This window comes from Photorhabdus sp. RM323S (assembly GCF_042879375.1).
GTDB lineage: Bacteria > Pseudomonadota > Gammaproteobacteria > Enterobacterales > Enterobacteriaceae > Photorhabdus > Photorhabdus tasmaniensis.
Genome location: NZ_JBHFKZ010000038.1, coordinates 1 through 50002 on the forward strand (window position 1 = coordinate 1; position 50002 = coordinate 50002).

Below are 50002 nucleotides of genomic sequence, written 5' to 3' on the forward strand. Positions count from 1 at the left end.
ATCAGAAAAGATAAAAAGTGAATATAATCCGTGTTCGTTAAACATAAAACACGATATCCGATGATGATTAAACTTAACAAAAAGCAGGTGTTAAAAGGGGTGAAAACAACGGTTAAAACTTTATACTAATTAAATCCATCGAGTAAAAAAACGACTTCCGATAACAGGTTAACTGTCATAATCATTTAAAAACGCGAATACAGAGGTATTAAAATTTTTATATCAAGGAGGGATTTAACTCGATAAATGCAAATTTTCATAAGGGGAGTTAATTGTATTTAATTGAAAATAGTTAACCATTCCGATGCTAAAACTCGAATCGCTTTTTCTGGTGCGCGAACCCGTCGATATGCGCCGGGGCATTGATGCCCTAACCCAACACCTCGAAGGATTGAATTTGCGCTGGCAGGAGGAAGCGGCTTTCGTTTTCTGTAACAAGGCCCGCTCCCGCCTTAAGGTGTTGCGTTGGGACCGACACGGTGTCTGGCTGTGTACCTGCCGTCTGCACCGGGCCCATTTTGTCTGGCCGAAGCAGGGCGAGTGCAGCTGGGTGATGACCTCTGGGCTTCCAGCTCTTTTATGTGGCGTTGTTCAACCGTCATGGCCGAACCATTGGTGAAGTTCAGCATGGTACTGCTTTACCCATTTAGGCAGTAGGCTGGCATCAATAGCTAGACTGTGTGCCACATCCATGGTTTTTTGATAGTGTTTTTGACTATTGTTAGATTAACAGGCTTCTGAGGTGTCCTGAATTATCATGCCACTACAAATGACCGACAGAGCCCAAGAAAGATCTACGCACTTAACTGCTCTTTGGCATAACTCAACCAATTCGGATTACCTGAAAGTTTGCCATTACTCAGCAGAAATACTTCCATCTTTCTTTTCCTTATATTAATTGAAGACAGAATCACCAGCATTATATTGATCGCTTTGCCCGTGGCTTACCAAGATATTACTCACAGCTTTCTTACTAAGAAACGCAGTATCTACTCATAACAATAAATATCTATCATCAAACAATTATCACTGAGATAATTCCTGTAATGACCTTTCCTATTTTGCTATGCTTAATAGTCATTGGATCAAGGTTAAATAAACATGGAAAACTGGTACCTCATCTACTGTAAGCGTGGGCAAATTTCACGAGCAATAGAAAATCTGGAACGACAGGATGTTGCCTGCCTGACGCCTATCGCGAAAATTGAAAAAATAACTCGCGGTAAACGTACTGTGAGTACAGAACCCCTTTTTCCTAATTACCTATTTGTTCAGTTTGACCCAGAAGTTATTCATACCACGACTATCAATTCAACACGCGGCGTTAGTCATTTTGTCCGTTTTGGTATACGTCCAGCTATCGTACCGGACGTTCTTATTAATGAAATTATGTCTGCAACAGAACAAGAATATGTATCACCAGATACTCCTGTAACCGGTGATACAGTATTAATCACAGACGGGATATTTGAAGGATTGCAGGCTATCTACAATGAGCCTGATGGAGAAACCCGTTCTATTCTATTACTGAATATTCTGAATAAACAATTACCTAAAGCGCTTGATAACAAACAGTTTGTGAAACTTTAACCAAACAAAAAACGGGCAGAATTCACATTCACCCGTTTTTAATCAAATATTAAAACCTCTGCTCATATAACTGTTGAGCAACCTGTTTTGCGAAATATGTCAGCACGCCATCCGCCCCTGCACGCTTGAAGCATAGCAAGGACTCCATAATGACTTGCTCCTGTAACCAACCATTCCGGATCGCAGCCATGTGCATGGCATATTCGCCAGATACTTGATAAGCAAAGGTCGGTACACCAAAGGTGTCTTTTACCCGGCGGATCACATCCAGGTAAGGCATACCCGGTTTAACCATTACAGTATCAGCACCTTCCTGCAAATCCTGTGCAATCTCCTGCAATGCTTCATCACTGTTAGCCGGGTCCATCTGATAGGTTTTTTTATTACCCCCTTTCAGATGGCTACTTGAACCGATCGCATCACGGAATGGGCCATAATAACCCGAAGCATACTTAGCAGAATAGGCCATAATCTGAGTATTTACATGACCTTCCGCTTCAAACAACTCGCGGATTGCACCAATACGTCCATCCATCATATCGCTCGGTGCAACAATCTCAGCCCCAGCCTCTGCATGTGACAGAGCCTGTTTGACCAAAATTTCTTTGGTTACATCGTTAATCACGTAACCATCTTGATCGATGATGCCATCCTGACCATGTGTAGTGAATGGATCTAATGCCACATCAGTCAACAATCCCAATTCAGGAACAACATTTTTCAGCGCACGAACTGTGCGTTGAACCAGCCCATTAGGACTATAAGCTTCCTTCGCATCCAAAGATTTTTTATCTGCTTCAATAACAGGGAACAGAGATAAAACAGGAATACCCAGTCGGGCAATCTCTTCAGCTTCTTTCAGCAAAAGATCCATTGTCAGACGATACACTCCTGGCATAGAGGGTACTTCTTGAAGACGGTTAGTGCCTTCCATCACAAACACCGGATAGATTAAGTCGTTAACAGTTAATTGATTTTCAGCAACCAGACGACGGGAAAAATCATGACGGCGTACTCGCCGCATACGGCGACCAGGAAAAGTTCCTGGAAATACATAGCTCATATAGCTCTCCTAACTCAAACCCAGCGTATAGACGCTGGGTTAATTAATATGCTATCGCTTTGAGTTAATTATCTTAGCATTACAGAACAACATGTTAAGATCACTATTATCACTTTTCCCTATTTGCTTCTGATGTTTGCTCTTCTTCTGAACGATCTCCCAGCTTGCGCTGTCCGGTGTAAAAACGGGAAAGTAAAATCCCCAATTCAAACAGCAGATACATAGGAATAGCGAGTAAGGTTTGTGAGAAAACATCAGGCGGCGTCAATAACATGCCAACAACAAAAGCACCTACCAAAATATACGGCCGCTTTTTCTTCAGGGATTCGGGTGTAATTACCCCACTCCAGCACAACAAAATAATGGCAACCGGGACTTCAAAAGAGACGCCAAAGGCCATAAACAATGCCATGACAAAGCTCAGATAATTACTAATATCCGTTGCAATTAAAACCCCTACAGGAGCTGTCTTAGCAAAGAACCCAAAAGCAATCGGAAATACAACAAAGTAAGCAAATGCCATCCCTAAATAGAACAGCAGGCTACTGGAAACGAGCAGAGGGATCATCAAGCGACGTTCATGCTTATATAACGCAGGTGCAATAAATGCCCATACCTGATAGAGAACCATAGGTGCAGACACGAATATAGACACCATAATGGTCAGCTTTATTGGTGTAAAAAAGGGAGAGGCAACATCTGTCGCTATCATACTGGCACCTTGAGGCAATTGCTTAATCAAAGGTGCAGAGATCATCTGATAGATATCGTTAGAAAAATAGACCAACGCTAAAAAAACCACTAATACAGTAAGTAAACTGTTTAGAATTCGCTTACGCAGTTCAATAAGGTGACTGATAAGTGGTTGAGTATCATCAACAGCCATGTTTTCGTGTTCACCATTAACTTAATCAGAAGTTTTTTTCTTCATTTCAGAAACCGCTTTATCATCCACCGGAGAAGATGATATGGGCGAAGCCACAATCTGAGATGCTGCCGGCTTTTGAGCCACCTGATCTGTTTCTGATGCTGTCATATTCCCTGCATCAGGTTCATTTTGGTAGGCTTTTTTCAAAGACTCAGCCGCTTCTTTTAGCTCATCCATCGAAGCTTTTAATTCCGGGGATAAATTCTGTAACCCCGCTTCTTCTTCGACTTTTTTCAAGCTTTCCTGGAGCTCTTGTAATTTCAGCTCCTGAGCAAGCTCATTTTGGACGTTAGCAGCTAAAGAGCGCAATGCTTTGATCCAGCCGGCAACCGTCTTAACTGCCACAGGTAACCGTTCTGGCCCCAGAACGACTAGGCCAATGACCATAACCAACAGCAGTTCACTAAAACCAATGTCAAACACGGTTTATACCTGCTCTTTGTTTTTGCTCTCAGATGGTTCAGATTGAGCTGCTGATTGCTTTTCAGCAATATTTTTAGTCTCAAAATCAGCATCATTACTGGTTTTCTGAGCTTGCTGAGGCGGATTATCATCCCCTATCGCTTTTTTAAAACCTTTAAGAGACGCTCCCAAATCAGACCCCAGAGTACGGAGTTTGTTTGTGCCGAATAACAGTACTACGATGACAGCAATGATGAGTAATTGCCAAATACTTATACCGCCCATTCTGGTTTACCTCTTTAACAAGGATTATCATTGATAGCTCATTATACGATGAACTATATATTCGAAAATACCGAAGACAAATTTTACTTTGTTTTACTTAACTGACACCAGCCAAACAGCCATGAGACGACACCCGCGCCCATAAACAACCAAGGAATATCGACTAAGCCAGACAACAAAAACAAACTCCCACAAAGAAACAATGTCGCACCAACACCGAGCAAATACTGCGACTGTCGCTGTTTTGTCTGCTGCCCTTTTAACTGATCTGATAGCTTCTCAATGTTGGCTTGCAAATGTTTATGCTGTTGAAGACTGTCATACACTAATTCAGGGAGTTCCGGCAACTTTTCTGCCCAATAAGGCGCTTTTTCTTTCAACGCCCGAATAATAGCCGGCAATCCAACCTGGCTATGTAACCACTCCTCCAGAAATGGTTTTGCTGTTTTCCACAAATCAAGTTGTGGATAGAGCTGTCGTCCTAACCCTTCTACATACAAAAGCGTTTTTTGTAGAAGCACTAACTGAGGCTGCACTGCCATATTAAAACGGCGGGCAGTATTAAATAGATTCAGAAGAACATGACCAAATGAAATTTCCGCCAGTGGCTTCTCAAATATTGGCTCACAGACTGTACGGATTGCAAATTCGAAGTCTTCAACATTCGTATCACTGGGAACCCAACCTGAATCCACATGAAGTTCGGCAACTTTTCGGTAATCACGATTAAAGAAAGCGATAAAATTTTCCGCCAGATAACGTTTATCATCTTTGTTAAGCGAACCAACAATGCCGTAATCAATGCCAATATAAAACGGATCTTCAGGATGTTCATAGCTGATAAAAATATTTCCCGGATGCATATCCGCATGGAAGAAACTGTCACGAAAGACTTGAGTAAAAAAGACCTGTACTCCCCGTTCAGCCAGCAATTTCATATTGGTATTCTGCGCTTCCAGTGCTTCAATATCAGAAACCGGAATACCATAAACCCGTTCCATCACCAAAACATTTTCACGACAATAATCAGAATAAATTTCCGGTACATAAAGCATTGAGCTATTTTCGAAATTACGGCGAAGCTGAATTGCATTAGCGGCTTCACGCAGTAAATTCAGCTCATCAATCAACGTCTTTTCGTATTCCCGCACTACTTCACGAGGGCGTAAGCGACGTCCATCAGGCAACAGCATAGGTACCCAATTAGCCAGGCGGTACATTAACCGAATATCCGCTTTGATAATCGGCAGAATATCAGGACGGATAACTTTGATAACAATTTCCTGACCATTCTCTTTTAACCGGGCAGTATGTACCTGTGCAATTGAAGCAGAGGCCAAAGCTACAGGTTCAAAATTATCAAACCAGGTTTCCAGCGTCCCCCCCAAAGAGGCTTCAATATATTGACGAGCCAGAGCACCGTCGAAAGAGGCAACCCGGTCCTGCAACAATGCCAGTTGATCAGCTACTGCCGGAGGAAAAAGATCACGCCGTGTTGAAAGCATCTGTCCAAATTTGATCCAGACAGGCCCTAGCTCTTGTAAGGCAAGTCGCAGCCTCTCCCCAAGCGGTTTATCTTTATGTCTATTCGGGATCCAAAACAACAAATAACGCCCAAAACGAAGAGGCCAAGTTAAGCGAATTCGAGGAATCAGCTCATCCAATCCGTAAGAAAGAAAAACCCGTATGATCAAATAAAGACGCCTTAATTCACCTGGAGTCATATTTTTCCTCTAATACTGCCAATCGTTGTTCTATTTGATTGATATCTTTGGTCAACACGCTGACTTCTTCACTGAAATAAGCCACTTCAAGCGCATTTGGTGCCAGTTTCCACTCTTCGGTTAATGTTTCCACCAGATAATTTTTCTGACATGTTATTGAACCGGAAACAAACTGAAATCCTTTTTTAATAGCCTGGCTGATACCTTCAGCAGCGATATCCCCGAAATAAGGGGAAAGATAATGGGCCAAATCCCATTCAACCATATCCAACAAAGCAGACCATTGCTGAATAACCTGCATATCCCCTTCAATAACCATTTCACCGCTATTGAGCAACCTGGAAATTTGTTGGCGATCCCGTAGCTTAAGCAAAGCAGCAAAGTTAGTTTTAACCGTGCAATCGGCAGTTCCAGCCCATTGACTCAATACATCCACTTGTTTTTCACTGAATACTAATGTGAGTGGTGTATTCATTTCTTGCAGTTCAATCGACAAAACTTTGCCCACCAGCCGCATACGGGCAGGTCTTAATACAGGTTCGCGGTACAACAGGTGATTCAATGATCTTTCCATCACTGCGGTTAAGATCGGCATAAGTGTGGAATTAATAGCTGTACTCAGTGATGGTTTTTCCATCTCAGAATTTAAAACCTCTGTGTAGTGCAACAATGCCGCCGGTCATATTGGTATAAGTCACCTGTTCAAAACCCGCATTTTCCATCATGGTTTTAAGTGTTTCCTGATCAGGATGCATACGGATGGATTCCGCCAGGTAACGATAACTGTTAGCATCCTGCACAAAAACCTGACCAATTTTTGGCAGTACATGGAAAGAGTATGTATCATAAGCTTTGCTTAATGGTGCGAGCAACGGTTTAGAGAACTCAAGCACCAATAAGCGCCCGCCCGGTTTCAAAACCCGAAACATAGAACGCAGGGCTTTTTCTTTTTCAGTGACATTACGCAAACCGAAAGAAATAGTGATGCAATTAAAATAGTTATCAGGGAAAGGCAACGCTTCCGCATTAGCCTGCACATAGCTGACATTACCAACAATACCGGTATCACGTAATTTCTCACGCCCAATCTTCAACATAGACTCATTGATATCAGCAAGAACAACGTCACCCTTTTCACCCACTATACGGGAAAACTTGGCGGCCAGATCTCCGGTACCGCCAGCTAAATCAAGGACTCTCTGGCCTCGGCGAACACCACTAGCATTAATAGCCATACGTTTCCAAATACGATGAATGCCAAACGACATCAAATCATTCATTAAATCGTATTTTGCCGCAACGGAATGAAATACTTCGGCTACCATACCTTCTTTTTCATCTTTGGCTACGGTGCGGAAACCAAAATGTGTGGTTTGTTTTGTTTGGTCTACCATGTTATCTGCCCGTTTTTTATTCAAACTGTTATAAAAGTGTATCAGCCTTTCAGATAAAACCCTATCCTGGCGTTAATCATTAGCACAGGATGGTTGGTTGGCCTTATTAGCCAATTCAGGATCAATAGAACGTTTCACCTCAACCCCTAACTTACGAAACCCCTCAGCCTGGCTTATCAAATTACCACGCCCCTCTGTGAGCTTGTTCATTGCCAACCGATAATTAACTTGGGCTTTATCCAGGCTTTGCCCTAAGCCTTGCATATCATCAACAAACAAACGCATCTTATCGTACATACGGGATGCCTTATCCGCGATTAAACGCGCATTCTGGCTTTGATATTCATAGCGCCACAAGTTATTGATAGTACGCACAGCAACTAACAATGTTGATGGGCTAACCAGCATAATATTGTGTTTAAGTGCCTCATCAAGCAGCTCAGGTGCCCTATTGAGTGCAACCAAATAAGCAGGTTCAACCGGAATAAACATCAGTACATAATCCAGCGATTTCAACCCAGGCAACTGCTGGTAATCTTTACGGCTCAAACCACGGATATGACCTTTAATTGAGCTGATATGCTCTTGAAGGGCTGATTCCCGCTGGTGTTGATCTTCACTATTAAAATAACGCTCATAAGCGACCAGCGACATTTTGGCATCAATCACCACATCTTTCCCTTGCGGCAAATGAACAATAACATCGGGTTGGAAGCGGCTGTTACTCTCTGCCTTAATATTCACCTGAGTACGAAATTCATGTCCTTCCCGTAAACCAGAAGCTTCCAGAATGCGAGCCAGCACCACTTCCCCCCAATCTCCCTGAATTTTGTTGTCACCTTTAAGTGCATTGGTCAGATTGACTGCTTCTTTCGCCATTTGAACGTTCAGTTGCTGCAAGTTACGGATTTCATGTGCAAGAGTATGCCGTTCACGGGCTTCCTGACCAAAACTCTCCTGTACCTGACGGCGAAAACCATCAAGTTGTTCACGGAATGGAGCCAGAAGACTATTGAGACTCTGCCGGTTTTGTTCGTCAGTACGACGACCTGTTTGTTCAAAAATACGGTTAGCCAGGTTTTCAAATTGGGTATTCAGGCGTAGTTCACTGTTGATCAATAACCGCTGTTTCTCTTCAGCAGCAAGACGGCTCTCTTCCAGACGTGTAGTCACTTCGCGCAACTCAGATTCTTGCACGTTATTGATTTCTCTCTGAGCCCGTAATTCTTGGTTCAGTTGCTCACATTCAACCCGCCAGTAAACAGACTGCTCAAGTTTTTCATTAGCAACGGCAAGCTGACTGCTCAGTTCCCGTAACTCCAATTCTTGCTGCTGAATACGTTGATGAATGGAGAGCCAGACGAGAGCCCCACCGCTCAACAGGCCACCAAGAACGCCAATCAACGTATATAACAACTGGATATCCACCTGTATTTCCTCTGTTACATTCTTCGACCAGCTAAGTTAAATTAACACTGTATAGATGTCCATGTTGATTTACACAAGTGACTCAATCTGCGAAGCCGCTCTCAATTAACTTATCCATTGAGCTAACCATTGCAAACCAAAGGCACCCGGGGCTAATACCCCAAAAGACCAGATAAGTGCGGAACAGATATTGGCAATCTGGAAGTACCGCAACGGCATGGTACAAATACCTGCCACCAATGGCACAATTGCACGGAATGGCCCAAAAAACCGACCAAGGAAAATGCTCCAAATGCCCCATCGCTCAAAGAAATTATGCGCTCGTGTCAGCAATTGTGGTTTACGGGAAATCGGCCAGATTTTACCAACATCACCTTTAAAATGCGCACCGGCGATATAGGATACCCAATCGCCTAAAAAGGCTCCTATCGCCGCAGCCAACCAGATTGGCCAGAAATTAAGGCCACTTTCACCTATTAATGCACCTAATCCAAGCAGTATGATCGTTGCAGGCAATAACAAGGAGAAAAAAGCCAGAGATTCACCAAAAGCAAGTAAGAAAACAATCGGCATGATCCAGGTATCGTGTGCTTTAACAAAAGCGATTACCAACTCAACTATTTCATGAAGACTCAAATTCAAATTCCTGTATTGATTAATACCACATTCAATTTAACCACTGTTGTATTAACCAGAATTAAACCAACTTCTTATTCAAGGAAATAACCTTGTAATTTCTGACGGGCAGAAAAATCAAGGCCAAGATCTTTCTCCAACCATACATTTACACTGCCATAATTCTGGTTAATACTACTTAGCGCTGCTATTAAAAATTCTTCTCTGACAGAATAGACATAAGCGAATTTCTCAACCATATCATCACTCATGGTTTTCGCGTGTTCATTTAACAAATACTCACGGTAAGGTGCCAACGTGGTGTTCGTCACCAAATAATCTTCCATTACTGTATCTAAATCGGCTCCAAGTGCAAACAATACCAAGGCAGAGCCCACACCCGTTCTGTCTTTACCTACCGCACAATGTTGTACTATCCCACCCTTTTCCGGTTGTTGCAGCAATTTAACTAATAGCTTATAGGCCGCATTTTTCAAAGGCAGTAATTTATAAAGACGGAACATAAATGACTGCGGATTAAATTGTTCCAACATCTTTGATGTCAATTTTTCCAGATTCGCATTCACCTCCTTGGATAATGGATTGGCAGGAGCATGGTGATAATCAGCCCCATGCCATACCTGATCAGGTTTATCTTCTATTTCACCTATGTCACGATAATCTATGATTTGAAAGAGGTTTTTATTTGTCAGGAAAGATTGGTCTTTTTCTGTTAAACGATCCAAAGCACCAGAGCGAAAAAGTAAACCTGATTTAATTTTCCCACCACTGGCTACCGTTTTACCCCCTAAATCACGAAAATTAATCCCGCCATGGAGGGGAAGTACTGATGGGTGCAATAAAGATGTAGTTATCATGATGACTCTTAATTAGTTGTAAATTTTAAAACATTAACAGATTTCTGTTTAAAAGAAGAGTGAGCCGGAATATTCCGGCCCAACAAGTATTATTTACAACAAACGACGAGCAGCTTCGACCACGATCCCTAATGCGTTACTTTCTGTTTTCTTAAGTAGCTCAACATCAGGAATTTCCTGCTGAGTACGGTTAACGATGACACCGGCAACCATACCTGCACGCAGCCCCTGGCTTGCACACATAGTCAACAAAGTTGCAGATTCCATTTCATAGTTCATGACCCCCATCGCCTGCCATTCAGCCATTGAGCCTTTAAAACGGCTGACAACACGGCCAGAATAGGTATCGTAGCGTTCCTGACCAGGATAGAAAGTATCGGAAGAAGCGGTTACACCCACATGTGTCGTTGCACCAGAATCTTTTGCCGCTTCATACAGTGCAGTTGTACAGTCAAAATCGGCAACCGCCGGGAATTCCATCGGAGCAAAATGCAAGCTGGCACCATCCAAACGAACAGCAGCCGTGGTTACCAGCACATCCCCAACATTGATATTTTCCTGGATTGCCCCTGTTGTCCCGATACGTAAGAAAGTACGAACCCCCAATTGTGCTAATTCTTCAACAGCAATGGATGTTGACGGGCCACCAATGCCCGTGGAGCATACAATAACTGCTTTACCATCAATTTCTGCGCGCCACGACGTGAATTCACGCAAAGAAGCAAGATAAACTGGGTTATCCATCAATCTTGCAATTTTTTCCACACGTTTCGGATCACCCGGAACAATAGCTAAAGTTGCGCCTTGCAGGTCGCTTTTGGTCAGACCTAAGTGAAATACATCAGACATATCAGACTCCTCAAAGGGAAGAATTTATAACGAAATGGGTTGAAATCTACTGTATTGAGCATTTAGACATCTTTTAGTGATAAATATCACTTCGAAGTAAGATAAAAAAGAAAAACGTACATTATTTTGAGATGTAAGTCACAAAATAATCGTAAAATGAGTAAAAATAAGCGAACTATTACAAAGAAAAAAATTAACACATGCCTAAATAGTAATCACAAACTCAAAAATAAAGAACCCGGCGTTCCCTTTCTGCCATAAGCTAAACTGAATACGCTAGTATATGGAATAAATAGCCAATTATTTAATTATATTTATGATTCAAACAACGCAGGGAACAGAATATATTCCAATAACCGTTAATTCCCAAAAATAAAAATAACCACTGTTGTTAAAATTTACGTCATAATATTTACAAGTAACAGTTCAATAATCCAAATGATTTTCACGGTAAATTTTCCTATGAAAAACATATTTAAAAATCAAATTCATTTTACTCCATAATTAACAAGGAAATTTTATTTATTATCTTTCATCATATTCTCTTTATATTTCAACAAAAATAAAACAATTACCAAATATAAATATCACCGTCACCCTTTAATAGGATATATATTGTTTAAAACATATTAGAACCTTTCCATCATACAGGAGTACTACCTATGGCAAGACAGAAAACCGTTTTAATTACAGGTTTTGAGCCTTTCGACAATGAAACGATTAATCCATCATGGGAAGCAGTCAAGCAGTTGCAAGGGCGCACATTGTGTGGAGCGCGTATAGAAGCACGCCAGCTTCCATGCGTATTCGATGTCTCCCTAACTTACTTGTATGCGGCTATTAATGATGTCCAACCTGATCTGGTGATTGCCATGGGACAGGCGGGTGGTAGAGCTGATATCACCGTGGAGCGCGTGGCAATTAATATCAACGATGCACGCATTCCTGATAATCAAGGTAACCAGCCTATTAATACGCCGATCGTAGCAACCGGTCCCGCCGCTTATTTTGCTACGTTACCGATCAATGCAATGGTCAAAGGTTTACATGAAGCAGGTGTTCCAGCTTCAATTTCACAGACCGCAGGTACTTTCGTCTGCAATCATGTCATGTATGGCTTGCTGCATTATCTGACGAACACCAATCCTGAAATACGCAGTGGTTTTATCCATATCCCTTATCTGCCTGAGCAGGCAGTACGGTTCTATGGCTCACCGAGTATGGCACTGGAAACAGTAATAACAGCACTGGAAATCGCCATCGATGAAGCATTAAAAAACAGTGAGGATATCGTCATCAGTGGAGGTGCAACTCATTAATTTAATATTCTGCTCGCGCAGTTAAACACTTTCCACAAAAGTGACAGGCACAGAGAAATACGATCTATTGGATAATATTAACCAAACAGTAAAGATAATCCTCTCTGTGCCTGCACAATGTCCGTATGTAACTATCAAGCACCTGATATTCTTTTAAATTATTAATCAATATGCCATTTACATAGGTTACTTTATAATTTCGACTGTTATTATATTGAAATTTAGTTTATTCAACAAAACCTGTCACACCGTATGGGAATATAAATCATCTTTAGTTATGAAATTGGATATATTCTCCAAGTCTACTGACAGAATTATTTCACCCAGGATCCCACGATTAATATCAGATTCGTCTATTTTTGTTACTTTTATTTCTGAAAGATGACCATTCATATTTTTGAAATACTCGTCCTCATGATTTTTTGTTCTGATTACCCTCCGTTTTGAATACAAATCATATTTATAAACCTCTGTATTGATCTTTTCAGGAAAGTACATTTGACCAACAAAGGCAAAATGTTCTTCTTCATTTATATCTTTGCTAATCTGTCTAATCGCAATATGAATGTGAGTTGCTCTACCAACATAAAATCCTGGATAAATAGTGGTAAAATTGACCACGCCACTTTTATCCGATTGTTGAGCCCCTCTTAGAAAAACTTTATCATCAGTTCTGTTGATACCCGATATTTCACCGGCGTTAGGTGGTATATCAGGACTTATATAACTCCAACCAGAATATTTTCCCCGACTATTGCAGTGCCAAATATCAACAAATAATTTATCAACCGGCTTACATGTTTTCTGATCCAGAATAGTCACTTTTAATAAAAAAGGTATTCCTGCTTCTGAATCGGTAATATCCCGTCTTACAATTTTACTATTTCGAAAATATGGCCCTGATATCTGTTCGGGTGCAAGCGTACATACACCAATTCCATTTTGTGGCGATAATTTTCCTTCTGCACGGGCCAAGCCAATTGGAGCAAGCGCAGCTGTAGCCGTGATAGCAGCACTATTTTTTAGAAAATTTCTTCGAGAGCTACTTTTCTTACCTTGCAAATTATTAACATCCATATAATTCTCCCTTTAATTATTTAGTTTCTATTACAATGCTTCCAGTTATCATCTTGTTACGGCACGGGTATTTTGTTAATAAAACGTATTTTTTCCAATATCAATATGGAATATATATATAAGTTACAAAAAATTTGATTACAAAGGAGGCACCATTAGGCGACAAACACCTCAGAGAAAGATTATTTATGAAAAAGCCCATCACCAATAAAGGTGATGGGCAAATGACTAGATTGAGTTATTTTACTGATTCGCGGAGACGTTTCGCCGCCTGTACCATGTTTGCCAGTGACTGACGGGTTTCAGTCCAGCCACGGGTTTTCAGGCCGCAATCCGGGTTAACCCACAAACGTTCAACCGGAATACGATCAGCCGCTTTACGTAACAATGCTTCAATCCATTCAACACTGGGTACGTTAGGTGAATGAATATCATAAACACCTGGCCCGATCTCATTCGGATAAGAGAAATTTTCAAATGAATCCAGCAACTCCATATCTGAACGGGAAGTTTCAATGGTGATCACGTCCGCATCCAGTGCCGCAATGGAAGGCATGATGTCATTAAACTCGCAATAACACATATGAGTGTGAATCTGTGTGTCATCTTCGGCAATTGCTGCACTCAATTTAAATGCATCTACAGCCCAATCAAGATATGCCTGCCACTCTTCGCGGCGCAGTGGTAAACCTTCACGCAATGCCGGCTCATCAATCTGGATGATACCAATGCCGGCTTTCTGCAAATCGTCCACTTCATCACGCAGTGCCAATGCAATCTGTTTAGCGATAGTCTCACGGCTGACATCTTCCCTTGGGAATGACCAGCAGAGGATCGTCACCGGCCCGGTTAACATCCCTTTGACAGGTTTATCCGTCAGCGATTGAGCATATTTAGCCCACTCTACCGTGATAGCTTCAGGGCGGCTGATATCACCAATAATCACCGGTGGCTTAACACAACGGGAGCCATAACTTTGAACCCAGCCATTCTGCGTAAAAACAAAGCCGTCAAAGTGTTCACCGAAGTATTCCACCATGTCGTTACGTTCAGCTTCACCATGAACCAATACATCCAATCCTAAACGTTCCTGTTCATTGATTGCCTGCTTGATATGTTCACAAATGTTGGTGCGATAGCTGGCGCCATCTACCCGGCCTTTTTTGAAATCCAGACGCAAGCCGCGGATTTCCGTGGTTTGCGGGAATGATCCAATCGTTGTTGTTGGCCACAATGGCAAGTTATAGCGCTGACGCTGTACCTCCGCACGCTGTGGATAGGGTTGATTACGTTCACTATCCTGTGGCTCAATAGCGGCAAGACGATGAGTAACAGTCTGATTATTCACCCGCTTAGATTCACGGCGGGCACGGATTGGTGCACTGTAAGCATCCAACTCTGCTTGTTTACTGCCTTCTGGCTGACTCAACGCCGCAGCCAGCAGAGCCAATTCCTCACATTTCTGCAATGCGAACGCAAACCAGCTTTTCACCTCTGCATCAAGAGCTGTTTCATCATTCAGATCGATAGGGCTGTGCAGAAGAGAACAAGATGAACCAATCCACAGTGTACGACTCTCTACCAGTGGTTTAATCAACTGATATTTAGCAGTTAAATCAGCACGCCATACGTTACGGCCATTAATTACACCCAAGGAAAGCAGCCACTCTTTTGGTAGTGACTCATGCAACTGCGCAACATCATCTTTACCGGCAACCAGATCCACATGCAACCCCTGTACAGGCAGAGATTTAATGATCTCCAGGTTGTGACCAATACTATCGAAGTAGGTAGTCAGCAACAATTTAACCTGCCCCTGAAGTGCCTGATAAGCAACCGGATAAGCTGCCAGCCACTCTTGCGGCAATTCCAGCACCAGAGCAGGTTCATCAATCTGAACCCATTCAATACCACGTCTAGCTAACTCAGCTAACACTTGCTGATAAACAGGAAGAATATCTTTCAGTAAAGAGAGGCGATCAAACACCTGACCTTTCACTTTACCCAACCACAGGTAAGTCACCGGTCCCAGTAAAACGGGTTTCACTTTATGACCCAGAGCCAAAGCCTCATCCACTTCTTCCAGTAACTGAGTCCAACTCAGTTTAAATTCCTGGCCTTGCTGAAATTCCGGCACAATATAATGGTAGTTAGTATTAAACCATTTAGTCATTTCTGCGGCAGCAGCAGGCTCACCAGTCGGTGCACGACCGCGGGCAATGCGGAATAGTGTATCCAGATCAATAATGCCATCTGCATTCTGATGACGCGGTGGTACATTACCCAGCAATAAGCTGGTGGTCAGAACATGATCATACCAGGCGAAATCACCAACCGGCACTAAATCAACACCAGCCTGCTTCTGTTGTTCCCAGTGACGGGCACGTAACTCACGGCCAGTTTCCAATAATTCTTGCTGAGAAATTTTCCCTGCCCAATAATTTTCCTGAGCCTTTTTTAATTCTCTTTTTAAACCGATACGTGGAAAGCCAAGTGTGTGATTAATAATCGTCATTTCATTATCCCGTCATTTTTAGCCGTCTAGATGTTTACACATCCATAATCAACAGGTAAGGTATAAACCACAAGCGCAATTTATTCATTATCATCCTGAAGGTTTCTCATGATCGAAATAAAACATTTAAAAACATTACAATCATTGAGTCATTGTGGTTCATTAGCAGCAGCGGCCAATCACTTGCATCAGACACAATCCGCCTTGTCTCATCAATTCAGTGATCTTGAACACCGCCTTGGCTTTCGATTGTTTATCCGTAAAAGTCAACCACTTCGTTTCACACCACAGGGTGAAGTTTTATTACGGTTGGCAGAACAAGTTCTCCCACTGGTCCAAAACGCACTGCGCGAATGCAAAGAGCCGGGCCAGACCAATTTGCGTATCGCTATTGAATGCCATAGTTGTATTCAATGGCTAACACCCGCACTCAAGAATTTCCGTGAAACCTGGCCACAGGTCAATGTGGATTTCAAATCCGGCGTCACTTTTGATCCACAGCCTGCACTACTGAAACGGGAATTAGATGTTGTTCTGACATCAGATATCCTTCCTGATAGCGATCTGTACTACACGCCGCTATTTGATTATGAGGTCAAATTGATTGTTGCCCCAGATCATCCTCTGGCAAATAGGCTGCACATTCAGCCAAAGGATTTAATTGATGAGACGTTGATGATCTATCCCGTTCAGCGCCAACGATTTGATATTTGGCGACGTTTCTTGCAACCAGCCGGCGTCATCCCCACCCTGAAAAATGTGGATAACACGCTGTTACTGATTCAAATGGTCGCTGCCCGTATGGGGATCGCCGCTCTGCCACACTGGGTTGTTGAAACATTTGAACGGCAAGGATTAGTGGTAACGAAAACGCTGGGAGAAGGTTTATGGAGCAGATTGTATGCTGCCGTCCGTGAAGGTGAACAACGCCAGCCTGAGATTAACGCATTTATCCATTCCGCACGCCAGCACGCGATGGATAATCTGCCATTCGTGAAGGGAATTGCAAGATCAAGCGTTGGTGACTCCATAACAACGCAACAAGCAAACCTCCTCCAATGGTAAATTTATCACCCATCCCACCGGAACCAAGATATTATTCATCATTGCCAAGGTTCCGGTGGGAAAACCAACACCGGCAAACCAAGCAAATGGGCTATCAGCCTGACAGGTGAGATATCCACCAATCAGGTTGAATGGCACAATCGGCAAGATTGTAGTGACAGCCCGTGAATCACAGGGTATCAGTGCTCTTTCTCTACCAGTAAAGCCTCCAGTAAATCCAAATCATGCAACAAAGTCTGAAGAGTCTCATTGTTGATTTTTCTGGTTGCGCGCAGATGATATAACTCACCGCGTTCTGCTCTTAACGCAGTCAGACGGAAACGACGCTCCAAATCTTCCACCAGCAGGTTATGTTCTATCTCATCCTGCCCCACCGTACGGCGACGCAAATGACCAATTACCCTGGAAGCAACTTCGGTAATAACCTCAGCATCCAATTGCTCTTCTGGGCTGACAGAAAGGCGTTCTTCCATCTTATTCATACTGACAATAGCCACTTCTGCCATTGCTGCCCGCGCCATTCGCACTTCACTGATATTTGCCTGTTTATCGGAAGCTTGAATTCCCCGTAACAGGAATGGCAAAGAGATAACCCCAATTAACAGAGAAAACAGGATGACACCTGCCGCAATAAAGATAAGCTGATAACGAGCTGGGAATGGCGTACCATCAGTCAGGAACAAAGGAACAGACAGAACACCAGCGAGTGTGATTGCCCCACGAACACCAGCAAAAGACGCCAACCATAACTCACGGGTGGTATAACTAGCGAAATCCAGTGGATTTTTTTTCATAAAGGTTTTGCTGATATTCTTCATCAACCACAACCAACAAAAACGCAGCAGTAAAAGCGCAACATAAATCACAGCTACCGCAGCAAATAGCATCCAGGTTTCAACGGTTGGATCAAGCTCTGCCTGTACAACGGAAGTTTGCCAGATCCCCGGTAATTGCAGGCCCAACATGATAAATACCAAGCCGTTAAACACAAACTCCAGCATTGACCAGACACTATCGGCCCGCAAACGCATCGCCAACGGCGCGTTACGGATAACGCCAGATTTACTGATAGTCATACCCGCAGCGACGGCGGCAAGGATACCGGAAACACCAATATGTTCGGCAATCAAATAAGAAGCAAAGGGCAGCAGCAGCATGAAAACAATTTGAGTCGCCGGATCGCCACCACTCCAGCTGTTCATCAAACGCAGGGATTTACTGTACAACCAAGTCACCGCAATACCCGATAACAAACCGCCGATAGCAACTTTGAAGAATTCGATAGTCGCGCCGGTAACAGTAAATACCATCGTTCCCATCGCTATCGCGACAGCGAACTTTAAGGCCACCAGACCGGAAGCATCATTCATTAACGCTTCCCCTTCCATCACACTCATCATGCGCTTAGGCATACGCCCTTTTCCGACAATGGATGATAAAGCCACTGCATCCGTTGGCGATAGCACAGCGGCAAGGGCAAAGGCAGCAATTAATGGAATGCCTGGCATCAGCCAGTAAATTAGATAACCAATACCGATAACAGTCACCAGCACCAATACCAGCATCAGTATAAAAATTTCCCTTCCGTAGTGGAAAAACTCTCTGGTTGGCGTTTTCCAACCATCAACGAATAACAAAGGAGGGATTAACAGGACAAGAAACAGCTCAGGATCGAAAGTAACATGTAAGCCAAAATGCGGAAAGGCCAGCAATGCACCCATTGCAATTTGCACTAACGGCAGAGGCATACGGAATGGAATCACCTTAGTCAGAACGCCAGAGACTGAAACCACCAAAATCAAAATCAGAATAGTAAAGAATATTTCCATGTTGCCCTTACAATTTACCTGAAAACCGTTGATATACAGATTGAGACTTTTTTCTTCCCGTCAAAACAAAAACAGTGAGAATAGATCTTAATGCTAAAATAGCTGAATCAATCGAAAAAGGTAGATACATGCTGAGTCGTATCCGAAAGAATTGCAGGAATATTGTAAACTAATCAGATAAATAGCGGTGAAATAATTAAGAATTTAAAAGTAATCGCAAGAAATGGCAAAGTGTGCCAGCATGGACACACCTTACGCACTTTTTAATCAATCAAATAGCCCAATCACCAGCATAAAATACTACTAAAGCGATCGTGATCATTACTGTACCGACATTTAACTTACGCCATTCACCGGAACAGACACGGCCAATAACCAAAGAACCGAAACCCAGCATAATGCCAGTGACAATATTGCAAGTCAGAACAATAAAGACCGCACAGAGCATACCGGACATCGCGCCAACAAAATCCTCGAAATCCAGCTTTCTGACATTACTCAGCATCAGCAAACCGACATACATCAGCGCCGGCGCAGTCGCATACGCTGGTACAAGATATGAAAGTGGAGAAAGGAACAAAATTAACAAGAACAAGATACCGACAACTGTTGCAGTTAAACCTGTTTTACCCCCTGCTGCGGTACCCGCCGCTGATTCGATATATACCGCAGCCGGAGAGGCACCGATAGCACCGGCAAAAATACTGCTGACAGAATCGGCAGTCAGCGCTTTACCGCCATTAATAATCTGCCCGCCCTTATCCAACAGATTCCCTTGCCCTGCCACTGCGCGGATTGTGCCGGTGGCATCAAATACGGCGGTCATTACCAGTGCCAGCACACTGGGTAATACAATCGGCTGCAAAGCTCCCATAATATCCATACTAAAAATCAGAGACAGGCCGTCATCTCCCAAGTTGGGTACTTTAAAGAATCCTTGATATTTCACCGCCGGATCAAAAATCAGCCCGAGAACAGAAATCACCACAATCACCAGTAGCACACCACCTGGAACTTTCAATTTTTCCAGGCCGAAAATAACCGCCAGACCAAGCAAAGTCATCATAACTGGAAAAGAGGTGAATGAACCCAGAGCAACAGGCAGACCTTCCAACGGGTTCTTAATGATCAAACCAACGCCATTTGAGGCAATCAGTAACAAAAACAGCCCAATACCAATCCCCGCACCATGCGCAATGCCCATGGGTATATTGCGCAAAATCCAGGAGCGAATACCGGTAACAGAAATCACCGTAAACAAACAGCCCATCAGGAATACCGCACCGAGCGCAACCGGAATACTGATTTGCTGCCCCAAAACCAAACTAAAAGCGGTAAATGCAGTCAATGAAATTGCACAACCGATAGCCATTGGCAGGTTAGCCCAAAGCCCCATTAACAAAGAGCCAAAACCAGCAACCAAACAAGTCGCAATAAAGACAGCGGTATGAGGAAACCCGGCTTGCCCTAACATACCCGGCACAACGATGACTGAGTAAACCATCGCCAGGAAAGTCGTGAGCCCTGCCAGAATTTCACGGCGTACCGTTGTTCCGCGTTCGGTCAATTTAAAATATTTATCCAGCTTGCATTTAGCTGGTGCCTGAGTGCCGGACATCATGTTGTTCCTCTGCATTATATTCATGTATTTCCCCGCTTTCTGCCAAACGAAAACGATTACCTTACTTAATAACAATAATGAATATTGCACCAATCGGTTTCACAAACCATAAAAGCAATCGTTTGGCTTTCAGAATAAAAAATGGCGAGAGAATTTGAGGTGAAAGATTATCCAGTGATTATGGTGTTGGAATCAAGAGCTAACAGTACTATTTAACACAAAAAAAGCGGTCTGTTTATTGTCATGTTTTTCTCGTTAAAAACTTACTAAAACGGCACTATGGGGGCATTTGAACAGAAATTTATAATTTCATCCTTACAAATTCACTTCAAACCATAAATTCCTGCACAACATTCACCTGCCGAAAAAAATTGACAGTTCTCATTGCTACCTGGTCATTTGACTTTAGCTACCTTGATATATTTGTAAGGTGTTGGCTCTGACCTCATCATTTCGCAAATCTGATCCTCTACCTTTAGTTGTTTCAACACTGCGTCTATATAAATGCTGTTCCGCAGTACAACCATGTTAAGCACTAAGCCCAATTACCAAAAATAGTGTTATTTCCCATAAGGATTCAGGATACTACCTGTGAGGAACAAGCTTGGTGGGTCTAACAGAAAGGCCTAAAGCGGGAAAAAATGTTAACCAGCGTTTTTACTTGCCGTAGAATGGCAAAAGCCCAGCATATCAACTGGGCTTTGCAGGTCCCTCAATGGGGAATAAATCTTTAAAGGGCCTCAATGGGCTACCGCTGTATCATCGTGGATTTTGACGAAATCGTCAACAGTTATTTTAAAACAAGTCAAGAATCTGATAGCATCCAGCTTGCATTGATGGATTTGATAACCGCACTTTGTATTTCTGCTACAAGTTCTCTCGACAAGCATTGATTCAGGTATCCACGGACAGTTCGCGGCCTGCTAAGGCGCATGCGACTTACCTGCTGAACGAGATCAGTTTTAGCCCAGCGGGTTTGCTGATCGAAATATCTTACCCCTTCAATGATTCCCTCTGCGATTTCTACGTGCATACCACGCCGTAGCTTATCTACGTCACACGTTGTTGACAAAGGAACCACGATACAAGCATTTCCGTTTATCTTACCATTAAGCACCACTACCAGACGGTTCTTCACCATTTCAGGTGGCATGTGGCCGTCATAAAAATTTGCCACAACAGCACCATCATTACCAATGGGATAACTCCCATAGTTACATTCAAGGATCTCCCCGACTTTAGGGCTAAAAGATATCGGCACAAAAAGTTCCTTTTTAATTAAGTTAAAGTAAGAGGTTATTCAATCGTCACGCTACCATTGGGATAGTCAAACCAATTACAATACCAATGACAGCGATACTATTGGTAATAATAAAAATAGCGAAGAAATGGCTATTCCTGTAATGACGACTATTCATTTATTTATGCCTACCCCTCCAGCAAAAAACAGAGAAAATAAATGCGAAATGAATCGAAATAACAATTCAATGATATTATACAAAACAAATAAATTTTTATTAGTTACTATTTCAATAGGTAAATATATAACGATATATCAGCATTAACCCTGAAACTAGCACAATAATATTGATAAACCTCAGGAATGTCTCTCTGGAAATTTTTAGTGTCACCTTGCGGCCTAAATAAATTCCCAACAACATAGCTGGGATCAATGCCAGTATTAATAACAAGAGTGAACTATCCAGATAAATACCCAGGACAACAAAAATAATCACTCTTGTCAGAGTACTGAAACCAATTAAAGTCGTCTGAGTAATTCGGAAAGCTTCCTTATCGGGTATCCGCCCGGCCAAATAGATGGCATAAAGAAAACCACCACTACCAAATAATGCGCTGAAAACACCGCCCCCCAAGCCAAATGGAATCGCCGCTTTCACCGGGAATTGACGATAGGCTTTACCAGAAAATAATGAATAAAGTGAATAGAAAACAACAAATAATCCTAATACCAGAACCAAAACATCAGGTCGGGCCATTAATAAAATGGCTGCACCAATCAAGCTACCGATAATCATTAACGGAACAATTAGCTTGAGCTCACTAAACTCAGCTCTTCTGCCATCTCTGGCAACATTAATCACTGCGGCGGTTAAATCTATCAACGCAAGTAGAGGAACAATTTTTGCTACAGGGATATAAAGCGCCAGAATCGGACTGGCAATAAGTGCAGAGCCAAACCCAGCTATGCCAAAAACCAAGTAAGCAAAAAAAACAGCAAAAATACAAATAAACAGATCAGGCCATGTTAGTACATGTAACATTGATATTTCCCTGAAAATAGTTATCAATCCAAGTGATCATTGTCTCAATACTAATAGCTTTTACTATCGTTTGTCAGGACAATCTGCAAAAAATAACCACAGCAATTCAAGATACTCTTACTGTACAAATGTGCTGTTAATGGGTGGGTGGAAAAAATGAAGGAGCCAGAATTGTAAATAACCACAAATATTCGTTAAGTAATGAATGATCTATAGGCTTGCCTCATTTTTCAAATTAAGTTTACCAAGGTTTCCTAAGCTAATGAAAAAAATAAAATCTTTGCCACATCCCATACAAGCGCTATTACTGGCGATCTATATCGGCATTTTTCTCAATCTATCGGTTTTTTATCGTCATTTTGAAGAGACTCATGTTGGTATTCATACTTCTAAGTTAGTTACCGGCAGCATTAAAGCTTTCACCATTATTCTATTTACCTTTTTTCTGTTACGTCTTCTTTCTTTAGGTGGACGCTGGTTCTACCGTATTACTGCCAGCTTATTAGTTCTATTCTCGGTTGCCGCCAGCTATTACATGACCTTCTTTAATGTCGTTATTGGCTACGGCATTATTGCTTCCGTTTTAACTACAGATATTGATTTATCCGTTGAAGTTGTTGGTTACAACTTTATCGTCTGGCTAATTTTGCTCAGTATCTTGCCATTACTGCTTATCTGGTCGGGTAATTTACCCAATACTCTGCTTGAACAACTGCGAACGCCCGGCCAGCGAATAAAATCACTGGCAGTCATGCTGATAGCGGCATTACTGGTATGGGTTCCGCTGGACTGGATGAACACTCAGCAAAAAGCTAACGACGTGCTCAATAATGTCGATATGCCAAGCTATGGCGGTGTGGTTGCGCACTCTTACTTGCCTTCTAACTGGCTGACTGCACTGGGGTTATATATTACGACTGCGACAGACGAATATCTGAATCAGAATGAACTGTTTGATCCGACACAAAAGTTCACTTATGTTGCTCCACAAGGCATTAATGATACCTACATGATATTTATCATTGGTGAAACTGCGCGTTGGGATCATATGGGAATATTGGGATATGAGCGCGATACAACCCCACTTCTGAGCAAAGAACCGAATCTGGTCGCATTCCGAGGTGAATCCTGCGACACCGCCACCAAACTTTCCCTGCGCTGTATGTTTGTACGCGAAGGGGGTACCAAAAATAACGACCAGCGCACACTGAAAGAACAAAACATATTCTCAGTTATGCATAAATTGGGATTCAGCTCAGAACTTTTTTCAATGCAAAGTGAAGTCTGGTTTTATAACAAGACCGAGGTGGACAATTTTGCTTTCCGTGAACTGATCGCCTCTGAGAGCCGCAACGATGGCAAGCCTGTTGACGATATGATGTTAATTAATGAATTAAAAGAATCACTGGAACATCATCCAAACGGCAAACATCTGGTCATCTTGCATACTAAAGGCTCTCACTATCTATATTCACAACGTTATCCGCGCAGTTTTGCCAAATATCAACCGGAATGCATGAACGTCGATGATGACTGTAGCAAAGAACAGCTCATCAACGCATTTGATAACAGCATTTTATACACCGATTACTTTATCAAAAACGTCATCGACCAGGTACGGGATAAAAAAGCGCTGGTATTTTACACCTCAGACCACGGCGAATCGATCAACGATGATTTCCATCTGCATGGTACACCACGTCATATAGCGCCACCGGAACAATTCCGTGTGCCATTGATAGTTTGGGCATCAGATAAATTCCTGGATGCCCCAAATAATGCTCAGGCTTTTAAAAACCTCAGAACACAGGCCAAAACAGGTAATATCTATCGCCATGTTGAACTCTATGACACTATTCTCGGTTGCCTCGGCTATACCTCACCGGACGGCGGAATTATGACAAGTAATAATCTGTGCGGTGATTGAGGGATATTTCCAGTCCTGAAATATATTGGCACGTTTTTGTAAAATGAATGCTTAATTTATTCCGTTTTATACTTCAATGAATAATATAGTCATTCATTTTATCGATTGTAGTTAAATATTTTAAATAGAAAAGCTAAGAACTCAATAAAATAATATCAAATTAAATTAAATCATAGGTGAATATATTTTACGATATGTTATGATTCATTTTTAGACATATACTTAAGGCCAACGAGAGACAAGATGCAAACACACGAAAGAAAGGTACTATGCACTATAGAAAAAGGATATTCCTACGAAAGAGAAGATCAGCTAGGGAAACTCAGAGTGTATTTTGAGATTTTGAGTAATGGTGAAATTGTACCAATTAATAAAGAAAGTTTATTTTGTGAAACTGAACAGGTTTTCGTTACTGCGGGGTATAGCGAATTACGTGAAAAGTATAGCTCCTCACTTTTTGCAGCAACATGTGTTCCAACAAATTTTGAGAAAAAAGAGGGGAACTGCCAATATATCACCAGAGCAAATTTTTGCGAAGAGATCAAAGGGCTTTTAGCCTGCCAAGTTTACGATCTTCCATTTCCTAATGTTAACGAAGCAGTTATTATTTTAACAGAAAAACCCTTAACAAAAACAATCCTGATCCAAAATGACAGCTATATCTATGGGCCTTTCGATTATGTTGATGAAATAGACCCAGCAACAAGCCAATATATTTTACATTTAAAGCCGATAAGTACGCCATTAAATAAAATCCAGCAATTTCATATTGGAAAAATAGGCATCCAGAAATGTATCGCATATTTATCACAAAATAATTATTCACATATGACTTTTCTATGCAATATAAAAAGAATATTTGAAAACATAGATGACACCGTCGATTATATAACTAACGATCAAATCATTTCAACCTACGGAAATAGAATTGCGCAAAACTCTGAAATAAGAAGTTTCAACAAAGGAACAATAGCACAAATTCGTAAGTGCTATACTTCCTCGCAAGAATTCAGAACTTTCCCTGAAAGATTTAATCGGCTATTTCAAAGTTTAGAAATGGCAGAAAGTTGGGATAATACCCGGAAAGACTTGATGGATAGTTTCCTTTCAATTGATAAAGGAAGAGAAATTTTAAAAAAATATATCGACGAAAATAAAGAAGAATATTTTCGTGAAGAAAAACAATCTTTTTTAAAGAAATTACAAAAAGATAAATTAAATCAGCAGCAAGCATTTAATGAATTAATCAATAAAAAAGAGCAAGTAGAAGCTGATATCCGCAAAATGCTGCGAGCAAGAGAGCTGTTTCAATTCAATGGTGGTCAGATATCAACAATCACCATTACGGCAGAAGAAAAAAATAAGATTGAACAGAAACTATCTTCCCGACGTAAAGAATTAGATACTCTCACCGCAGAAGTCAAAGTTTTAGAAGAAAAACATAGTCGTTTTAAAAAAATCGAAGACTTAAAAAATGAAATAGATGATCTGGAGCGTGAACGCGACAGATATAGAGATAGAAAAAGGCAGATGGAAGAACAGGTTAAGGATGTTGCGAAAAAACTGAGAGAAAGTAATGAAGTATTAACCAGCAGGTTGGTGCAGCTTAAACCCGATGTAGATGCTTTATGTGGTTTAAAGCCAAAAGCAGTATTTAGCTCATTGGATTATAATGTCATAACAAGGGAAATTTCAGCAACTGAAAGTGATGAAGATACCCGCGAAAATCTAATCAATAGCGTCCTTGATGCTTTAAATAATCGAGGCCGTAAAACAGATTATTATACCGTTGCGAATATTTTGACAACGATAGCACAATGTCAGTTTACATTATTTAGCGGATTACCTGGAACGGGGAAAACATCACTGGCAAAAATACTCGCAGCCAGCCTGGGGCTACAAAATCGCTTATTAAATATTCCTGTTGCACGAGGTTGGACTTCATCAAGAGATGTATTAGGTTTCTATAATGCTTTATCCCAATCATTTATACCTTCCGCTACTGGATTATTTGATTTAATTAGACATCTTCATTACGAAATGAAAGAGAAAATTGAGTCAGCCGCTCCAGCTATTATTTTACTTGATGAATTTAACCTTTCACAACCGGAACATTACTTCAGCCCGTTCCTTGAAATGGCCGATCCTGAGTCTAAGCGAATAATTTTAACCGGTAATCCAGAGGAGCAACATTTTCAGGTACCCATCTATTTACGTTTTTTAGGCACTATCAATCAGGACGAATCTGTTCAATCCCTTACTCCCAGGTTGTTAGACAGGGCTGCTATAATCAATTTCGATGATTTTGAACAAGACTATGATTTGAGTGTAGTAAAATCAGATACCCATAAAGATTTAAACATTTCCCCAATTACTGGAAATAAGTTCATTGATATTTTCTTTCCAAGATCTTTAGAAATGACACCAGATATTGAGCGAATTTTGCAATTAATCATCGAAACTTTACGTGATGATAACCCAGAATTCGGAACCCCCGTTATTGTTTCATATCGAAAAATAAAAGCTATTCGCTCATACCATAATGTGGCTGGCCCAATGATGTATATCGAAAGTAAATACAAAGCATTAGATTACGCTGTAGCTCAACATATATTACCTCTTTTAAATGGCTATGGACAGAATTTTGGTAATCGATTAAATACCTTGTTAGATAATTTACCTGACGAAATGGAACACTCACATAAACTACTGAGAAGAATTATTAGCACTGGAAGCCAAAATATGTTTTGTTATGGGGCCAATATATGATCCGTTGGGAAATGTTTATCAATTCAATTTCTGATGAAGAAGTTGTTGATCTCAGAATCAACAACAAATATCAAATTACAGAATTAGATCACATTCTGTTTCAAGTTTCTTTATCGGAGGAGGATGCTGAGAAAAATGGCATTCCTATAATAATCATAGGAGATACATCTCTGAAATTAGTTTTTTCTCACTATGGAAATGGCGAGAGAATATACACGTCAATAGAGCCAATAAACTCACATCGTTCAAGGTATTTTTATAATTTCTTTGGGGAAAACCAAGTTTATCTTTATTTAGGAAGCCAATATGATCCTATATATAGTGTTACCTTTGATATTCTGGCAAGACGAGAAAATGTCGCCTTAGCAAACATGATGTTAGAATATTTAACCGAAAACTTAGAGGACATTGTTTCCATTTGTTTTTCAAAAAGCAGGAAAATCACCTCATCGAATGAAGATAATATTTTCAATTTCAATAAATTAGACATAATAAAAGAAACAGTTAACTATTTAACACAACATTTGCCATTATTTATTATAGAACATAGACACACTTTAGAACCTAAATTAACTCTATCAAAACAAGGGCAACCAACCGGACCAGATTCAATTATGTGGGCATTATACAATCTTGACCAGTTATCTCCTGCGAATGATGAAGACGCCAACATATTCTATAATAACAGAGGATATTCTTTCAATGAACTGCCTAAAGAGACATTAAAAGAAAATACGAATACTTACGAAAACAAAGTCATCCACGCTTTTCTAAAACAAGCTAATATGTTCCTGGTGATGCTTAAAGAATCACTGATTTATCCTAAAGATAAAATCCAATCGTTAGAAAAAAATGAATTTATCCAATTCAATCACATAATGTCAAAATATGCATATTTAGCCTTAAAAAATAAATCCAAAAAAATTGAAAACCTAATTAGCACTTTAGAAAAAACAAGATTATTGTTTAATAAAAAAATACCCTCAGCAGCACCAATAGGTATTGTTCCTAAAATCACACCTTATGTTGCTAAACATAACCATTACAGAAAAACCTTTTATCTTATTGAGCAGTACCATCATGCACCAACATCCTCTTTTATTGGCAAAGAACTTTTCTCCGGATTAAAAAACCTTTCAGCAATTTATGAAACGACTGTATTGATTTTATTACATGAGGTTATTCAAGAAAGTTATAAAGTTCAGCTTATTGAACAAAGTTATAGACTTCATGCGGAAGAATTGCCTTTCGGCGGCGTCACAATAAAAAGACCAGAAAATGAAATTAATAATTATTTCTTATTTAAAAATGAAAAATATGATATTGAATTATTTTACGAAGCAAAAATTTTCCCTTTAAGCGCCCATAGTAAAAAAGGAGATCTTGTTGATACAAGTAACAATATTGATTCTAATAAATATGAAAAACACCATTTTCACCCTGATTTTATCATGAAAGTAAACTCAAAAAGCTGGAAAAATCCACTAATTATAATACTTGATGCAAAATATAAAGATGCAAAAACAATAAAGGAGCATGATATTAATGAATTAACAAGGAAGTATTTATTTAATATACATCAGGTTAATGAAAATATGGCCTTAGGTATGTCGCCGGTAAAAATGCTTTTTATTTTATTCGCACATAGTTCAGAAGAAACCGTTGTCAGAACAGTTGCCCCACGACATTGTATCAATGGTCAGTTTCCAGTCTTACCACAATCAATCGCTATTTCAGTTAAACCTAATGAAAAAAATATATTAATTGAACACTTTATTGCACTTAAAGAAATTATGGATAATAATAAAGACTAATTGTGTGAATCTATCAATTGAAATTATTTTCAATCAAAACAATATAAGATAATTATATCACGCCAAAAGCACATATAACATTCATTTGCCCTGATTGTTTTAAGGTGTTATTTATTTTCACCTGATAAGATTTTTTTTAAATCTTGGACAATTTGTGTAGTTGAATATCTAAATATCATTAGTGTTTTTCTGAAGAGGAAATTATTATGGAATATCAAAAAATTGGACAAATGAGCCTTAAAAACTCAGGCGGATTTGTTGCTAGAATCCAATTTGGTTATATTGATGCCAACGGTGAAAAGTTTCTAAGTAAACAAAGTGACGATATTACTCTTGGAGTAACAAAGACTATTGATCCAGGTGATCTTGGGGTTCCTGATGGAGCGATGGTTTATATGCATGTGTTTGTAGTATGGGGGCGTGATAATGAAGCTCATCAAGTTTTCTCATACAAAAAAGGGAGTCAAGCGATTGCCAACTATATGATCAGTGGTACAACATTAAATAATGACCTTGGCTTGATCGATGTTATACAGTAATACAGACAGGCCCTGAAAAAGCAGGGTCTTATAGGCTAAAGCTTTACTTTTTCTGCCTACAGTAAATCCTAGAGCGGTTATGCATTAAGGAGAAATATGAAATCACGAGCCGCTGTTGCATTCGGGCCGGGCCGCCCCCTTGAAATCGTTGAAATCGATGTTGCCCCACCCCAGGCCGGTGAAGTGCTGGTTAAAATCAGCCATACCGGTGTGTGTCATACAGATGCCTTCACCCTATCAGGGGATGATCCGGAAGGCATTTTTCCTGCTGTGCTCGGGCATGAAGGCGCCGGTGTAGTCATTGAAGTTGGTGAAGGTGTCACCAGCGTCAAACCCGGTGACCACGTTATCCCTCTCTATACCGCAGAATGCCAAGAGTGCCTGTTTTGCCAATCAGGAAAAACCAACCTGTGTGTAGCCGTGCGGGCAACTCAGGGGAAAGGTGTCATGCCGGATGGCACAACCCGTTTTTCCTACCAAGGGCAGCCTATTTATCATTACATGGGATGTTCCACATTCAGCGAATACACAGTCGTAGCCGAAGTATCACTGGCAAAAATCAACCCGGAAGCAAACCATGAAGAGGTGTGTTTGCTGGGTTGCGGTGTCACGACCGGCATTGGTGCAGTGCACAATACCGCTAAAGTGCAACCTGGTGACTCTGTCGCCGTCTTTGGACTCGGCGGCATTGGCCTTGCCGTGCTCCAGGGAGCTCGTCAGGCAAAAGCGGGCAGGATCATTGCCATTGATACAAATCCGGCAAAATTTGGGCTGGCCAGACAGTTCGGGGCAACCGACTGCCTGAACCCGAATGATTACGATAAGCCTATTCAGCAGGTCATTATTGAGATGACGGAATGGGGAGTAGATCATACTTTCGAGTGTATTGGTAATGTCAATGTTATGCGTGCCGCGCTTGAAAGTGCACACCGTGGCTGGGGACAATCAGTGATTATTGGCGTGGCGGGTGCAGGACAGGAAATCTCAACCCGGCCATTCCAACTGGTCACTGGCCGTTCATGGCGAGGCACCGCCTTTGGTGGTGTTAAAGGCCGCAGTCAGTTGCCTAACATGGTGGAAGAGGCAATGAAAGGTAAAATTGAGTTAAAGCCTTTTGTTACTCACACCTTACCGCTCGAGCGCATCAATGAAGCATTCGAACTGATGCATGAGGGAAAATCCATTCGCACAGTCATCTATTACTAAGCTGTTTTGCGGGAGTTAAAAACCGTGCTGTAACAGACGGTTTTTAACAAAACAGGAAACGATAGCCGGGTTTACCGTGAAATGAGTGAACCTGCAAGGTTCACAGAGAGGAAAAAGAATGGAAAGGATTGAACGCCACGCTTGTTTTGGGGGATGGCAGGATGTTTATCAGCACGAATCGGCCGTACTTGGCTGTGCCATGAATTTTGCTGTTTACCTTCCTCCTCAGGCTGAACATCAGAAATTACCGGTACTGTACTGGCTCTCAGGCTTAACCTGCAATGAGCAAAATTTCATCACTAAAGCGGGGGCTCAACGCTACGCTGCCGAACAGGGTATTATCCTTATCGCCCCAGATACCAGCCCTCGTGGTGAGAACGTTGCGGATGACAACGCTTATGATTTGGGTCAGGGTGCCGGTTTTTACCTCAACGCAACACAGGAACCCTGGGTGCCTCATTATCACATGTACGATTATGTGGTGTCAGAGCTACCGACACTGATCGAAGCACACTTCCCGGTAACAGCCGCCCGGGCCATTAGTGGTCACTCTATGGGCGGTCATGGTGCACTGATGATCGCGCTACGCAATCCAGATCGTTACCACAGCATATCAGCCTTTTCACCGATTGTTGCGCCCTCTCAGGTTCCTTGGGGAGAAAACGCTTTTCGCGCTTATCTGGGCGAAGTTCGTGACACATGGAAAACCTATGATGCAATCGAGCTGCTGACCAGTAGCACCAAGCCCTTGCATGTGTTAATTGATATCGGTACTGATGACCCGTTTCTTCAAGAACAACTACGCCCTGAGCTGCTGAAAAATGTGTGCGAAAGCACTGGGCATCCCTACACACTGAACCTGCGCACCGGCTATGATCATAGCTACTATTTTGTCGCTAGTTTTATCGGCGAGCATATCGCATATCATGCCAAGGCATTGAAGAGAACTTGTTCAAATAATCAATAAATCACATACGGCTCCCTTAATATTTTTATGATTAAGGGGTTCCCAAACCAATACACTGGTGGTTATTCAGTCAACCTAATTAGAACATAACGGCATTTACCGTCTATTTTAACCAGATAGACAATAAGAGAATAACCCATCTGAAACAATTTACATTAATCAAGACTGCACTTCTTACGCTTGTTCCCTTCGGAATGGCACTACTGGCAGACGCCGTACTACCGTTCCAAAGGTGGTGTTAGTCACGGTATAACTTCTCTACTACGCAAGAATGCAACCTATAACGACGTAACAGGTATTTTTATGTACAGGGGTAACACAACATGCAACAACAAATAGTGAATCTATGGCCGTTGATTGGCATCGCGGTCATTGTAGTCGGCTTTTTATTAAGATTTAACCCCGTATTAGCGGTGATTGTCGCTGGGATCATCACCGGGCTGGCGGCACATATGCCAATCACGAATATTTTGGAAAAGTTAGGTTCCGGCTTCCTGAATACCCGAAATCTGCCATTGATCTTACTGCTGCCACTGGCAACGATTGGCCTTTTGGAGCGACACGGTTTAAAAGAGCAAGCTCAGACCTGGATTAGGAATATCAAAACAGCCACCGCCGGACGTCTACTGATTGTTTATCTATTCATTCGTGAGGTAACTGCGGCACTTGGCCTGACCAGCTTGGGTGGACATCCGCAAATGGTGCGTCCATTGCTGGCACCAATGGTAGAAGGCGCAACGGAAAACCACCACCATGATCTGCCTGACGATGTACGCTATCGTCTGCGTGCCATGTCAGCAGCAACCGACAATGTTGGCCTTTTCTTCGGTGAGGATATCTTCGTCGCCTTTGGGGCAATCATCTTTATGCATAACTTCATGCTGGAGTCTGCCAGCATCCAAACTGAGCCACTGCACATCGCCATGTGGGGGATCCCTACCGCTATCTGTGCCTTCCTGATCCATGCTTTCCGTTTATCCCGCCTTGACCACCACATTGCTATCGAGCTGGCAGCCCTGAATGGCATGGACCAAACCAAAAGGAAGGCAAAGTAATGTTTCAGCAACAGTATCTTTACTGGCTGGCTGGCGTGATCCTGTTGGCCGTAGCAGTGATGTCTTGGCGTGATCACACCAACCCCCGTCGCCTGACCACCAGCTTGTTCTGGGCGCTATACGGAATCGTGTTTCTGGTTGGTGACTGGAGCTACCGTTTGATGGAGTTGTGGATAGGTAGCGAAGCTGAGGCGCAAAAAATGCTGAATATCAGTGTGGGGCTGATCGTCGTGTTGATGGCGCTGATAGCCGGTCTTGGTGGTGTGCGACTCGGCAACTATCATCAGCGCACACCTCAACAACGGCAGGAAAGTGCCTCTCGCCTGAGCCATCGTATCTTCTTTCCCGCACTGGCGATTCCGATTGTCACCGTGGTGGGAGTGCTATTATTTAACCATGTTCCTGGACTACAACAGGTCTTATTCGGTACCGGCAACCATTCCACGCTGGTGACACTGTTTTCCATGACAGTCGGTTGTTTAACTGGATATGGTATTGCGTTGAAAATGACATGTGAAAGCATCACTCAATCAACCCAAGAAGCACGTCGCCTGCTGGATGCTATCGGCTGGGCGTTTATCCTGCCACAGATATTAGCTACGTTGGGACTCTTATTTACCGTAGCGGGCGTAGGTACCGCCATTTCTCACCTGACTGAAAACTACCTGGCAGTTGATAACAGATTTATTGCTGTAACGACATACGTTATCGGCATGGCGTTACTGACAATGGTGATGGGCAACGCCTTTGCCGCGTTCCCGATTGTTACTGCGGGGATCGGTATTCCCATTCTGGTATTGCAACACGGCGGTAATCCGGCAGTGATGGCCGCCATCGGCATGTTCTCAGGCTATTGTGGTACCTTGATGACCCCAATGGCAGCAAATTTCAATATCGTTCCCGCCGCACTGCTGGAGCTGCCAAATCGCAATGCGGTCATTAAAGCACAAATCCCCACCGGAACGGCGCTGTTGATTACTAACGTTTTTTTACTCTATTTTTTGATGTTTTTATAAGGAGATCGCATGAAATTTATCGATTTAAACAGTGATCTTGGCGAAGGCTTTGGTCAGTGGAAAATGGGTGACGATAATGCCATGTTGAGCATTGTCACCAGTGCCAATGTGGCGTGTGGATTTCATGCCGGTGATCCGGCCGGGATCCTTCAAACCCTGAAAGCTGCCCATGAAAATCAGGTAGTTATTGGTGCCCATGTCTCCTATCCCGATCTTGTTGGATTTGGTCGCCGCAATATGGACATTTCCAGCAATGAACTGATCGCTGATGTTATTTACCAGATTGGTGCGCTGAGAGGTCTGGCAACAGCAGCAGGGACTACCGTGAGTTATGTTAAACCGCACGGCGCACTGTACAACACCATTGCCAACGATGAATACCAGGCACTTGCGGTTATTACAGCAATTCGTGAAGTGGATGACAACTTGGCGCTGGTTGGATTAGCCGGTTCAAAAATTTTGAATTTGGCGAGGGAAAAAGGCTTACGTACCGTTGCCGAAGCCTTTGCCGACAGAGCTTACATGCCACAAGGTACGCTGGTTTCCCGGCGGGAAAAAGGGGCGGTACTGCATGATACCAACGAGATCGCCCGACGCATGTTGCAATTGGTCACGGAAGGGGGCATTGATGCGATTGATGGCAGCTTTACACGCATTCAGGCGGACTCCATTTGTGTTCATGGTGACAGCCCCGGTGCGGTGGAAATGGCGCGTCAGGTGAAAATAACCCTGCAACAAGCCGGGATCACTGTACAGCCCTTTATTCAAACCAGTAAGTAATCAGCGCCGTTTTACCTATGCCGCTTATCATGCTCAGGAGTGCCTAGTGCGTTTTTTACCTGTTAATTTGAATGCCATTATTGTCGAACTTTGCAATCTGGATGAAACCCTGGCGTTATTTGATTCACTTAACGCCAGCCCAATTCCAGGCATAGAAGAAATTATTCCCGCGGCCAGAACACTTCTGATTCGATTTCGTCCCAATGTCGTTTCCGCAGTCAAACTTGCCAGGAAAATCAGTGGTCGCAACCTGAATACACGGAATAAAACAGCCGGGAAACTCGTTGAAATCCCAGTGCATTACAATGGTGAAGATCTGGTTGAAGTGGCTGAAATCCTTGGTATCACCACACAGGAAGTCATCAAACAACATACAGAAAGTGAATACACGGTTGCTTTTATCGGATTCGCCCCTGGATTTGCTTATTTAGTGGCAGACTCTGATCTTTTACGTGTTCCTCGCCGGATGACACCAAGAGCCCGCATCCCGGCGGGATCGGTAGGGCTGGCAGGAGAATTCAGTGGAATATACCCACAAGCCAGTCCGGGAGGATGGCAAATCATCGGCACCACACCAGAACGCATGTGGGATCTCTCGCGTTATCCCCCTTCTTTGTTGCAGCCGGGCTTTCGGGTGCGTTTCAAAGATAAAGGCAAAGGCGCAACAATAACCGTCACCCAACCCGAACATCCTGTTGTTCACACAGAAAGCGACACATCTTCACAAGTTGATAAACATTCATCACTGGAAATCTTATCAACCGGGATACAAACACTTTTTCAGGATTTAGGGCGTTCAGGGCAAGCGGGGTTAGGCATTTCCACTGCTGGCGCACTGGATAAAACAGCGTTGCGAAGTGCAAATCGTATCGTCGGTAATCCTTCGGATAACGCCTGTCTGGAAATTGCAGAAGGCGGATTAAGCTTCATCTCTCATGGCAACATCATTATCGCTGTCACCGGCGCTGACTGCCCAATCACGGTCCAAACGGCATCTGGCCGGAGGTTTCAGGTTGATGGTTACCAACCTGTTGATCTGAGTGATGGTGACAAAGTCATGCTGGGCACGCCCAAAGCGGGAGTTCGTGGTTATTTGGCCGTCCGTGGCGGTTTTGCCAACAAACCGATCCTTTCCAGCCTCTCTTACGACACGCTGGCGCACATTGGCCCCAAACCCATCGCTACAGGCGATATTCTGGCTATTCTTACTGTCACGCAGGGTTCCGCTGTATCAATGGACGAAAGCCCGGCTTTCAATATGCCTGCTACTGACGATATTGTCACACTGGATATTATTCTGGGGCCACGTACCGACTGGTTCACCGCAGAAGCGCTATCCCTGTTACAAAACCAGCTCTGGCAGGTTACCCCACAATCTAACCGGGTAGGTATTCGCCTGAATGGAGACACACCGTTATCGCGTTTTAACCATGAAGAATTACCTAGTGAAGGAACTTCCGCTGGTGCCATTCAAGTTCCCGCCAGTGGGCAACCGGTTCTGTTTTTGGCGGATCACCCTTTGACCGGCGGCTATCCCGTCATCGGTTCGGTTGCCAGCTACCATCTTGATCTTGCCGGACAAATTCCTGTCAATGCCCGTATCCACTTCAACCCAATCAGTGAATTTCACGAAATAGAAGGGAGCGATTGCGGCTCATGAATAATAAAGAAAATTCCATGAAAAAAGTGTTGATCGCCAACCGTGGTGAAATCGCCGTCCGTATCATCCGTGCCTGCCGGGATTATGGTTTACAATCCATTGCTGTTTACGCTGACTCAGACATCAATGCACAACATGTACAGTTAGCTGATGAGGCTTACGGTTTAGGCGGAAACCGCCCCGTTGACACTTATCTTAACATTTCCCGTCTGCTGGATATTGCCAAACGTTCAGGAGCAAACATAGTCCATCCCGGATATGGATTTCTGTCTGAACGAGCAGAATTTGCCCATGCTGTTATTGATGCCGGGTTGATCTGGATTGGTCCCGAACCAGAGACTATTGATATTCTGGGTGACAAAGTTAAAGCACGTAAAATCGCCCAACATGTAGGTGCACCACTGGTTTCAGGTACAGAAGAACCGGTGAAAAACGCAGAAGAAGCCCTGACGTTTGCTGAAAAATATGGTCTACCCATTGCAATCAAAGCGGCCTATGGCGGTGGTGGACGTGGCATGAAAGTTGCGTGGCGTCTGGATGAAGTAACCGAACTCTATAATTCAGCAGTTCGTGAAGCAACCGCCGCCTTTGGCCGTGGAGAATGTTTCATTGAACAATTTCTGGATAAACCTCGTCATATTGAAGCGCAAATCCTGGCGGATAAACATGGCAATGTCGTGGTACTTGGCACGCGTGATTGCTCACTACAAAGACGCAATCAAAAGCTGGTGGAAGAGGCACCTGCCCCATTTTTGACCGATAATCAGCGCCTGCGTATTCATCAGGCTGCACGGGATATCTGTGCAGAAGCGGGTTATACCGGGGCTGGTACGGTGGAATTTTTGCTCAGTACAGACGGAACTATTTCATTTCTGGAAGTGAATACTCGCTTGCAAGTCGAACATCCTGTCACAGAAGAAACAACCGGTATCGACATTGTGATAGAACAGTTCAGGATTGCTGAAGGTAAACCTTTATCATTAACAACAACCCCAATTCCATCAGGGCACTCCTTTGAATTTCGCATTAACGCGGAAGATGCTGGTAAAGGGTTTTTACCTACGCCGGGAGCTGTGACCGTATTTTCTCCGCCTTCCGGCCCTGGAATAAGATTAGATTCTGGGATTGTGGCGGGTTCCATCGTTCCCGCAACCTTCGATTCGCTGATGGCTAAATTGATCGTCACCGGAGCAACCCGCCAACAAGCTATTGCCAGAGCGCGGCGTGCATTACAGGAGTTCAACATTGAAGGCGTAGCATCAGTACTGCCTTTTCATCGGGCGGTGATGGAACATACCGATTTTATCTCTGATGATACATTCAAGGTTCATACACGTTGGATCGAAACTGACTTTATCAACGAAGTAAAAATATCGCCGCGTCAGGAAAATCACGCTCAAGAAAAGATAGCCCGCACTTTTATTGAGATTGATGGACGTAAACACGAACTGGGGCTACCTGCCGGATTATTGAAAGGACTTTCATTATCTGATCTTGGACAAAATGCGGTCACCCAGGATAAAGGCGATGAAACTGAGGAGATAATCACAGCGCCCCATCATGTATCGGCCCCTATCTCCGGCGTTTTACAATCCTGGTATGTGCAGACCGGTGATGAAGTTAAACAAGGTGATGTCATTGCTGTGATGGAAGCCATGAAGATGGAAACACTACTGACTGCACATCGTTCCGGGAAGATTGTTATTCATGCGAAGGAAAGCGTTTATCAACCGGCGGGAAGTGTGCTGGCGAGTATTAATGTTGATTAATAGCCAAATTCACATGATTCAATAAATCAAATTGTACGGAAAATTTCCGTACAATTTTTTAGCAGTATGGTCAGTTGCTGTAATGGGTAAAGCGATTAATTTGGCTGGATTTAATTCCCGAACAAGTGGTTAATTATCTCAAGAGGCATAAAGGGACTCGCACCTCCACGTCAGAAAAACACTTTCAAATTTTATTGGATTAGCGCGTTTTGTAAATTAATAACCAAGTAAAAAGTATTATTTAAAATATTTAATATTATTTTTCCACTCTTTACTGATTTAATGGGAGTGCTTTAACCAAAATAATAAACTCAATTCAATTTTAACATTTAATGAACTTACTCCTTTATTTAAATGTATTTTAAATAAATATGGAAAAGTGAGGCATGTTTTCGCATTATCGAAAATTTCAGATAGCGTGTTGTGAGTTGATTGGTTTTCTCTAATGCTTAATAACGCCTTATTGCCGCAACTTGAAAGATAAAGGGGATAAATTGATTTTAGCGTTAAATCACCATAAGGTACAAAAAGAGGCCAGATTTAAATCAAATCGTAGAAAACCCGCGCTATTGATGGATTAAAGTCGTGTAAAGCAAGTTTAAACCAGTGTATTTAAGGTATCGCGGTTTTACATAATAAACATCAGGACGAGATCCGCACTTTAGAAACGAAACCATATCGGGATAAATTATAAAAAAGTAAAATTCCATTTTAAGTTTTATGATGAGTAGGATTTAAATGGTTATTAAAAATCACTGTTTTAACATAGAGTTTTAATCAGTATAGCGTTTTAACGGTTTTTACCTCTTTTACCGGCAATCCTGAGCAGTTTTAATAAATCACCGCTCTTTATGTTTTTTAGGATAATCACCTATTTTTTTTAGAGCTTAAATCCTGCCAGATTAACCGTTTTATCCATTGTTTTATTGCGTTATTTTTTATTTTTTTTCTCCGTAAAATAACGACGAGAAAACGCTTAAATACCAGGCTATTAGAATGATATTATTTTACGTGCTGATTTATTTTCAACTCGCCATTAATATTTAATGACTTCGATTAAGTGTCATTAAATATCCTTCTGGAAAGTTAAATTTATTGAGTTAACTCTGTCTTTTATATAAAATCTTTAATATCTCCGTATAAGCGATTTTAAATTATTATGGCAGATTCAGGGCGGGGATTGATTTAAGATTGAATTTTTTAGTCGAATTTTCCTTATCAATAATTTAATCTTACTCATGATGAAAAGTATCGAGTTATTTTCCGATGGCGTTTTGTTTTCATTATTTAATATATTGAAAAAATAGAGATTTACCTGCGTTTAACATGGCGGTAGCCAGACTGGGTGCAGACTGACCGTAATCCGCCATTCCTTTGGGTAAGCTCAGTGCATTATTGTCAGTAACAATTACGTAGAAAAAAACAGATAAAGCCAAACAATATAAAATAATCTAGATAACCATAATAACGTATTTTGAAGACTTATTTCCATTTCAAAAACAAACTCTTTTATGAATTCAATGTTATTTCTATGTGCAAATTTTCTTTTTGATAAAAATCTGCAATGAATAAAAAAAATAAGAATTGAAAATATTCCAAAAAAATAGCCAGCAAAAGAAATCAAGTTTCCATTTCTAATAAATTCAAACCAAATTCCAGATATATAAATAATAGACAACATCATCATGGAAAAATTAGAAAGTTTATTTTTATTAAAAAAACAAAAATCAAAAAAGAGCAATGGAGATTTTACACTTCTTAGTGAAACTTTTTTGCTCAAGCCAAAATAGATGAAACAGGCAAGAAACCCCAACAGACTCAAGACTATCAAAATAAACGGAATATATACAATCATGCTCATTTATCCTTAAACTCATGTTTATATATTTCAGTGCCAACTTTGCCATTCATGTCTGTTTCACCTAATGGAGTTTCCCTTGAAATACCACCCCAACCAATCGAAGGCCCTACACCAAGTGATACACCTATTCCATCTTTTCCTGCTGATATTCCAAATGAACCATAGCCAAAACCTAGATCAAAAGAATAGTCTTTATCTTGAGATCCTAACAAACCTGGGAAATAAGGGCCAAATTCTATTCCGACAGTTGCTCCACCATGAGCACCAATAGCTGTTGTCATCCCACCATTAATTGCAAATTTATTTGGATCCAATGCTGCTTCAGCAAACCCTGCTGGACCTATTCCTGCTGTAACCTCACCTTTTACATGTGGTCTAACTTTATAAGTAACACCCCATGATGGCCCCTGATGAGAGTATTTTATAGCTTTGTTTATTTCTTCTACTGTTTTCCCTTTACCTTGTAGATCAAAGGACAATGATGCATCTGAACTGATCGAATTGGCTATCTGCCCCCAAAAGGTTCCTGGACCATAACCAAGAGCATTATTGTCAGTCGCATTCTTCCCAGCCTGGGCCCCGGTGAGGGCACTTGCACTGGAATCACCCGCTATCTCAGCAACCTGAATACCTGCATTATTCAGGCAGATTGTTGGAGCGGCTTTACACCCTTCCAGCGCTGCTCGTGCCATAGCAGCGATTTCAGGCGTGGCGGCTACAATCTGGGCACTCCCGGCTACTGCCATTCCTCCCGCAGAGACAATCAGATTGCCATCAGCTATACCTTTAGCGATATTGGCTTTGCAAGTCGTATCACAGTCTGGTGTTTTAGCCATCCAGAACCCAAGATCTGAGCCTGCCGCTGCACCTAGGGAATTATTATCGACAACAACTTTCTCTGTCGTGAAGTCTGACGCCGAATCCAGTTTTTTTATAATTATATCATTCAGTTACAATCAGTTTTGCCCTATGTGATTTAGTACCTTGCCTACAATGCCCCGACGCGACTTTTTAGCCAGTAAGCCACTTTTCTCAAACATAATGAACTGCCCCTTTTAAAGGTTGGGTGATTGTCTAACATTTGGGGGGGCAGTTCATAAATCTGGGATCTTTATTAGTGTAGTATATGGGTGAAAAAATCATCAATATCAATCAAGTATCGCCATTCTCCCTTATTTGTATATAAGGATAATTCATAATTTTCACCTGATTTTCCAATATATATTTCAGGGAAATTAACACCTCGTGCAGCGAATTTAAAACAATGGCTTGCTCGATACTCGAACATCATATCTATAAGACTTTCATTATCCACATCTATTTTTTCGTAAAATTCATGTATGTAATAAGCAATAGAGTCAATACTACAATTATGATCAGGCAGATCAACATAGCGGATATTAGATTCATTATCTTTCATCCATAAAATAAACTCAGACACATTGACTTTCCCATGAAAAATAGAAAATTTTTCTTTATCTTTATATAAAATAAGCTTAATAAGCTTGCCTTCATCATATGATGATATTTCATCTAACAATACAATTCTTAATTTATACATCATCATTTTCCTTTAATCATTTTATTATACTCAGATTTACTGATATCACCTCTAGAGAGAAATTCTCGTAGTACTTTCGGAGGGGCTTCGTTGCCAGGTATTGGATAACCATGCCAACCACCGGCATTGTCTGGCTGAAACTCATATAATTTTCCGTCAGCTATACCATAACGTTGCTTTCCACCTTGAATAGAATTATTCAAAACTTCTTGGGCTTTTGAATTAGTTAAGTCCATTGGTGTACCCCAACCTCCAGGAGCATGTTTAGGGCTAGGGACGTATTCATTACTATCAGATAAATAGATTAGCTCATCTTTCGTTGGCCCATCAGGAATTGGGGTCGCCGTCGTATTACCACCTACATCCGGCTTACCTTCCGTATTGCCGGTATGATTTGGTGCAATGCCAGACCGATTTTCCTCATTGCCTGTATGGTTCGGTATACTACCCGGCTTTAACTGCTGGTTTCCACCGGTATGATTAGGGTATTTCCTTATATCACCGGATTGATCACCGCCGGTATGTGTTGGCAGGTCAGTTGGATTAGCAACTTGAGTATATTTATCCTGAAGTGTATTTAGGTAACTCTCTGTAATTGCATCATTTCCCATCATCTGAAGCATAATCAGATGGTCTAAGTCTTCTGAAGAAATCTTATCAGCGATTTCCTTCGCTACCACTCCGGTTATACCCGCCTTAACGCCTATCTCCAGGACTTTCTCTGCCACTTTAGTTCGGCACGGAGCAGCTATTGCACAACCTTCCGTTATTAGTTTACCAAAGAAATTATTGTCCGCAACAACGCATTCCATTGCGACGTTGATTACCGAACGCCGATTTTCCTAATGCCCTCAGTCAGTTACAACCCGTTTTTTTCAATGTCCGTTCACCGCCGACCCCAAAACCCCCTGACGCGCTTTTCGCCCCTGAACGCCGGTTTTTCCTGCCGTACTCGGGTCAGTGTAGCGCCTTTTTCGGCAACGGGCGAACGTCGCCCAACTCGCTTGGGCGGCGGGCGGCCGTTCTGCGGGCGCGGGCGGCATAGAGCCCGCAAGCGGCGCCCCTGCGACGCTCTGAGGCACTGTGGCTTCGGCTTGCATATGACCTTGCATGACCACGCGATTTTGTTCGGGGAAGCCCCTGGGGGCTGCACGGGGCACAGCCAGTGCAGCAGGGTTGGGGCGGGGGGAAGTCAATGAGCGGAGGCCGCAGGCCGACCTGCCTTCAGGGGTGTTGGCCCAACGGTTGCAGGGCAGCTAAAGAAGCACTCAGGGTTGCCGATGTCCGGCTCAGTCGGTTAGAGCATAAGGCGCAGCCTTGTGCGCCACTCCCCGCAATGCCGACCCGCGGGGGCGCAAGACATAATGCCAATTATACGCATTAAGCCGCTCATCAATGCTCAGGCGATTGCCCGGGCTCACCGGCGCAGTGCGTATAATTCCCCCGCATTATGTTAAATAGGCGTTGGGCGGCCTGTACCGGCTCAACGGGGACGCCAGCGGTTGGGCCGCCTGACGACTATTTACCCCCGCGTGCGCCGATGCCGACGGGCAGTCCGGCCACGGTCTGCCCCCACACCGAACCCGCCTAACTTAACGGGGGCGGGCGGACGGTCAGCGGCTATCGGGGTTTCAGGTCGGTGTCGGGCTGTCCGGCGGCGTGTCCGTGTCGGTGTTGTCTTCGGCGTACAGGTCGGCCAGTAAACCCACCTCATCGGCGTCGCTGACTGTTTCGTCGGCCATTTGCTCCGCCGGATGCGTGCTGGCGTGTACCGCCTGCAAGGCCCGGATAGAGACCTGCGTATACACCTGGGTGGATTCCACGCTGGCATGGCCTAACATCGCCTGTATCCAGCGCAGGTCCGCCCCGTTCTCCAGCATCTGCGTCGCCATCGCGTGCCGGAACAGGTGGCAGGCACCTTTTTTCTTGATACCCACCGCGTTGATATACGCTGTCACCAGATTGCTGATACCGTTGGCCTGTAAGCCATCCAGCCCGTCCATCGCGACGAATAATGCCCTGACGTCAGGATTGACGATAAGTTGTGGCCGCACCTGTTGCTGATAACGCTGTAGCCAGCTTAAGGCGCGTTCACCGAGGGGCAACACCCGGTCTTTATTGCCCTTGCCCTGCCGGATGGTCACCGTTTTGCGTTTGCCGTCAACGCTGTACACATCCAGCCGGGTTAATTCTCCCCGGCGCATCCCGGTTGACCAGAGCAGCTCCATCAATGCCCGGTCACGTACCCCCTGCAACGTCGTCAGGTCAGGCTGCGCCAGTATCTGTTCGGTTTCATCAATGGTCAGAATATAGCGTGGCAGATGCTTTTCCAGTCTGGGGAGTTCAAGGTCCGCCGCCGGGTTCGCCAGTATCAGGTTCTGTTTCGTCAGCCATTTGAACCAGACCTTCAATGGCTCCAGTTGGGTACGTTGCGTCCGGGTGCTTAACGGTTCACCGTTGGTCTTGCGGTACTGATACAGATAACGCTGGTAACGTTCCAGTATTGGCCGGGTGATATCCGCTGCGTAGTATAAGCCGCGCTCGGTTGCCCACAGGATAAAGTGGTAAGTATGGTGTGTCTGTACTTTCAGCGTGCTTTCTGACCAGTTCCGTTCCTGCCGCCACACCACAAAGCGCAGCAACAACGCATACAGACTCTTGGGGTCGTGCGCCGGGCCGACAGGTTTGCGGTACACTTCATCCACTGTCAGCAGGCTTCCCCTGCGGGGTTTACGGTTTGCCATGATTGACCTCCGTTTTGGATTGGGGATGGGCGGCTGAGGCAGCGGGCGGCGGGGCTATTTTATTTTTGCCTCTGATTATTGCGTTTTCATCCGCCCGGACTGGTGCCCCTGTTTTCCCTTGTGCTGTCTGGGCTGACGCGGGTTTTTCTTCCCCAGGCTTAGACCAGACTTGCCCCAGACTTGAGGCAGACTGACTGCTTTCCCGGTCAGACTTTCGTGCATTTAAGTCAGACTTGTGTTCACTGCCTGCCGTTTCTGAGTCCGGTTCTCCGACATCCAGCAGGCCGCACAGGTGCGCCGCGCCGTTGTCTTCCCCGTCCCACAGCAGTTCATAATGCAGCAGGTGCCCCCGGCTGCCGCCATGCGACAGCAGGTATTCCATTTCCGTCAGCCGTTGACAGTGGTTTTTGAGCTGGCTGTCGCTCCAGTGGGTAAAGGCGCGGATATCCCGCCGGGTAAAGCGCACTTCATTCGGCTGGCAGTGCTGGATTTGGGCCTGTTCGTTCACCATCGCCTGTATCAGCAGTAACAGCTTACGCGTCTGCGGCGGCATTTCATCCAGCGTGCGCCCCAGCACGTCATGCGCCAGCTGGTTAGCCAGGGCAATGTCGTCTTGGGTGACTTCGATATATTCAATCACCTGCCCGCGATGGGTGGTTTTCTTCACTTCACGTTGATACTGGTGCAGCAACGCAATGGCCTGTATCAGGGTGAGGTATTTCATATGGTCGCGCCGCATCCGGGTTTTGTCTGACAGGAACGTCAGTTTATGGGCGTAAGGATTGACTACTTTCAGCGGCCTTAACAGGCGCTGGGCGTTCTGGTGTAACTGCGTCAGATAGCTTTTCTCCGAGTCAGCCAGCAACCCTTCCAGTGTCTGACGGTGCCGTTGCATGGCGTGGATGGCCTGCGTCTGCTCGCGCGATTCGTTGACCGTCAGCACCAGACAGCGGTTCAGCAGTTCTTCATCCACATCAATGGCCGTCGTCGTTAACATCAGCATCACCGGGCCCTGTACCCTGTATTCCCGCGTCACCAGTTCGCCGCTCTGTTCGTTCTTGCCGGTGCTGGCGATTTTCAGCTCGCCGTCGGACTGCAACAGTTTCAGGGCATAGGCCGCCTGCCGCACGCCTTCTTCCTCGGCTATCGCCAGTATTTTGTGTTGCAGGCTGGTTTCTCCCAGATAGTAGAGGCTCTGCCCGGTCATTGCCGAGTACTGGATACGCTCCTCTTCCGGCATCAGGTTCAGCACCGCCTCCATCAGGGAAGATTTCCCTGCCGCCGAGCTGCTTTGTATCAGCACGGCCAGCGGTTTATCGAGTTTGCGCGAGACCGCCGCCAGATACCCGGTCAGCAGATTGGTGGATTCGCCGACCACGCCACAGGCGGCCATGTCGTTGATAATCTGTTCTGTTAAGTTCGGCGATTTCAGCAATGCCAGCGCGGCGGCTTCGTCTTCCGCGCTGACCGTGACTGCCGTTGTCCCTGAGGCTTCGACGTCGGCCTGCTGTTGCGCATCCTGTTGCTGCTCCAGCATCAGCAAGACCCGCCCGGCTTCGCGTTTGATGACCGACAGCTCGCATTCCAGCTCTTGCGCCGCCGTGCTGATGTAGTTCTGACGATGCCGCGCATGATACATGTCCAGCGTATCCACATGGAACAGGCCGGAAGTTTCATCCCGCACCTGCACATTGACTTTCATCACATCAGGCACTGGGGATTTTTTCATCCCCCGTATCCGCCAGACCCGGGGGCCGCTTTTCATCAACAGTTCACCGCAGGCCGTGCGCTCACAGGGCACCGGCGCAACGGTCAGCTCTGGCGGGGCGGCTAAAGAAGAAGATTCAGCCACACCGGCACTTTGGGGCTTTTCCGTCATATCTGACGAGACGGGCCGCTCATGGCTGAACACCGCACCCGGTGCCGTTCCCTGTCCCAGCCAGACCGCCTGTTGCAGGGCCAGCCCCAGCGCATGTTCGGCGTTGCCACTTTTGACAGCATAATCATTGGCATCCATGCCCGGCGGGAACTGCACCCGCCATGCCTCGATACCGGCTTCCAATAAGTCAGCGGCCACACTGGCCGCGCCACGGTCTCCGGCCTCGTCCCGGTCAAAGGCAATCAGCACTCGTTTCACGCCGTGATACTGCAAGGCTGCGAGGTGCTCACGGTTAAACCCGTTCACCCCGAACGCGGCGATCACGTTACGGAACCCGGCACACCAGAACGTCATGGCATCGATCAGCGCTTCGCACAGGATAATTTCATTTGACGCCTGCATCGTTGATTCATTCCAGACCCCGGCCAGGGGTGAGGACAGGTACAGATGCTTTGGGCTGTCTTTCAGGACTTTGTAATCCGGCTGGGTTCGGCGGCCATACAGTTGCAGCACCCGCCCGCGGCTGGCTACACTGGCCGATTCAGCCCAGCCGATTATTGGCACCACGACGCAGCCCCGGAAGTGGTCCTGCCGGGTGGTCGTACGCAACACGCCCAGCCCCGACAGCTTGCCGCGCAACTGCTGACCTTCCTGACTGTCTTTGGACGGCAACAATCCCGCCGAACCACTGATACCGTGATGACCCGCATACCCCAGCTTAAAGTGGCTGACCAGTTCAGGATGATGCAGCCCGCGTTTTTCCAGCCAGGCTTTGGCTTCCGGTGACGCCAGTAAGTTCTGATGATAAAAATCAATCACCTGATGCAACAGCGCCTGTCCGTCATCGTCCAGGTCGGCCAGTTTCGGGCGCGGCAGGGGAGCAGACTGTGATCCCGGCTGGGCGGCTAACGAAGAGGCGGCCACCACCGTATTGTCCATATCCGGCAGCCCGGCCAGCTCCCGCAGCCGGCGGATAGCGATTTTCAGCGTCACGCCTTCCGTTTGTATCACCCAGTCCAGTACCGACCCCGCCGCGCCACAGCCAAAGCAGTGATACAGGTTCTTAGCAGGCGATATCACCATTGAGGGCGTTTTCTCGTGATGGAACGGACAGCGCAGCACATAATCCTCACCGCGTTTTTTCATCGGACGGCCTTGCTTACGCGCCAGTCCCAGCAACGAGACGGTTTGCTTTAAGCGGGCTAAATCGGTATCGGGAACGCGGGTCATCAATGACCTCCTGTAAAAACCTGTCAAGATGCTATATTGATATTTAAAACATATCTGATAAGATATCTAAAAACAAGCTTTTTAAAAGGGGGATATATAGTGATATCAAGTTCAACAACCTGGTTTCTCGATATGCAGTTCCCTGAACGGCTTACCACATTACGCAAGGAACGCGGGCTCACTCAGCAGGCGCTGGCTGATATGGCTGGTGTGGCAGTTTTACAGATCCGGCGTTATGAGGGAGGCTCAGCACAACCTACCTTAGAGGTAATACGTCGCTTGGCTATTTCGCTCGGTGTCAGTGCGGATATGCTGGTTTTTGATGAACAGGAGCGCGGTCCCAGTGAGCGGCTGCGCTATCAATTTGAGGCAATTTCTCGTATGCCACAGTATGAGCAGGAGGTTATTAAGGAGTTGCTGGATGCAATGATCATAAAAACTCAAATTGCCGGCACAATGGCCTGTATTTCAACAACAGCGAAGGAAGAGAGTTAACATAGCACGGCGCTGAAGTGCGGGAACACTTCAACGCCGCTAACCATCACCAACTATCAGAGGTAGTTCATCATGGCTAAATGCGATTCTAAAGCAAAAACCATTACAACTAAAGGGCAGGCTGTAAAGCCACGGCATTACACCGTGGGCTACCGGCCTAACCAGGGCAAGCCCAATCCGTATCCGCAGCTCACCATTAAGGGACGTTGGTTAGCTGCGTTGGGTTTTACCACAGGGAAGCCGATCACTATTACCAGCGAAGCCGGGCAGTTAATCATTCAACTGGCTGAGAATGACTGACAGCTAAAGGAAGAGTCCAGTTCTTTAGCTGGACTCCTTGGATAACAGCAGGTTAAGGTTGATAATCCTCATATTCCCAGGCAAAGACACGGGAAAGCTTTTGGGCTATCTCCATCCAGTCATTACCTTCACACTGTTCAATATAATCCGTGATGATCTTTTTAATTTCATCCAAATTATACTCACGTACCAGAAGCGTATGACGTATCAATTCCGGTTGCCAATGATGATTACACAGCCATTCAGGTGTACAGATAAAAAGATCAAAATATTCACTCCCACTTTCCAACTCTGGCCCGATTAATAGGGATAAGGTTATATTAATAGTTCCGTCATCTTCACCGGAGTACATGACTGGATCTTTATGCATACAATCTATGCCTTTTAGTACTGCTTTCACTAATGCATCCTCTTTTAATCCAGAATATTTAAATGACCGTTTCCAGTCTTATTTATTTTTCCTTTAGAATCAATTGAATATGTTTCGAAATTGGCTTGCACACCAGTAGTAGCATGGGCACTATTAGGTTTCTCTGATGGTGGTCTATAACCTCTTGTACCATCCGCACTAACCCAGCCATTTCCAGTAGTCTTCTTGGCTCCATCTCCTACCCAGATTTTGCCTAATCTATCCGCTTCTGCTCGAGTTCCTGCCCCAATGCCATAATTGAGCTTACCATTATCACCTTTAACTACAGCCGCCAACTTTGGGTCTTGCGAAGCAATATGGCTAAGGTTTCGTTGCACTAAGTCTTCTTTTAACTTCGGATAAGTTGCCGCATTTTCCGCGCCACTTGTGTTTTTCCCTGCTGACTCAGGCTGAGCACCTTTGCCAGCATTATTTTGCGATGATTTTGGTGACGACTTCGGCCCTTTGGCTCCCTCTATCACAATAGGCAGCGTCATCGCCATTGCCGCAGCAGTTTCCTGACTCATGCCCATTGCTTCAAAGCGTTTTGTCCAGCCGAGTTCACCGACCTTGCCGGTTGCCGCCTGACCCAACGTATTCACCGCCGACAGATAATTTCTGAACTCAACCGGCAATGTGCCGTCCCGGTCCATATTTTTGAGGGTGCGTTCAAACACCGGCCACTGATCAACCAGATAACCATACTTCTGCGGACACTGGTTCGGGTTGCTGTTGCAGAAGTTCATCATTTCCTGCTGATTACGGATATTGGTCTCCACCATATCCTTGATCACTTGTTTGCAGCTTTCGCCTTCACAGGTGCGGGCTTGGTGCGCAAAACTGTCCAGCTCATTCACGCTCAAAAAGTTATTCTCCACTGCATTCTTCCCAGCCTGGGCCCCGGTGAGGGCACTTGCACTGGAATCACCCGCTATCCCACCTGCCAGCCCTGCCGCCAGGGTAGAAAGGGTGCTGATAGTTTGCTTCTGCTCCTCCGTCAACTCACTGACTTTCGCTTCTTTGCCGTAAAGCTGCTTTATCAGTACCTGCGCCGCCAGCTCTCCCGAAGCCGCACCGGCTGCACCCGACAGAGCATTATTACCGCTTACCTCCGCCGCCACCGCACCTAAAATCGCATGGGCCAGCGTATTGGTCGC

At 43.9% G+C, this 50002-nt stretch carries 43 protein-coding genes; 18 read left to right on the plus strand and 25 right to left on the minus strand.

Features of this window, described 5'->3' with window-relative positions:
- The first annotated feature begins 304 nt into the window (after positions 1-304).
- Positions 305-619 carry an IS66 family insertion sequence element accessory protein TnpB gene (gene tnpB, locus ACGF7G_RS15135; protein ID WP_387466537.1) on the plus strand — a complete coding sequence of 105 codons (315 nt, stop codon included), beginning with the start codon at positions 305-307 and terminating at the stop codon, positions 617-619.
- Positions 620-1101: 482 nt separating this feature from the next.
- On the plus strand, positions 1102-1590 hold the full coding sequence (gene rfaH / locus ACGF7G_RS15140) for a transcription/translation regulatory transformer protein RfaH (RefSeq protein WP_133816264.1): 489 nt from the start codon (positions 1102-1104) through the stop codon (positions 1588-1590).
- A gap of 49 nt (positions 1591-1639) precedes the next feature.
- On the opposite strand, the gene hemB is transcribed toward rfaH, so the two are convergent.
- The 11 genes from hemB to udp all read right to left on the minus strand — a co-directional run bounded on the left by hemB (position 1640) and on the right by udp (position 11156).
- Positions 1640-2653 carry a porphobilinogen synthase gene (hemB, locus tag ACGF7G_RS15145; protein WP_387466540.1) on the minus strand — a complete coding sequence of 338 codons (1014 nt, stop codon included), beginning with the start codon at positions 2651-2653 and terminating at the stop codon, positions 1640-1642.
- Positions 2654-2762: 109 nt separating this feature from the next.
- Positions 2763-3539 carry a Sec-independent protein translocase subunit TatC gene (tatC, locus tag ACGF7G_RS15150; RefSeq protein WP_133816262.1) on the minus strand — a complete coding sequence of 259 codons (777 nt, stop codon included), beginning with the start codon at positions 3537-3539 and terminating at the stop codon, positions 2763-2765.
- Positions 3540-3560: 21 nt separating this feature from the next.
- Complete coding sequence (gene tatB / locus ACGF7G_RS15155) at positions 3561-4004, minus strand: Sec-independent protein translocase protein TatB (RefSeq protein WP_387466543.1); 444 nt, start codon at positions 4002-4004, stop codon at positions 3561-3563.
- 3 nt (positions 4005-4007) lie between these two features.
- The gene (gene tatA, locus ACGF7G_RS15160; RefSeq protein WP_387466545.1) at positions 4008-4268 is read right to left on the minus strand and encodes a Sec-independent protein translocase subunit TatA; all 261 of its coding nucleotides are present in this window, start codon (positions 4266-4268) and stop codon (positions 4008-4010) included.
- A gap of 83 nt (positions 4269-4351) precedes the next feature.
- Positions 4352-5992 carry a ubiquinone biosynthesis regulatory protein kinase UbiB gene (gene ubiB / locus ACGF7G_RS15165; RefSeq protein WP_387466548.1) on the minus strand — a complete coding sequence of 547 codons (1641 nt, stop codon included), beginning with the start codon at positions 5990-5992 and terminating at the stop codon, positions 4352-4354.
- On the minus strand, positions 5979-6629 hold the full coding sequence (locus ACGF7G_RS15170; protein WP_387466550.1) for an SCP2 domain-containing protein: 651 nt from the start codon (positions 6627-6629) through the stop codon (positions 5979-5981). Before ACGF7G_RS15170 ends, ubiB begins: the two co-directional genes overlap by 14 nt.
- 1 nt (position 6630) lies before the next feature.
- The gene (ubiE, locus tag ACGF7G_RS15175) at positions 6631-7386 is read right to left on the minus strand and encodes a bifunctional demethylmenaquinone methyltransferase/2-methoxy-6-polyprenyl-1,4-benzoquinol methylase UbiE (RefSeq protein WP_133816257.1); all 756 of its coding nucleotides are present in this window, start codon (positions 7384-7386) and stop codon (positions 6631-6633) included.
- 72 nt (positions 7387-7458) lie between these two features.
- Positions 7459-8769, minus strand: coding sequence for a DNA recombination protein RmuC (gene rmuC, locus ACGF7G_RS15180; RefSeq protein WP_387466608.1), 1311 nt, complete (start codon positions 8767-8769; stop codon positions 7459-7461).
- Positions 8770-8919: 150 nt separating this feature from the next.
- Complete coding sequence (locus ACGF7G_RS15185) at positions 8920-9450, minus strand: DedA family protein (RefSeq protein ID WP_133816255.1); 531 nt, start codon at positions 9448-9450, stop codon at positions 8920-8922.
- A 74-nt stretch (positions 9451-9524) separates the two neighbouring features.
- A complete protein-coding gene (locus tag ACGF7G_RS15190) occupies positions 9525-10307 on the minus strand; it encodes a tyrosine-protein phosphatase (protein ID WP_387466553.1) in 783 nt (260 codons plus the stop codon).
- 93 nt (positions 10308-10400) lie between these two features.
- On the minus strand, positions 10401-11156 hold the full coding sequence (gene udp, locus ACGF7G_RS15195; protein ID WP_387466556.1) for a uridine phosphorylase: 756 nt from the start codon (positions 11154-11156) through the stop codon (positions 10401-10403).
- Positions 11157-11818: 662 nt separating this feature from the next.
- Between udp and pcp the strand changes: the two genes are divergently transcribed.
- Entirely contained in the window at positions 11819-12475 is a 657-nt protein-coding gene (gene pcp, locus ACGF7G_RS15200) for a pyroglutamyl-peptidase I (protein ID WP_387466558.1), read from the plus strand.
- A gap of 243 nt (positions 12476-12718) precedes the next feature.
- Here the strand turns inward: pcp and ACGF7G_RS15205 are convergent, their stop codons facing one another.
- Both ACGF7G_RS15205 and metE read right to left on the minus strand, forming a co-directional pair.
- Complete coding sequence (locus ACGF7G_RS15205; protein ID WP_387466560.1) at positions 12719-13552, minus strand: intradiol ring-cleavage dioxygenase; 834 nt, start codon at positions 13550-13552, stop codon at positions 12719-12721.
- A 238-nt stretch (positions 13553-13790) separates the two neighbouring features.
- Entirely contained in the window at positions 13791-16067 is a 2277-nt protein-coding gene (metE, locus tag ACGF7G_RS15210; protein ID WP_387466562.1) for a 5-methyltetrahydropteroyltriglutamate--homocysteine S-methyltransferase, read from the minus strand.
- A gap of 108 nt (positions 16068-16175) precedes the next feature.
- Between metE and metR the strand changes: the two genes are divergently transcribed.
- Positions 16176-17132, plus strand: a complete 957-nt coding sequence (metR, locus tag ACGF7G_RS15215) for an HTH-type transcriptional regulator MetR (protein WP_387466564.1) — start codon at positions 16176-16178, stop codon at positions 17130-17132.
- A 179-nt stretch (positions 17133-17311) separates the two neighbouring features.
- On the opposite strand, the gene ACGF7G_RS15220 is transcribed toward metR, so the two are convergent.
- From ACGF7G_RS15220 to ACGF7G_RS15235, 4 genes are all read right to left on the minus strand, one after another.
- The gene (locus tag ACGF7G_RS15220; RefSeq protein WP_387466567.1) at positions 17312-18961 is read right to left on the minus strand and encodes a Na+/H+ antiporter; all 1650 of its coding nucleotides are present in this window, start codon (positions 18959-18961) and stop codon (positions 17312-17314) included.
- A gap of 271 nt (positions 18962-19232) precedes the next feature.
- Complete coding sequence (locus tag ACGF7G_RS15225) at positions 19233-20579, minus strand: NCS2 family permease (RefSeq protein ID WP_133816338.1); 1347 nt, start codon at positions 20577-20579, stop codon at positions 19233-19235.
- An 808-nt stretch (positions 20580-21387) separates the two neighbouring features.
- Positions 21388-21843, minus strand: coding sequence for a type II toxin-antitoxin system PemK/MazF family toxin (locus tag ACGF7G_RS15230; RefSeq protein ID WP_133816247.1), 456 nt, complete (start codon positions 21841-21843; stop codon positions 21388-21390).
- Between the two features lie 268 nt (positions 21844-22111).
- Positions 22112-22864: a sulfite exporter TauE/SafE family protein gene (locus ACGF7G_RS15235; RefSeq protein ID WP_387466570.1), complete on the minus strand. Its 753-nt coding sequence runs from the start codon at positions 22862-22864 to the stop codon at positions 22112-22114.
- A 262-nt stretch (positions 22865-23126) separates the two neighbouring features.
- On the opposite strand from ACGF7G_RS15235, the gene eptB reads away from it, so the two are divergent.
- The 11 genes from eptB (at position 23127) to ACGF7G_RS15290 (ending at position 38366) form a co-directional block, all read left to right on the plus strand.
- The gene (eptB, locus tag ACGF7G_RS15240) at positions 23127-24791 is read left to right on the plus strand and encodes a kdo(2)-lipid A phosphoethanolamine 7''-transferase (protein WP_387466571.1); all 1665 of its coding nucleotides are present in this window, start codon (positions 23127-23129) and stop codon (positions 24789-24791) included.
- Between the two features lie 243 nt (positions 24792-25034).
- Positions 25035-27560, plus strand: a complete 2526-nt coding sequence (locus tag ACGF7G_RS15245) for an AAA family ATPase (protein WP_387466574.1) — start codon at positions 25035-25037, stop codon at positions 27558-27560.
- Positions 27557-29374, plus strand: a complete 1818-nt coding sequence (locus ACGF7G_RS15250) for a hypothetical protein (protein WP_387466576.1) — start codon at positions 27557-27559, stop codon at positions 29372-29374. Before ACGF7G_RS15245 ends, ACGF7G_RS15250 begins: the two co-directional genes overlap by 4 nt.
- Before the next feature lie 206 nt (positions 29375-29580).
- Entirely contained in the window at positions 29581-29913 is a 333-nt protein-coding gene (locus ACGF7G_RS15255) for a hypothetical protein (protein ID WP_387466578.1), read from the plus strand.
- Between the two features lie 96 nt (positions 29914-30009).
- Positions 30010-31119, plus strand: a complete 1110-nt coding sequence (locus ACGF7G_RS15260; protein WP_387466580.1) for an S-(hydroxymethyl)glutathione dehydrogenase/class III alcohol dehydrogenase — start codon at positions 30010-30012, stop codon at positions 31117-31119.
- Between the two features lie 118 nt (positions 31120-31237).
- Entirely contained in the window at positions 31238-32086 is an 849-nt protein-coding gene (gene fghA, locus ACGF7G_RS15265) for an S-formylglutathione hydrolase (protein ID WP_387466582.1), read from the plus strand.
- A 323-nt stretch (positions 32087-32409) separates the two neighbouring features.
- Positions 32410-33141 (plus strand): DUF969 domain-containing protein, encoded by a 732-nt coding sequence (locus ACGF7G_RS15270; RefSeq protein ID WP_387466584.1) that lies wholly within the window; start codon positions 32410-32412, stop codon positions 33139-33141.
- Positions 33141-34157 carry a DUF979 domain-containing protein gene (locus ACGF7G_RS15275; RefSeq protein WP_387466585.1) on the plus strand — a complete coding sequence of 339 codons (1017 nt, stop codon included), beginning with the start codon at positions 33141-33143 and terminating at the stop codon, positions 34155-34157. Before ACGF7G_RS15270 ends, ACGF7G_RS15275 begins: the two co-directional genes overlap by 1 nt.
- Positions 34158-34166: 9 nt before the next feature.
- Positions 34167-34937 (plus strand): LamB/YcsF family protein, encoded by a 771-nt coding sequence (locus tag ACGF7G_RS15280; RefSeq protein WP_387466587.1) that lies wholly within the window; start codon positions 34167-34169, stop codon positions 34935-34937.
- A 46-nt stretch (positions 34938-34983) separates the two neighbouring features.
- A complete protein-coding gene (locus ACGF7G_RS15285; RefSeq protein WP_387466589.1) occupies positions 34984-36597 on the plus strand; it encodes a 5-oxoprolinase/urea amidolyase family protein in 1614 nt (537 codons plus the stop codon).
- Positions 36594-38366 carry a biotin carboxylase N-terminal domain-containing protein gene (locus tag ACGF7G_RS15290; RefSeq protein ID WP_387466591.1) on the plus strand — a complete coding sequence of 591 codons (1773 nt, stop codon included), beginning with the start codon at positions 36594-36596 and terminating at the stop codon, positions 38364-38366. Before ACGF7G_RS15285 ends, ACGF7G_RS15290 begins: the two co-directional genes overlap by 4 nt.
- Positions 38367-39774: 1408 nt before the next feature.
- Here the strand turns inward: ACGF7G_RS15290 and ACGF7G_RS15295 are convergent.
- From ACGF7G_RS15295 to ACGF7G_RS15310, 4 genes are all read right to left on the minus strand, one after another.
- A complete protein-coding gene (locus ACGF7G_RS15295) occupies positions 39775-40221 on the minus strand; it encodes a hypothetical protein (RefSeq protein WP_387466594.1) in 447 nt (148 codons plus the stop codon).
- Positions 40222-40223: 2 nt separating this feature from the next.
- Entirely contained in the window at positions 40224-41063 is an 840-nt protein-coding gene (locus ACGF7G_RS15300) for a polymorphic toxin type 25 domain-containing protein (protein WP_387466596.1), read from the minus strand.
- A gap of 278 nt (positions 41064-41341) precedes the next feature.
- Positions 41342-41788: a hypothetical protein gene (locus ACGF7G_RS15305; protein WP_387466598.1), complete on the minus strand. Its 447-nt coding sequence runs from the start codon at positions 41786-41788 to the stop codon at positions 41342-41344.
- A gap of 2 nt (positions 41789-41790) precedes the next feature.
- A complete protein-coding gene (locus ACGF7G_RS15310) occupies positions 41791-42600 on the minus strand; it encodes a hypothetical protein (protein WP_387466600.1) in 810 nt (269 codons plus the stop codon).
- Between the two features lie 383 nt (positions 42601-42983).
- On the opposite strand from ACGF7G_RS15310, the gene ACGF7G_RS15315 reads away from it, so the two are divergent.
- On the plus strand, positions 42984-43172 hold the full coding sequence (locus tag ACGF7G_RS15315) for a hypothetical protein (protein ID WP_166296487.1): 189 nt from the start codon (positions 42984-42986) through the stop codon (positions 43170-43172).
- Positions 43173-43419: 247 nt separating this feature from the next.
- On the opposite strand, the gene xerC is transcribed toward ACGF7G_RS15315, so the two are convergent.
- Both xerC and ACGF7G_RS15325 read right to left on the minus strand, forming a co-directional pair.
- Entirely contained in the window at positions 43420-44532 is a 1113-nt protein-coding gene (xerC, locus tag ACGF7G_RS15320; protein ID WP_133813333.1) for a site-specific tyrosine recombinase XerC, read from the minus strand.
- The gene (locus tag ACGF7G_RS15325; protein ID WP_387466603.1) at positions 44519-47641 is read right to left on the minus strand and encodes a CHC2 zinc finger domain-containing protein; all 3123 of its coding nucleotides are present in this window, start codon (positions 47639-47641) and stop codon (positions 44519-44521) included. Before ACGF7G_RS15325 ends, xerC begins: the two co-directional genes overlap by 14 nt.
- A 132-nt stretch (positions 47642-47773) precedes the next feature.
- On the opposite strand from ACGF7G_RS15325, the gene ACGF7G_RS15330 reads away from it, so the two are divergent.
- Both ACGF7G_RS15330 and ACGF7G_RS15335 read left to right on the plus strand, forming a co-directional pair.
- Positions 47774-48136: a helix-turn-helix domain-containing protein gene (locus tag ACGF7G_RS15330; protein ID WP_011147857.1), complete on the plus strand. Its 363-nt coding sequence runs from the start codon at positions 47774-47776 to the stop codon at positions 48134-48136.
- A 72-nt stretch (positions 48137-48208) separates the two neighbouring features.
- Complete coding sequence (locus ACGF7G_RS15335) at positions 48209-48436, plus strand: SymE family type I addiction module toxin (protein WP_133813335.1); 228 nt, start codon at positions 48209-48211, stop codon at positions 48434-48436.
- Positions 48437-48488: 52 nt separating this feature from the next.
- Here ACGF7G_RS15335 and ACGF7G_RS15340 read toward each other — a convergent pair whose 3' ends face one another.
- Positions 48489-48836 carry an immunity 8 family protein gene (locus ACGF7G_RS15340; RefSeq protein WP_075489515.1) on the minus strand — a complete coding sequence of 116 codons (348 nt, stop codon included), beginning with the start codon at positions 48834-48836 and terminating at the stop codon, positions 48489-48491.
- A gap of 14 nt (positions 48837-48850) precedes the next feature.
- On the minus strand, positions 48851-50002 hold a 1152-nt coding region (locus tag ACGF7G_RS15345; protein ID WP_387466606.1), incomplete at its 5' end, for a VENN motif pre-toxin domain-containing protein.

Excerpts from the sequence above, each read along its gene's own strand:
- ACGF7G_RS15220 (WP_387466567.1), bottom strand. The coding sequence starts at position 18,961 with ATGGAAATATTCTTTACTATTCTGATTTTGATTTTGGTGGTTTCAGTC.
- ACGF7G_RS15280 (WP_387466587.1), top strand. The coding sequence starts at position 34,167 with ATGAAATTTATCGATTTAAACAGTGATCTTGGCGAAGGCTTTGGTCAG.
- ACGF7G_RS15305 (WP_387466598.1), bottom strand. The coding sequence starts at position 41,788 with ATGTATAAATTAAGAATTGTATTGTTAGATGAAATATCATCATATGAT.
- ACGF7G_RS15250 (WP_387466576.1), top strand. The coding sequence starts at position 27,557 with ATGATCCGTTGGGAAATGTTTATCAATTCAATTTCTGATGAAGAAGTT.
- metR (WP_387466564.1), top strand. The coding sequence starts at position 16,176 with ATGATCGAAATAAAACATTTAAAAACATTACAATCATTGAGTCATTGT.
- ACGF7G_RS15170 (WP_387466550.1), bottom strand. The coding sequence starts at position 6,629 with ATGGAAAAACCATCACTGAGTACAGCTATTAATTCCACACTTATGCCG.
- ACGF7G_RS15290 (WP_387466591.1), top strand. The coding sequence starts at position 36,594 with ATGAATAATAAAGAAAATTCCATGAAAAAAGTGTTGATCGCCAACCGT.
- ACGF7G_RS15335 (WP_133813335.1), top strand. The coding sequence starts at position 48,209 with ATGGCTAAATGCGATTCTAAAGCAAAAACCATTACAACTAAAGGGCAG.
- ubiE (WP_133816257.1), bottom strand. The coding sequence starts at position 7,386 with ATGGTAGACCAAACAAAACAAACCACACATTTTGGTTTCCGCACCGTA.
- ACGF7G_RS15255 (WP_387466578.1), top strand. The coding sequence starts at position 29,581 with ATGGAATATCAAAAAATTGGACAAATGAGCCTTAAAAACTCAGGCGGA.
- metE (WP_387466562.1), bottom strand. The coding sequence starts at position 16,067 with ATGACGATTATTAATCACACACTTGGCTTTCCACGTATCGGTTTAAAA.
- tatA (WP_387466545.1), bottom strand. The coding sequence starts at position 4,268 with ATGGGCGGTATAAGTATTTGGCAATTACTCATCATTGCTGTCATCGTA.
- ACGF7G_RS15245 (WP_387466574.1), top strand. The coding sequence starts at position 25,035 with ATGCAAACACACGAAAGAAAGGTACTATGCACTATAGAAAAAGGATAT.
- ACGF7G_RS15275 (WP_387466585.1), top strand. The coding sequence starts at position 33,141 with ATGTTTCAGCAACAGTATCTTTACTGGCTGGCTGGCGTGATCCTGTTG.
- tatC (WP_133816262.1), bottom strand. The coding sequence starts at position 3,539 with ATGGCTGTTGATGATACTCAACCACTTATCAGTCACCTTATTGAACTG.
- ACGF7G_RS15205 (WP_387466560.1), bottom strand. The coding sequence starts at position 13,552 with ATGGATGTTAATAATTTGCAAGGTAAGAAAAGTAGCTCTCGAAGAAAT.
- eptB (WP_387466571.1), top strand. The coding sequence starts at position 23,127 with ATGAAAAAAATAAAATCTTTGCCACATCCCATACAAGCGCTATTACTG.
- ACGF7G_RS15330 (WP_011147857.1), top strand. The coding sequence starts at position 47,774 with ATGCAGTTCCCTGAACGGCTTACCACATTACGCAAGGAACGCGGGCTC.
- ACGF7G_RS15225 (WP_133816338.1), bottom strand. The coding sequence starts at position 20,579 with ATGTCCGGCACTCAGGCACCAGCTAAATGCAAGCTGGATAAATATTTT.
- xerC (WP_133813333.1), bottom strand. The coding sequence starts at position 44,532 with ATGGCAAACCGTAAACCCCGCAGGGGAAGCCTGCTGACAGTGGATGAA.
- rfaH (WP_133816264.1), top strand. The coding sequence starts at position 1,102 with ATGGAAAACTGGTACCTCATCTACTGTAAGCGTGGGCAAATTTCACGA.
- ACGF7G_RS15260 (WP_387466580.1), top strand. The coding sequence starts at position 30,010 with ATGAAATCACGAGCCGCTGTTGCATTCGGGCCGGGCCGCCCCCTTGAA.
- ACGF7G_RS15310 (WP_387466600.1), bottom strand. The coding sequence starts at position 42,600 with ATGGAATGCGTTGTTGCGGACAATAATTTCTTTGGTAAACTAATAACG.
- ACGF7G_RS15315 (WP_166296487.1), top strand. The coding sequence starts at position 42,984 with ATGAGCGGAGGCCGCAGGCCGACCTGCCTTCAGGGGTGTTGGCCCAAC.
- ACGF7G_RS15190 (WP_387466553.1), bottom strand. The coding sequence starts at position 10,307 with ATGATAACTACATCTTTATTGCACCCATCAGTACTTCCCCTCCATGGC.
- ACGF7G_RS15295 (WP_387466594.1), bottom strand. The coding sequence starts at position 40,221 with ATGATTGTATATATTCCGTTTATTTTGATAGTCTTGAGTCTGTTGGGG.
- hemB (WP_387466540.1), bottom strand. The coding sequence starts at position 2,653 with ATGAGCTATGTATTTCCAGGAACTTTTCCTGGTCGCCGTATGCGGCGA.
- ACGF7G_RS15270 (WP_387466584.1), top strand. The coding sequence starts at position 32,410 with ATGCAACAACAAATAGTGAATCTATGGCCGTTGATTGGCATCGCGGTC.
- ACGF7G_RS15235 (WP_387466570.1), bottom strand. The coding sequence starts at position 22,864 with ATGTTACATGTACTAACATGGCCTGATCTGTTTATTTGTATTTTTGCT.
- udp (WP_387466556.1), bottom strand. The coding sequence starts at position 11,156 with ATGTCTGATGTATTTCACTTAGGTCTGACCAAAAGCGACCTGCAAGGC.
- pcp (WP_387466558.1), top strand. The coding sequence starts at position 11,819 with ATGGCAAGACAGAAAACCGTTTTAATTACAGGTTTTGAGCCTTTCGAC.
- tnpB (WP_387466537.1), top strand. The coding sequence starts at position 305 with ATGCTAAAACTCGAATCGCTTTTTCTGGTGCGCGAACCCGTCGATATG.
- ubiB (WP_387466548.1), bottom strand. The coding sequence starts at position 5,992 with ATGACTCCAGGTGAATTAAGGCGTCTTTATTTGATCATACGGGTTTTT.
- ACGF7G_RS15300 (WP_387466596.1), bottom strand. The coding sequence starts at position 41,063 with ATGGCTAAAACACCAGACTGTGATACGACTTGCAAAGCCAATATCGCT.
- ACGF7G_RS15325 (WP_387466603.1), bottom strand. The coding sequence starts at position 47,641 with ATGACCCGCGTTCCCGATACCGATTTAGCCCGCTTAAAGCAAACCGTC.
- fghA (WP_387466582.1), top strand. The coding sequence starts at position 31,238 with ATGGAAAGGATTGAACGCCACGCTTGTTTTGGGGGATGGCAGGATGTT.